General features: G+C 64.9%; 37 protein-coding genes and 2 pseudogenes. 16 read left to right on the top strand and 23 right to left on the bottom strand.

What is annotated here, in order from left to right; translation table 11 throughout:
- The first annotated feature begins 177 nt into the window (after positions 1-177).
- A complete protein-coding gene (locus tag BN1132_RS06245; protein ID WP_042076030.1) occupies positions 178-1071 on the top strand; it encodes a LysR family transcriptional regulator in 894 nt (297 codons plus the stop codon).
- Between the two features lie 136 nt (positions 1072-1207).
- Positions 1208-2311, top strand: a pseudogene (locus BN1132_RS06250) (ElyC/SanA/YdcF family protein).
- Positions 2312-2397: 86 nt separating this feature from the next.
- Here BN1132_RS06250 and BN1132_RS06255 read toward each other — a convergent pair.
- The 8 genes and pseudogenes from BN1132_RS06255 to BN1132_RS06290 form a co-directional block, all read right to left on the bottom strand.
- Positions 2398-2766: a DUF1428 domain-containing protein gene (locus tag BN1132_RS06255; RefSeq protein WP_042076031.1), complete on the bottom strand. Its 369-nt coding sequence runs from the start codon at positions 2764-2766 to the stop codon at positions 2398-2400.
- 57 nt (positions 2767-2823) lie between these two features.
- The gene (locus BN1132_RS06260) at positions 2824-4185 is read right to left on the bottom strand and encodes an MFS transporter (protein WP_042076032.1); all 1362 of its coding nucleotides are present in this window, start codon (positions 4183-4185) and stop codon (positions 2824-2826) included.
- Between the two features lie 166 nt (positions 4186-4351).
- Positions 4352-5245, bottom strand: coding sequence for a heme o synthase (cyoE, locus tag BN1132_RS06265; protein WP_042076033.1), 894 nt, complete (start codon positions 5243-5245; stop codon positions 4352-4354).
- An 8-nt stretch (positions 5246-5253) separates the two neighbouring features.
- The gene (locus BN1132_RS06270; protein WP_042076034.1) at positions 5254-5586 is read right to left on the bottom strand and encodes a cytochrome o ubiquinol oxidase subunit IV; all 333 of its coding nucleotides are present in this window, start codon (positions 5584-5586) and stop codon (positions 5254-5256) included.
- A 74-nt stretch (positions 5587-5660) separates the two neighbouring features.
- Positions 5661-6308 (bottom strand): annotated as a pseudogene (locus tag BN1132_RS06275) (cytochrome o ubiquinol oxidase subunit III); the annotation flags it as partial.
- Positions 6277-8253: a cytochrome o ubiquinol oxidase subunit I gene (cyoB, locus tag BN1132_RS06280; RefSeq protein ID WP_042076036.1), complete on the bottom strand. Its 1977-nt coding sequence runs from the start codon at positions 8251-8253 to the stop codon at positions 6277-6279. The pseudogene BN1132_RS06275 and the gene cyoB, both read right to left, overlap by 32 nt.
- Positions 8254-8256: 3 nt before the next feature.
- Positions 8257-9312: a cytochrome o ubiquinol oxidase subunit II gene (gene cyoA, locus BN1132_RS06285; RefSeq protein WP_084202631.1), complete on the bottom strand. Its 1056-nt coding sequence runs from the start codon at positions 9310-9312 to the stop codon at positions 8257-8259.
- Between the two features lie 504 nt (positions 9313-9816).
- Entirely contained in the window at positions 9817-10260 is a 444-nt protein-coding gene (locus tag BN1132_RS06290; protein ID WP_042076037.1) for a carboxymuconolactone decarboxylase family protein, read from the bottom strand.
- A 119-nt stretch (positions 10261-10379) separates the two neighbouring features.
- Between BN1132_RS06290 and BN1132_RS06295 the strand changes: the two genes are divergently transcribed.
- Positions 10380-11288 carry a LysR family transcriptional regulator gene (locus BN1132_RS06295; protein ID WP_042076039.1) on the top strand — a complete coding sequence of 303 codons (909 nt, stop codon included), beginning with the start codon at positions 10380-10382 and terminating at the stop codon, positions 11286-11288.
- A 90-nt stretch (positions 11289-11378) separates the two neighbouring features.
- Here the strand turns inward: BN1132_RS06295 and BN1132_RS06300 are convergent, their stop codons facing one another.
- Both BN1132_RS06300 and BN1132_RS06305 read right to left on the bottom strand, forming a co-directional pair.
- Complete coding sequence (locus BN1132_RS06300; RefSeq protein ID WP_042076044.1) at positions 11379-11705, bottom strand: DUF3634 family protein; 327 nt, start codon at positions 11703-11705, stop codon at positions 11379-11381.
- Between the two features lie 130 nt (positions 11706-11835).
- Entirely contained in the window at positions 11836-12804 is a 969-nt protein-coding gene (locus tag BN1132_RS06305; RefSeq protein ID WP_042076045.1) for a nucleoside hydrolase, read from the bottom strand.
- Between the two features lie 263 nt (positions 12805-13067).
- Here BN1132_RS06305 and BN1132_RS06310 point away from each other — a divergent pair, with 263 nt between their 5' ends.
- A complete protein-coding gene (locus BN1132_RS06310; RefSeq protein ID WP_042076047.1) occupies positions 13068-13625 on the top strand; it encodes a HutD family protein in 558 nt (185 codons plus the stop codon).
- A gap of 56 nt (positions 13626-13681) precedes the next feature.
- Here the strand turns inward: BN1132_RS06310 and azu are convergent, their stop codons facing one another.
- The gene (azu, locus tag BN1132_RS06315) at positions 13682-14122 is read right to left on the bottom strand and encodes an azurin (protein ID WP_042076049.1); all 441 of its coding nucleotides are present in this window, start codon (positions 14120-14122) and stop codon (positions 13682-13684) included.
- Positions 14123-14423: 301 nt separating this feature from the next.
- On the opposite strand from azu, the gene BN1132_RS06320 reads away from it, so the two are divergent.
- Positions 14424-15467: an FAD:protein FMN transferase gene (locus BN1132_RS06320; protein WP_042076050.1), complete on the top strand. Its 1044-nt coding sequence runs from the start codon at positions 14424-14426 to the stop codon at positions 15465-15467.
- A gap of 45 nt (positions 15468-15512) precedes the next feature.
- Here the strand turns inward: BN1132_RS06320 and BN1132_RS06325 are convergent, their stop codons facing one another.
- Positions 15513-15938 carry an Hsp20/alpha crystallin family protein gene (locus BN1132_RS06325; RefSeq protein ID WP_042076053.1) on the bottom strand — a complete coding sequence of 142 codons (426 nt, stop codon included), beginning with the start codon at positions 15936-15938 and terminating at the stop codon, positions 15513-15515.
- 270 nt (positions 15939-16208) lie between these two features.
- Between BN1132_RS06325 and BN1132_RS06330 the strand changes: the two genes are divergently transcribed.
- The 7 genes from BN1132_RS06330 (at position 16209) to BN1132_RS06360 (ending at position 26010) form a co-directional block, all read left to right on the top strand.
- Positions 16209-17855 (top strand): response regulator, encoded by a 1647-nt coding sequence (locus BN1132_RS06330; protein WP_042076055.1) that lies wholly within the window; start codon positions 16209-16211, stop codon positions 17853-17855.
- A gap of 59 nt (positions 17856-17914) precedes the next feature.
- On the top strand, positions 17915-18877 hold the full coding sequence (locus BN1132_RS06335) for an ion channel (RefSeq protein ID WP_042076058.1): 963 nt from the start codon (positions 17915-17917) through the stop codon (positions 18875-18877).
- Between the two features lie 252 nt (positions 18878-19129).
- On the top strand, positions 19130-19936 hold the full coding sequence (xthA, locus tag BN1132_RS06340) for an exodeoxyribonuclease III (protein WP_042076059.1): 807 nt from the start codon (positions 19130-19132) through the stop codon (positions 19934-19936).
- 185 nt (positions 19937-20121) lie between these two features.
- A complete protein-coding gene (locus BN1132_RS06345; RefSeq protein ID WP_042076060.1) occupies positions 20122-20622 on the top strand; it encodes a hypothetical protein in 501 nt (166 codons plus the stop codon).
- A 247-nt stretch (positions 20623-20869) separates the two neighbouring features.
- Positions 20870-22399 carry an efflux RND transporter periplasmic adaptor subunit gene (locus tag BN1132_RS06350; protein ID WP_042076062.1) on the top strand — a complete coding sequence of 510 codons (1530 nt, stop codon included), beginning with the start codon at positions 20870-20872 and terminating at the stop codon, positions 22397-22399.
- 73 nt (positions 22400-22472) lie between these two features.
- Positions 22473-25601 (top strand): efflux RND transporter permease subunit, encoded by a 3129-nt coding sequence (locus tag BN1132_RS06355; RefSeq protein WP_042076065.1) that lies wholly within the window; start codon positions 22473-22475, stop codon positions 25599-25601.
- Between the two features lie 46 nt (positions 25602-25647).
- Positions 25648-26010, top strand: coding sequence for a copper-binding protein (locus BN1132_RS06360; RefSeq protein ID WP_042076068.1), 363 nt, complete (start codon positions 25648-25650; stop codon positions 26008-26010).
- 72 nt (positions 26011-26082) lie between these two features.
- Here BN1132_RS06360 and BN1132_RS06365 read toward each other — a convergent pair whose 3' ends face one another.
- Both BN1132_RS06365 and BN1132_RS06370 read right to left on the bottom strand, forming a co-directional pair.
- On the bottom strand, positions 26083-27777 hold the full coding sequence (locus BN1132_RS06365; protein ID WP_042076070.1) for a pyridoxal phosphate-dependent decarboxylase family protein: 1695 nt from the start codon (positions 27775-27777) through the stop codon (positions 26083-26085).
- A gap of 180 nt (positions 27778-27957) precedes the next feature.
- Positions 27958-28971 (bottom strand): lipoate--protein ligase, encoded by a 1014-nt coding sequence (locus BN1132_RS06370; protein WP_042076071.1) that lies wholly within the window; start codon positions 28969-28971, stop codon positions 27958-27960.
- Positions 28972-29387: 416 nt separating this feature from the next.
- Here BN1132_RS06370 and BN1132_RS06375 point away from each other — a divergent pair, with 416 nt between their 5' ends.
- On the top strand, positions 29388-31832 hold the full coding sequence (locus BN1132_RS06375) for a diguanylate cyclase domain-containing protein (RefSeq protein ID WP_042076074.1): 2445 nt from the start codon (positions 29388-29390) through the stop codon (positions 31830-31832).
- On the opposite strand, the gene BN1132_RS06380 is transcribed toward BN1132_RS06375, so the two are convergent.
- Genes BN1132_RS06380 through BN1132_RS06420 form a run of 9 tightly spaced genes read right to left on the bottom strand, consistent with a single transcriptional unit; the run spans position 31829 to position 41506 of the window.
- Positions 31829-33028 (bottom strand): ABC transporter permease, encoded by a 1200-nt coding sequence (locus tag BN1132_RS06380; RefSeq protein ID WP_042076075.1) that lies wholly within the window; start codon positions 33026-33028, stop codon positions 31829-31831. The genes BN1132_RS06375 and BN1132_RS06380 overlap by 4 nt on opposite strands.
- On the bottom strand, positions 33028-34242 hold the full coding sequence (locus tag BN1132_RS06385; protein WP_042076078.1) for an ABC transporter permease: 1215 nt from the start codon (positions 34240-34242) through the stop codon (positions 33028-33030). The genes BN1132_RS06380 and BN1132_RS06385 overlap by 1 nt, the downstream gene beginning before the upstream one ends.
- Positions 34243-34932, bottom strand: coding sequence for an ABC transporter ATP-binding protein (locus BN1132_RS06390; RefSeq protein WP_042076080.1), 690 nt, complete (start codon positions 34930-34932; stop codon positions 34243-34245).
- Positions 34925-36064 (bottom strand): efflux RND transporter periplasmic adaptor subunit, encoded by a 1140-nt coding sequence (locus BN1132_RS06395; protein ID WP_042076083.1) that lies wholly within the window; start codon positions 36062-36064, stop codon positions 34925-34927. Before BN1132_RS06395 ends, BN1132_RS06390 begins: the two co-directional genes overlap by 8 nt.
- Before the next feature lie 27 nt (positions 36065-36091).
- Positions 36092-39244, bottom strand: a complete 3153-nt coding sequence (locus BN1132_RS06400) for an efflux RND transporter permease subunit (RefSeq protein WP_042076086.1) — start codon at positions 39242-39244, stop codon at positions 36092-36094.
- Positions 39237-40277 (bottom strand): efflux RND transporter periplasmic adaptor subunit, encoded by a 1041-nt coding sequence (locus tag BN1132_RS06405; RefSeq protein WP_042076088.1) that lies wholly within the window; start codon positions 40275-40277, stop codon positions 39237-39239. Before BN1132_RS06405 ends, BN1132_RS06400 begins: the two co-directional genes overlap by 8 nt.
- 41 nt (positions 40278-40318) lie before the next feature.
- Entirely contained in the window at positions 40319-40765 is a 447-nt protein-coding gene (locus BN1132_RS06410; RefSeq protein ID WP_042076090.1) for a YeeE/YedE family protein, read from the bottom strand.
- Positions 40766-40778: 13 nt separating this feature from the next.
- The gene (locus BN1132_RS06415; protein ID WP_042076092.1) at positions 40779-41192 is read right to left on the bottom strand and encodes a YeeE/YedE family protein; all 414 of its coding nucleotides are present in this window, start codon (positions 41190-41192) and stop codon (positions 40779-40781) included.
- Positions 41192-41506: an ArsR/SmtB family transcription factor gene (locus BN1132_RS06420; RefSeq protein ID WP_042076102.1), complete on the bottom strand. Its 315-nt coding sequence runs from the start codon at positions 41504-41506 to the stop codon at positions 41192-41194. The genes BN1132_RS06415 and BN1132_RS06420 overlap by 1 nt, the downstream gene beginning before the upstream one ends.
- A gap of 92 nt (positions 41507-41598) precedes the next feature.
- On the opposite strand from BN1132_RS06420, the gene BN1132_RS06425 reads away from it, so the two are divergent.
- From BN1132_RS06425 to BN1132_RS06435, 3 genes are all read left to right on the top strand, one after another.
- On the top strand, positions 41599-41784 hold the full coding sequence (locus tag BN1132_RS06425; protein WP_042076094.1) for a YgaP family membrane protein: 186 nt from the start codon (positions 41599-41601) through the stop codon (positions 41782-41784).
- A 360-nt stretch (positions 41785-42144) separates the two neighbouring features.
- Positions 42145-42549, top strand: a complete 405-nt coding sequence (locus tag BN1132_RS06430) for a hypothetical protein (RefSeq protein WP_042076096.1) — start codon at positions 42145-42147, stop codon at positions 42547-42549.
- Between the two features lie 146 nt (positions 42550-42695).
- On the top strand, positions 42696-43424 hold the full coding sequence (locus tag BN1132_RS06435; protein ID WP_042076098.1) for an MgtC/SapB family protein: 729 nt from the start codon (positions 42696-42698) through the stop codon (positions 43422-43424).
- The last annotated feature ends 72 nt before the right edge of the window (positions 43425-43496 follow it).

Genomic DNA, 43496 nt, shown 5'->3' on the forward strand with positions numbered 1-43496 from the left:
GCGAAGGCGGCCAGGGCGCCCAGGGTCTGGCCGAGGGCGGGGCGGTCGGGGCCGCGGTCAACAAGCGGGGGGATCATGGGGTTGCTCCTTGGTTGAACTGGCGAGCAGGGTAAATTGTTTTTCATTTGGGGATAATCTACCCTCATAGAACAACATTGTTTCCATATCGAGAACAGCATGAACCAGGAAGCCTTCGCCCTGCTCCCGGCCTTCGTCGCCGTGGTGGAGGCGGGCACCTTCTCCGGCGCCGCCCGTCAGCTCGGTCTCAGCAAGTCGGTGCTGAGCAAGAAGGTGAGCCAGCTCGAGCAGGCCCTCGGCTGCCAGCTCCTCTATCGCACCACCCGCTCCCTCACCCTCACCGAGGCGGGAGAGCGCTACTTCGAGACGGTGCGCCATGCGGTGCGCCTGGCCTGCGACGGGGAAGATGCCATCGGCGCCCTGCAATCGGCCCCCCGCGGCCTGCTGCGAGTGACGGTGCCCATGGTCTATGGCCGGCGCCACATCGCCCCCCTTGTCCCCGAGTTTCTCGCCCTCCACCCCGAGGTGCAGTTGCAGCTCGAGATGAGCGACGCCCAGCAGGATCTGGTGGCCGAGGGGTTCGACGTGGCGGTGCGCATCGGCGCGCTGGAGGATTCGAGCCTGGTCGCCCGCCGCCTCGCCCCCTGTCTCAGCACATTGTGCGCCTCCCCCGCCTACCTGGCGCGGGCCGGCACGCCCCGCACCCCGGCCGATCTCGAGCGCCACAACTGCCTCTTCTACTCCCTGTTTCGCGGCGGCACCCAGTGGCGGCTGCACGGACCCGAGGGAGAGGTGGCCATCACCCCCAGGGGCAATTTCGAGGTCAACAACAGCGACGCCATCCACACCGCGCTGCTGGCGGGGCTCGGCATCGGCAACATGCCGGACTTCATCGTGGCGCGGGATCTCGCCGCCGGTCGGCTGGTGCCCCTGCTGCCAGACCATGCCCTGCCCGAGCACGGCATCTGGTGCCTCTATCCCAGGCGCCGCCACCTGCCCGCCAAGGTGGTGGCCTGGCTCGCCTTCCTGCAGCAGCGCCTGGGGCTGCGCTGAGGGCCCGATAACCGGAACGGTTCACGTTTTTTTCATCGGGAAGGGAGTAGAGTAGGCAGCAAACCAAGCGTCTGTTTTGATTGGAGAAGCACTCCGGGGTCATGCCACGGCATGGCCCCCCAAGTGGAGTACCACGATGAAGAAAACCGCGATTGCCCTGACCCTGGCCAGCCTGCTGGCGCTGCCGCTCTTTGTCTCACCCGATGCCGGGGCCGCCCCGGTGCGCTCCCTGCAAAAGGAGCAGAATTACGAGCAGTTCATCAGCAAGCGCAAGGTGGTGGATCAACTGCTGGCAGACGCCGCCCGCATCTTCCACTCCCCCGCCCGGGTCTCCGATGCGGGCTTCACCGCCAAGATGCCGAGCAACATGGAGCAGGTGACCACCCTGCTGCTGGAGGCCCACCAGCTCGAGCCCTATCGCACCGATCTGCTCGTCTCGGCGGCCAACGCCCAGATCTACAACGGCAACGTGGAGAGGGCCATCGCCCTGTTCGAGCAGGCCCAGAGCGCCGCGCCGGACGATCTGGACATCAACACCTATCTGGCCACCTGGCAGCGCTTCAAGGGCAACCAGGCCAAGGCCGATGGCTACCTCAAGCGAGTCGGCGAACTCAACGCCGGTCGCGCCGCCGATCTGCAGCGGCTGTTCGAAACCGTGGACCGGGTGGTCGCCACCCCCCTCAAGGAGCGTCAGGGACGGGGCGAGAAGAAGGGGCGCCGCGCCATCGTCACCCTGGGCTATGCCCTCAATCCCGATGGCTCCATGCACGAGATCCTGCTGGGGCGCCTCGAGACCACCCGCGCCCTGGCCCAGGCCGATCCGGCGGCCCTCGTTATCCTCACCGGCGGTGTGCCCCAGAACCGCCAGACCGAGGGCAAGCTGATGGCGGACTGGCTGGCGAAGAAGGGCATCGACCGCTCCCGCATCATCGAGGAAAACTACGCCACCAGCACGGTGGAGAACGCCCTCTACAGCGGCTATGTCCTCGCCCGCCACGAGATTGAGTACGCCACCCTGGTGAGCTCGGCGAGCCACGTACGCCGGGGCCAGACCCTGCTGGAAATCGCCTGCTAGCAGAGCGGCCCGGCCACTATCCGCATCGACAGCGTCGCCTACCCGGACAAGCCCCTCTCGGCCCTGGCCAAGGCAAGCCCGGAGGAGCTTCTCGGCATCTACCGCGACGCCCTGCGCACCTATGGCCTCTGGAGCTACCGCTCGGCCCCGCTGGTGGAGCGCTGATCCCATGGCATGACGCCCAGCAAAAAGCCCGCCGAATGGCGGGCTTTTTCATCATCTGACGGGCTTTTTGTGTCGCTGGCGTGGTTTCAGCCCTTGAGCTCCAGCACTGTGGTGAAGCCGCCGAAGATCATGCGGGCGCCATCGAAGGGCATGGTCTGGTGCATGGGGCTGGCCGGATCCATCCTGGGGTCCTGCATCATCCTGGTCATGGCCTCGTCCCGTACCGCCTTGCTCGGCCACTCCACCCAGGAGAAGACCACGCTTTCGTCCTCCTTGGCCGCCACCGCGCGGTAAAAGTCGGTCTGCTTGCCGTGGGGCACGTCATCCCCCCAGCACTCCAGCACCCGGGTGGCCCCATATTCGAGGAAGATGGGGTCAAACAGCCCCGCATGGTCGATCAGGGCCTGCTTGTTGACCGTCGGCACGGCGATCACGAATCCGTCCACATATGACATGAGCCTTTCCTCCTGTGAGTGAGGATCTCAGCATAGCAGCCGTGCCCCAGGTCACCCTCAAAGAGAGACCAGCCGCTCCAGATCGCTGCGGGTCAGGCGCTTGCTGTCCACCTTCACATAGAGGGAGTGCTCCTCGCGCACCAGCAGCACGTCGCTCACCCCCTCGCAGGCGCGGATCCGCTGCTCCAGGGCCGGGGTGGCCTCGACCCCTTCCGGCAGCACGATGCGCAGGCTGCTGACATAGGGGGGCTCGGCCATGGTGAGGCTCACCCCGAGCCAGACGAGGGCCAGGGCGGCGCAGCCGCCAAACACCAGGGGGCCGCCCCCCAGGCTGTAGAGCAGGCCGCCGAGGCTACCGCCGATGGCAACCCCGAGGAACTGGCTGGTGGAGTAGACCCCCATGGCGGTGCCCTTGTAGCCCGGCGGGGACTCCTTGCTGATGAGGGAGGGCAGCAGCGCCTCCATCACGTTGAAGCCGATGAAGAAGAGCTGCAACCCGGCGAGCAGGCCCCACAGCTGCTGGCCGCTCTGCCAGAGCACCAGCTCGGCGGCCAGCATCACCACCACGCAGCCGAGGAAGACCCGCTTCATCTGGCGGTGCTTCTCCGCATAGATGATGAAGGGCACCACGCTCACGAAGGCCACCAGCATGGTGACCAGATAAGCCTGCCACTGGCTGTCACGGGGCAGGCCGGCGCGCTCCAGCAGGGGCGGCAGGGCCACGAAACTCGACATCAGCAGGGTGTGGACGCAGAGGATGCCGAGGTTGAGCTTGAGCAGGCGAGGATTGGTGAGCACGGTGCGAAAGCTGCCGCGCACCATGGCGGACTCGCGATTTTGCAGGTGGGCCGCCGGGATCGGCACCACCCAGAGCACCATGGCGATGGCGGCCAGGGCCAGCAGGGCGATGAGCCAGAACAGGCCCGACAAGCCCAGGGCATGGGTGATGAGGGGGCCGGTCACCATGGCGATGGCGAAGGTGATGCCAAAGCTCACCCCGATGAAGGCCATGGCCTTGGTGCGATTCTGCTCCCGGGTGAGATCCGACAGGAGCGCCATGACGGCGGCGGAGATGGCGCCGCTCCCTTGCAGGGCGCGCCCGACGATGACCCCCCAGATGGAGTCGCTCAGGGCGGCGATGACGCTGCCAAGGGCAAACATCAGCAGGCCGCCGACGATGAGGGGCTTACGCCCCACCTTGTCGGAGAGCAGGCCGAAGGGGATCTGGAACAGGGCCTGGGTCATGCCGTAGATGCCGATGGCAAGCCCGATGAGCGCCTCGGAGGCGCCCGCCAGGGACATGCCGTAGGTGGTGAGCACCGGCAGCACCATAAACATGCCGAGCATGCGCAGCGAGAAGACGGAGCCGAGCGCCCAGGTCGCGCGTCGCTCGCCCCTCGTCATGGTGAAATCATTCATGAGGGCCTCGATGAGTCAAAAAGAAGAGGGAAAGAAAGGGGTGACAGGATCTCGGCCACCCCCGAAAAAGTCGGCGATGCCCCTCGCAGGGCGGCGCCCATAATAGCAGAGCCGGGAAGGTTCCCGGCTCTGGATTTCATGCATTTCAGGGGTGCAGTTCACACTATCAGGGCAGCATGCTCACCAGCACAGGCGCGGCGTCCGGCTGGAAGTCCACCGACATCATTACGCTCAGGCAGGTAATGGTGACGATGGAGAACATGAACAGCTTGCGCGCCCAGAGGGAGTCGTCCACCGCCGCCTTGTAGCCCGACAGCGCCATCCCCAGCCACCAGACGCTCACCGCGGTGGCCACCACCAGATACTTGTAACCGGCGTAGCCACCGAGGAACAGCATCAGGGTCGGCACCATAAACGCCAGGATGTAGAGGGTGATGTGGTGCTTGGCCACCGAAATGCCCTTCACCACCGGCAGCACGGGTATGTTGGCGGCCTGGTAGTCCTTGAAGCGGAAGATGGCGATCGCATAGGAGTGCGGCATCTGCCACAGACTGAAGATCGCCAGCAGTATCAGGGCCCCCGAGTCGAACTGACCGCTCACCGCGCAGTAGCCGATGACAGGCGGCGCGGCGCCGGAGAGGCTGCCGACCAGGGTGCCATAGACAGAGTGCCGCTTCATATAGAGGCTGTAGACCCCCACATAGACCAGGAAGCCCAGCACCGCCAGCAAGGCGGCCAACGGATTGGCCGCGAAGTAGAGCAGTGCAATGCCCGCAACGCCCAGCGCCGTCGCATACCAGAGCGATACACCGGGGGCGATGAGCCCCCGCACCAGGGCGCGGTTCTTGGTGCGCTCCATGATGCAGTCGATGTCCCGGTCGATGTAGTTGTTGAACACGCAACCGGAGGCCACCACCAGTGACACCCCCACCATGGTCAGGATGAACAGGGGCACATCCAGGCTCCCCTTCGAGGCCAGCAGGAATCCCCCGATCACCGAGATGAGGTTGCCGAAGATGATGCCCGGCTTGGTCACTTGCAGGTATTGCTTCATCATCATCAACCCGCTCAGTGAACCATCATGTTGATGTTGAGGTTGTACATGATCCACAGGGAACCCACGACCACGATGGCGATGATGAGCACGGTAAAGACCAGTGCCACCAGGTTCCAGCGCTCCTCGGACGAGGTGTTCATGTGCAGGAAGTAGACCAGGTGCACGAAGATCTGCACCACCGCCATGGCCACCACGGTGCCGAGCACCACGGCGTGGGAGGCGGAGCCATCCATCACCATCCAGAACGGCACGGCGGTCAGGATGAGCGACAGCACGAAGCCGATCAGGTAGGACTTGACGCTGCCGTGGCTGGCGCCGTGATTGTCAACGGTATGATTGCTCATTTTTACATTGCCCCCATCAGATAGGTTCTAGCGCTGCCGTGGCTGGCCCAGTCAATGTCAACGGAATGACTCATTTACATGACCCCCATCAGATAGACCACGGTGAAGACGCAGATCCACACCACGTCGAGGAAGTGCCAGAACAGGCTCAGGCACATCAGGCGAGTACGGTTGCGATCGGTCAGCCCCTTCTTGGTGATCAGCACCATCATCACGATGATCCAGACAAGGCCGCTGGTCACGTGGATACCGTGGGTCCCCACCAGGGTGAAGAAGGCAGACAGGAAGCCGCTGCGATCCGGGCCCGCATCATTGACGATCAGATGATGGAACTCGTAGATCTCCATGGCGATGAAGCCGGCACCCAGCAGGAAGGTGACGAACAGCCAGGTGTTGACCGCCGCGACCTTGTTCTTGTTCATGGCCAGCATGCCGAACCCGAAGGTGATGGAGCTCAGCAGCAGCAGCATGGTTTCGGCAAACACGAACGGCAGTTCGAAGATGTCCTTGCCGGTGGGGCCGCCGGCAGTGCCGTTGACCAGGACCGCATAGGTCGCGAACAGGGTCGCGAACAGGATGCAGTCACTCATCAGGTAGATCCAGAAACCGAATACCTTGGTGGCACCGGCATCGTGGTGCCCATCCTCATGGGCACCGTGAGAGTGATGTAGTACGTCAGTCGCCATGGAATTAAGCCACCTTGTTGATGTTGTCGAAATGCTGACCTTCGATGCGCTCGATCTCGTCAACCTGTACGTAGTAGTCCACATCGTCGTTGAAGCTGTGGATGATCCAGGTGGCGATCATGCCGATGAAGCCGGCGATGGCCATCCACCAGATGTGCCAGATCATGGCAAAGCCGAACAGGGTGCTGAAGGCGGCGATGATGACGCCGGCGCCGGAGTTCTTGGGCATGTGGATGGGGGCATACTGGGCCGGCTTGCGATAGGCGCTGCCGTCCTGCTTGGCTTCCCAGAAGGCGTCCAGACCCTTCACCTTCGGCTCGATGGCGAAGTTGTAGAAGGGGGGCGGAGAGGAAGTAGCCCACTCCAGGGTACGGCCACCCCAGGGGTCGCCGGTCAGGTCGCGGTTCTTCTCGCGGTCGCGGATGCTGACCACGATCTGGATGACCTGGCACAGTACGCCCAGCGCAATCAGCCCGGCGCCGCAGGCAGCTACCACCAGCCAGCCGTGGAACTCGGGATCGATGTTCTGGCTGACGCGGCGGGTCATGCCCATGAAGCCCAGCACGTAGAGCGGCATGAAGGCCACGAAGAAGCCGGTGATCCAGAACCAGAACGCGCGCTTGCCCCAGACGTCATCCAGCTTGAAGCCGAACGCCTTCGGGAACCAGTAGGTGATACCGGCGAAGCAGCCGAACACCACGCCGCCGATGATGACGTTGTGGAAGTGGGCGATCAGGAACAGGCTGTTGTGCAGCACGAAGTTGGCGGCCGGCACGGAGAGCAGTACCCCGGTCATACCACCTACGGTGAAGGTGATGATGAAGCCGACGGTCCACAGCATGGGGGAGCTGAACTCGATGCGACCGCGGTACATGGTGAACAGCCAGTTGAAGATCTTCACCCCGGTCGGGATGGAGATGATCATGGTGGTGATGCCGAAGAAGGCATTCACGTTGGCACCGGACCCCATGGTGAAGAAGTGGTGCAGCCACACGATGAACGACAGCACGGTGATCGCCACGGTCGCCCACACCAGGGAGGTGTAACCGAACAGCTTCTTCTTGCAGAAGGTGGCCACCACTTCGGAGAAGATACCGAACACCGGCAGCACCAGGATGTACACTTCGGGATGACCCCAGGCCCAGATCAGGTTGATGTACATCATCATGTTGCCACCCATGTCATTGGTAAAGAAATGGGTACCCAGGTAGCGGTCTGCGGTCAGCAGGGCGATGGTGACGGTCAGGATAGGGAAGGAGGCGATGATCAGGATGTTGGCGCACAGGGCGGTCCAGGTGAAGACCGGCAGGCGCATCATGGTCATGCCGGGGGCACGCATGCGGATGATGGTGGCGAAGAAGTTCACGCCGGTCAGCAGGGTTCCGAGACCGGAGATCTGCAGACTCCATATCCAGTAGTCGACCCCGACCCCCGGGCTGAACTCCAGCCCCGACAAGGGCGGATAGGCCAGCCAGCCGGTCTGGGCGAATTCACCGACCCCGAGGGAGACGTTGATCAGCACCACGGCCGCGGCGGTAAACCAGAAGCTCAGGTTGTTCAAGAAGGGGAAGGCGACGTCACGGGCGCCGATCTGCAGCGGCACCACTATGTTCATCAGGCCGATCACCAGCGGCATGGCCACGAAGAAGATCATGATGACGCCGTGGGCGGTGAAGATCTGGTCGTAGTGATGGGCATTCAGGTAGCCTTCGCTGCCCGCGGAGGCCATGACCTGCTGACCACGCATCATGACCGCGTCGGCGAAGCCGCGCAGCAGCATGACCATGCCCAGAATGAGATACATGATACCGAGGCGCTTGTGGTCGACCGAGGTCAGCCACTCTTTCCACAGATATTGCCACTTGCCGTAGTAAGTGATGAGACCGGCGATGGCCAGCCCACCCAAGATGATACCGGCTATCGTGACCATGATGATGGGTTCATGGTACGGAATAGCCTCGAGTGTCAATTTTCCAAACATCGATTATTCCTCGGATCCTGCTTTCACACTCTTGTCGGCCGACATGGCCATGTGTCCGGCATGAGCATCATGGTTCATGGCCTGCTCGTCCATGGCACCCTCGGTCGGGGCCTCATGGTTCATGGCGTCATGATTCATGGCTTCGTGGTTCATGCCCTCGTGGTCCGCGGCGCCCGCTTTCTGGGTGTCGTGACCGCCATGGGACATGCCGCCCATGAACTTGTTGATGATGTTGACGAACAGCTTGGGATCGGCGCTGGCGAAGTATTCCACCGGGTGGTTTTCGCTCTTCTTGGCCAGGGCATCGAACTCATCCATGGTGTTCAGCGCCTTGGAAGAGGCCTTCACCTTGGCTACCCAGGCGTCGAAACCGGCCTGATCCTGGGTCGCGATGGCCTTGAACTTCATGCCGGAGAAGCCGGCACCGCTGTAGCCGCCCGAGATGCCCTTGTACTCGCCCGCCTCGTTGGCAATCAGGTGCAGCTTGGTCTGCATGCCGGCCATGGCGTAGATCTGGCCGCCCAGCTGGGGGATGAAGAAGGAGTTCATCACGGTGTCGGAGGTCACCCGGAAGTTGACCGGGGTGTCGACCGGGAAGGCCAGCTCGTTGACGGAGGCGATCCCCAGCTCCGGATAGACGAACAGCCACTTCCAGTCGAGGGAGATGACATCGACCTGGATCGGTTTGACGTCGGATTCCAGCGGCTTGTAAGGGTCGAGAGAGTGGGAGGTTTTCCAGGTGATCACCGCCAGGATGGCGATGATGATGACGGGCACAGTCCAGACGACTGCCTCAATCTTGTTGGAGTGGGCCCAGTCCGGCGCATAGGTGGCGCTGGTGTTGGACGCTCGGTATTTGTAAGCGAACGCCACCGCCATCACAATCACGGGCACCACCACGATCAGCATCAAGCCGAGTGCGGTCAATATCAGTGACTTCTGCTCCAGACCAACCTGCCCCTTGGGGCTCATCAGAGCCATGTCGCAGCCGCTCAGCAAGCTGGCAGTCGCGAGCAACAGCAAAGCGCCCAAGCCCCTCTTCACATCAAAGAGTCTCATGCAATGTCCTCATCTTTTGAAGGCTTATTGGTATAAAAAAATGCAGCATTTTATTGCATCAGAGCGGCATGTGAACAACATGAAAAATTAATCCCAAAAATGTTCCAAAGGTGATGGAAAGCCGTGTCAGATGTTAATCCCTTGACAATGACCAATTTATTCAAATCACACTCGAACGATTCATCTTCCGTTAATTTATCCCTTCGCCAAAAACGCCCACTAATTAACCGAAACAACCGCATCGCTCTATTTTCAACCGGATCTGCGGTGACAAAAAGAGCCAAACAACCCCTCTTCGATACACAGGCCACCCCGTGCTTCCTTGATCTGGATACGCATATTCGGGAAAGGAATAAAAAAATAATTAATCAAACAATCGTATGATTAACTTCTTGAGGCCGATCAAAGCGGACAGAGCGCCTCTCTTTCCGGAACCCGCCATGAAAAACGGGTCCTCATCGGACCCGTTGCAGAGGATAGGCGAGCCCCGCCAGGGGTCGGCATTCAGGGATGGGCATGTTCCATCCGGGTCGCAACGGCGATCCGGTTCCAGGCATTGATGGTGACAGCCTGCATCAGGCACTGGGCCAGCAGACTCTCCCCCAATTGGGCCAGCGCCTCCCCATAGGTCTGCTCCGTGAGCCCCTGGTCGGCGATCGAAGTGACCTCGTCGGTCAGGGCCAGCACCGCCCGCTCCCGCCCATCGAACAGCGGCGACTCGCGCCAGGCGGCGAGCGCCAGCAGCCGCTGCGCACTCTCCCCATGCTTCATCGCCACCTCGGCGTGCATCTCGATGCAGTAGGCGCAGCCGTTAATCATGGAGGCGCGCAGCTTGATGAGCTCCTTGAGCGACAGGGGAATGTCGGTGCCGCCGAGATAGGCTTCCAGTCCCCGCATGGCCTGGATGGCGGCGGGGATCTGGCTGGCAAGCTGGATACGTTGTGACATGGTGATGCTCCCGTGAAGAGGCCCGACATGGGCGATGGGCCCATTATTTACCCTTTCACTCGCCGGTAGAATACCGACAAAACCTGCAACAGTTTTGCGTATATCGCAAAGGTGATTCCATGCTGGATCGCATCCGCACCCTGGCCCAGGTGGTGGAGTCGGGCAGCTTCTCCCGTGCCGCCCGCGCCCTCAACCTGGCCCCCTCCTCCGTGACCCGCGCCATCGATGCCCTGGAGCAGCAGCTGGGGATCCCGCTCTTCAAGCGCAGCACCCGCCAACTGGTGCTGACCAGCCAGGGGGAGTACTTTCTCGCCCGCTCCCTGCCCCTGCTGGAGGAGGCCGACCAGCTGGTGCAATCCCTGCAGCCCCTGTCGGTGGCACCGCAGGGGCCGCTTCGGGTCTCGGTGTTCGAGAGCTTCGGTGCGGCCTGGCTGGCGCCCCGTCTGCCGGACTTTCTGGCCCGCTATCCCGGGGTGCGGCTCGAGATCGAGCTGGACAACCGCCTGGTGGATCTCGACGCCGAAAACGTGGACGTGGCGGTGCGCATCGGACGGCCCGTGGACAGCGGCCTGCACGCCCGCCACCTGCTCACCAACCGGGCTCTGCTGGTCGCCTCCCCCGCCTATCTGGCGCGCCATGGCGAACCCGCCCATCCCGCCGATCTGGCCCACCACAACTGCCTCATTCGCGGTCATGGCCGCCAGCGTCAGCACTGGCACTTTCGAAGGGGCACCGAGCGGCACAGGGTCGCGGTGCAGGGCAACCTCGCCTCGGTCGGCGGTACGCCCCTGCTCTGCGCCGCCCGGGCGGGGTGCGGCATCCTGCTGCTGTCGAGCTGGATGGTGCAGCAGAGCCTGGACGACGGCACCCTGGTGCCGCTGCTGCCCGAGTGGCAGGCCTCCCCCTACGAGGATCGCCACGACGAGATCCACGCGGTGTTTCGCGGCGGCCGCTTCCTCACCCCCCAGACCCGCGCCTTCATCGACTTTCTGGTCGAGGCGATGGCGCCCCTGCAAGGGCCGCGCTGATCGCGGCAAGCGCCTCGTCGATGGCGGGCAGAAAAAAGCAGACGCCGGGCAGAGGGCCCGGCGTCTGGACATGAGGGGCGTCACGATGACTCAGCGGGGCTTGCGCCCGTCCGGTGTCGGGGTCGTGCGATAATCCCCGTAGGGGAAGACGTTGCGCAGGCGCTGTGCCACGGGCTCCGGGATGGAGCGGGAGAAGACGAGCCTGACGCCGCTGCCGTCGCGCTGCCCCAGGATGCGGCCACGCACCGGATCCTGGCGCAGGATCTGCTTCACCTGATCCAGGAAGCGCGGCGACACCGAGCCCCGTTTCACCACCACCTTGCCCGGCGCGAGCCGGATCTCGAACAGGGCGCCACGCCCCAGCTTCATCAGCCACCAGATCAGGGCGATCGCCACCACCAAAGAGAGCCAGGCCATCCACAATCCTCCATCCATATCCTTGTCTGGGTCAGTATAGGGCGCGGCGGCGGTCCGTTATCTGGCGGGCATCACGCTTTGCCCACCGGACAGCGCCCGCGGCCCGACCACAGGGCCCACTGCGCCGAGCTCAGCGCCCCCTGCCCCAGGCAGTCAGGGTATCCCGATAGAGGGCCAGCAGCGCCTGATCCCGCACCGCCACCCCGACCCGCTGGGCAGGATAGCCGGCCCAGCCGTCGTGGGGATGGGCCTTGCCATCGAACTTCTGCAGGGTATGGCCGATGGCGGGGCCGCTGTCGACGACCCGCACCGGCCCCTCCCTCAGGGTGAACAGGGAAGGATCTATCACATAGGCGATGGCGGACGGATCGTGCACGTGGCAGCCATCGAGCCCGATCCGCTCGGAATAGAAGCGCAGGTAGAAGCGGCTCACGTCCCACAGGAAGCGGCCCGGCTCCCCCGCCTGGTCCCGCAGCGCATCCAGGTAGGCGCTGCTGAAGAAGCTCTGCTGGGTGACGTCGAGCCCGATGATCACCACGGGCCAGTCGGCGGTGAAGACCCGATCCGCCGCCTCCGGATCGTCGTGGATATTGGCCTCGGCATAAGGGCTCACGTTGCCGCGATGACCGTTGACGCCGAAGGCGCCGCCCATCACCACCACCTGCTTCACCAGGGCGGCTACCTCGGGGGCCGCCTCGAGCGCCAGCGCCAGATTGGTCAGCGGCCCTATGGTCACCAGGGTGATCTCGCCGGGGTGGGCCTTCACCGTCTCGACGATGTATTGCCAAGCCGGACGGGGATCCGGGCTGAGGGTCACCGCCCCGGCCTGCACGTCGCCAAAGCCGGTGGGGCCGTGCACCACAGTGGTGGGGCCCACGGGGTCGCGCCGCAGGGGGGTGGCGGCGCCCTGGGCCACGTCCGCCTGCATGCCGTATTTCTGCTTGAGCCAGAGCGCGTTGCGGGTGCCGTTTTCTATGGTGGCGTTGCCAAACACAGTGGTGATGGCGAGCAGCTCGATGGCAGGGTGCGCCTCGGCAAAGAGAATGGCCATGGCGTCGTCGATGCCGGGATCCGTATCCAGAATGATCTTGTGGGTCATGGGGCCTCCATTGGACAGAGCAGCCAGTGTAGCGAGCCGGCGCCGCTTTAACAGCGCCGGGATCACAACCCTGACGTCTCATCTGCCTCCCTGCCTGCATCAACCCGGCTCCCGAACGCGCCCATGCCAACACCGGCCGGACAACGGCCATATTCTGGCCAGTCGGGCTTGCCGAGGTGACCTGCGCCTTGCCGGAGGGCAATCGGGGTGGTATCACTTGGCCTCCTTGTCCACCTCTCTCATCCACCCGCCGAGGCGCCATCGTGATCACCCTGATTAAAGAGTCCGACCAGTTGAAGATGCCCTGGAAAAACAGGCAGGGCACCACGGCCCAGATACTTATCTCCCCCAAGGGGGCGAGCCTGGACAAACTCGACTTCGACTACCGCCTGAGCTCGGCGCCCATCAAGACGGCGGGCCCCTTCTCCAAATTTCCCGGCTATCAGCGTATCCTCTTGCCCGTCAGCGGCGCCGGCTTCGTGCTCAACGGCCACCCCTATGCCACCTTCGAGGCGGCCCACTTCAGCGGCGATGACGAGACCCACTGCGAACTGCTGAAAAAAGAGGTGACGGATCTAGGGCTCATCTACCACCCCGAACGCGTCAGCGCCAACGTGCGGGTGCTCAACGTCCCCTTCCCGCTCACCCTCACCCTGGAGGCGGACAAGACCTACCTCTGCCACCTGCTCAGTGGCGAACTGACGGTGGCAGGCCAGGCCGTGGCGATCAACGAAACCCTGGTGGTCAACGGCGAGCAGAGCATCCGCTTCGAGTGTCAGAAGAAGACCACCCTCGCCTTCTTTACCCTGCAAGCCAGATAACGGGCACAAAAAAGCCGGGCAATCCCGGCTTTTGATTGGCATGAAGTGCGGGCGGATCAGCCTACCTTGAAGCTGCCCTTCATCATGGCGAAGTGGCCGGGGAAGGAGCAGAAGAAGGTGAGATCCTTGCCTGCCAACCCCTCGGTCTTGAAGGTGACGCTGGTGCTTTCGCCCCCTCCCACCAGCTTGGTGTGCGCCAGGATCCTGGCGTCGTCCTTGGGCAGGTAGTCGTGATCGGCACCGGCACTCATGCCCGCGGTGGCGACGGCCTGGTAGTCGGCAGTATTGGCCAGCACCCAGTTGTGACCCATGTTGGCCACCGGCAGCTTGCCGGTGTGATTGAGGGTCACTGTCACCTCCTGGCAGGTGGCCGGCACGCTCATCTCTTTCTGGTTGAACTGCATGGCATCATTGCCTTCGATGACCAATGCGCACTCATCGGCCAGGGCGGGGGCGGCGAGGGAGCTCAGAAGCAGCAGGGCTAACACCTTTTTCATCATCTTCTCCTTTGATTGGCGATGGAAGACAGCAAACTCGCCTCGAAAGTCCGAGCGGCACCAGGCAAAGATGCTGTCAAAATCGATCTTCATTGTACCCAGATGTCACCGGGGGACGACGGTTTTTGCTCAAAGATGCGGGCCGGGTCACTCCTCTCCCCCGCGACACGACAAGGGACCGGATTGGTCAACGGGCCGTCCGGCTTAATTATTTGCAGGGTTGGCGCCCTTGGCCAGCTCGCCAACCCGAACGCCCTTGGCTAAGCTGCTCACCCGTCGACGACTCCCGCGAGAATGACAGATGCACACCTCTTCCCTGCGCCAGGCACCGCGCGCCCTGCTGCTCTCCCTGATGCTGCTGTTGGCCGCCTGTCAGCCAGCCCCGACCCAGACCCGCATTCAGGGCAGCACCATGGGCACCTACTATGCGGTGACCCTGAGCGACCCCTTCCCCGGAGGACAGGGCGCCCTGCAACAGGAGGTGGAGACCCTGCTGGCGCGCCTGAACCAGGAGATCTCCACCTATGATCCCGCCTCCCTCATCTCCCGCTTCAACCAGGGGACGGGGCAGCCTCCCCAGGTCATCCCGGCCACCATGGCGAAGATTGTGCAACAGGGCATGGACGCAGGTCGCCTCACCCTGGGCGCCCTGGATGTCACCGTGGGTCCCCTGGTCAACCTCTGGGGCTTCGGGCCGGACAAGCGCCCGACCCAGCGCCCCGGCGCCGAGCAGATCGCCCAGGCCAGGGCGAGGGTCGGCATCGACAAGCTGAGCCTGACACCCCAAGGAGATCACTTCCTGCTCGGCAAGGCCATACCGGGGCTCTATCTGGACCTCTCCACCCTGGGCGAGGGAGCGGCCTCCGACGAGATAGCCGGCCTGCTGGAGCGAAGAGGGGTGCACAACTACCTCATCGAGGTGGCGGGCGCCGTGCGCAGCAAGGGCCGCAACGCCAAGGGCAACCCCTGGCGGGTGGCCATCGTCGAACCCTCGGACAGGCCGGGCGCCATCGAGGACGTGGTCACCCCGAACGGCATGGCGGTGAGCACCGCCGGCAGCTATCGCAACTATTACGAGCTGGACGGCAAGCGCTACTCCCACATCATCGATCCCGCCACCGGCGAGCCCGTGACCCACAGACTGGTCTCCGCCAGCGTCATCACCCCGACCGCGCTGGAAGCCGACGCCCTCGACACCGCCCTCATGGTGATGGGGCCCGAGCGGGCGATGGCCTTTGCCAAGGAGCACAGGCTCGCGGTCTATCTCATCGAGAAGACGGATCAGGGGTTTGTGGCGCGCCACACCCCCGAGTTTGCCCCCTATCTGGTGCGCAGCGAGCCATGAACGACGAGGCCCCGCACGGCGGGGCCTCTTTACATCATGGTACCGCTATTCGATGGGAATGCGGTGGGGCGCCGGAGTCACCGTCTGTTTGGGCAGGCGCAGGGTGAGGATGCCGTTGTCGAACCTGGCGCTCACCTGCTCCGGTGACACCTCCACCGGCAGCTCGACGGTGCGCGACACGCTGCCAAAGTAGCGCTCGCTGCGCAGGGCACGTTCATCCTTGTTCTGGCTGTCAAACTGGCGGATCTCCGCCTTCAGGGTCACCAGCTTGCCATGCACGTCCACTTGTATGTCCTCCCGGGCAACCCCGGGCAGCTCGGCCTGCAGCAGATAACCGCCGTCGCTCTCCCGCACATCCAGCTTGATCTGGCTGGGCAGCGGATCCCCGTGCAGGGGGCGGATATAGAAGCCGGAGGCCATGTCGTGGAACAGGTCATCAAACAGGCTGGTGCGGCTCGGTAGCAAACTCATTTGATTCCTCCTTCTGGTGCACACGAGGCATGGACGGGCATCCGCCCCTCTGCGGAACGCCGGGATCTGCCTCTCTTCAAGTCTAAAAACCGGGCCGGCCTTCGCCATTGCCATTTCGCCTCTCCTTGATGAAGATCAAGGGTGCGGCGTGCATTTTTGCGATCCGCTCCCGGCGGGAAAAAGCGGGGGCTCGGCCCGCGTCCGATTGCCTGTCTGCGGACTTTGATGGCACACTTCCTTCACCAGCCCGCAGCGCCTGATGCAAGACAGATGCAGACACCGGATCCCGCACCAGAGAAGAAAGCCCAGCCCAAGTCCAGGCATATCCTGCTGGTCAACGAGCAGCGTTCCTTTCAGATGATGATGAAGGCGATGCTGATCAACATCGGCATCAACCGGATCACCTACACCAATTCCGCCGACGAGGCGCGCCGCCGCTGCCAGAAAGAGAGTTTCGACATCTATCTGCTCGACTACGAGCTGGGGTCCGGGGAAAACGGCCGCCAGTTGCTGGAGAGCCTGCGGGATCAGAAGCTCATCCCCCCCCAGAGCGTGGTGATCATGGTCAGCAGCGACGGCTCCCGCGCCATGGTGCTGAGCGCGCTGGAGGCCGAACCCGACGAATACCTGATGAAGCCCTTCTCCCAGGAGCAGTTCTCGTTTCGCCTCAAACGCGCCCTCGCCCGCCGCCAGGCCCTGGAGAGCGTCTTCACCGCCCTCACCCGGGACGATCTGCCTGCCCTGGTCGAGGCCTGTGCCAGACAGGCCGACACGGCGCCGCGCTTCGCCAACTTCTGCCGCTGCCTGCAGGCCGACACCCAGCTCAAGCTGGGCCAGGCGAAGGAGGCCCGCAGCCTGATGCGCCAGCTGCTGGCGGGGCAGGAGAACAGCTGGGCCCGGCTGACCCTGGGCAAGGCCTGCCACACCCTGGGGCTGCATGAGGAGGCGGTGAGCCACCTGCAGGCGACCCTCAAGCACACTCCCCTGATGGTGGAAGCCTACCTCTGGCTGGCGGAGTCCCTGCAGGCCCTGGGCAAGGAGGAGCAGGCCCAGCAGGAGCTCAGGCGGGCGGTGGACATTTCCCCCCAGTCGGTGCAGCTCTCCCGCCGGCTGGCAGAGGTCTGCCTGCTGCGCCACGACTACGCCCAGGCCAAGGACGTGCTGCTGTCCCTCATCGACCTGTCGCGCAACTCCATCCACCGCACGCCGCATTATCTCGGGGCCTACATCCAGACCCTGACCCTCTACGCCCTCAACAGCAACGACGGCTACCACATCGCCAACCTGCAAAAGCAGGTGAACTCGGCCCTGTCGCGCATTCGCGACTCTCTGATGATGGCGGAGTTCAACTACCCGGTGTTCGAGCAGATCTGCCAGGCCAGGGTGCGCATCGCCCTCGGGGAGCTGCTCAAGGGCAAGAAGATGCTCTATCGCGCGAACCAGAACTGGCTGGACAAGCCGGACACCATGCCCCCCGCCCTGCTCGGCGAGACCATACTCGCCCTCTACCAGCTCGGGGAGTTCGAGTACGCCGAGAGCCTGCAGGGACTGCTGGCGGAGGATGAGGACAGGCTGCTCACCACCTGCATCCGGGTGACCCGGGACGACAAGACGGTGCAGGAGCGCCGCCAGCGTTACCAGCAGCTCAACGATCTGGGGATCAAGGCCTATCAGGCCGGGGAGCTGGAGCAGGCCCTCGGCCATTTTCGCGAGGCGCTGCGCCGGGCTCCCGCCAATACCGGGGCGGCCCTCAACAAGATCCAGGTGCTGCTGCAACTGATGCAGAAGAACCGCAAGAGCCCGGAATTTGGCGCCGAGTGCAGGGAGACCCTGGACGTGCTGGAGGGCATTCCCCTGAACCCGGCCCAGCAGGAGCGTTTTCGCAAGCTGCGCCAGGAATACCACCAGAGCAGCTGATCTGCCGCTCGTCCCCTCACCTATGCTGATACTGACTCAGGGAAGGGAGGGGCAACGCCATGGGAATGTGCCGATACCTGGTGGCCGATGGCCGCCACTGCTGCGAAGAGGCGGGAGAACAGGATCTGTGTCGCTGGCACGATCCCAAGGGCGATCACCACTCCCCGGGCACCGCCGAGGCGCTGGAGCACTATGTGCGCCAGGGAGGCCTGTGCCACGGCCTGCAACTGGCCCGCGCCGAGCTGGCCGGCCTCAACCTGGTGAACAAGGGGGCGCCGGAAGGCTTTCTGCTGGAGCAGTGCAACCTCTATCGCGCCAACCTGCGTGGCGCCCACCTCTACGGCATCCGGATCAAGGGCGGCAGCCTGATGAAGGCCGATCTGAGCGAGGCCAACCTGCACTGTGCAACCCTCGACGACGTCAACCTGCTCGGCATTCGCTGGAAGAACACCCGGCTCGACAACCTGGACACCGGCAGGCGGCTGATGCAGGACAGAAAGGGGCGCCGCGAGCGTGACCCGGCACAGGCCCGCGTCTGGTTCAAGGAGGCGGAAGAGACCTACCGGGACCTGCGCAAGGCCTCGGAAGCCCAGGGCATCTTCACCATGTCCGGGCGCTACATCCAGCAGGAGCTCACCATGCGCCGCCTGCAGATGCCGTTCTGGTCCTATCAGCGCTTCGCCTCCTGGATAGTGGATCTCTTCTGCGGCTACGGCGAGGCCCCCATGCGGGTGGTGCTCTTCTCCCTGCTGCTCATCGTCATCTGCAGCATCTTTTACTTCTTCTGCGGCCTCAACTTCGCGGGCAACCACCTCATCTACCGCCCGGACGCCCCCCTGGAGCAGAACGCCATCTTCCTGCTGGAATGCCTCTATTACAGCGTGGTGACCTTCACCACCCTGGGCTATGGGGACTTCACCCCGGTCGGCCTGTCGCGGATCTTCGCCGCCTTCGAGGCCTTCACCGGCAGCTTCACGCTGGCGCTGTTCGTGGTGGTGTTTGTCAAGAAGATGACCCGCTAAAAACCTGTCCACGATCTTGCTGCGAGGCCGCTGCCAAGGCTCATGTGCTCCTCGCTTATGTGTAGCCAGGAGCTCTCATGTATACATATACACTCCGGTTCCTCTGCTGCGCTTCACCTTGCTGACAGCCTCTCGCGACAGATCGTGAACAGGTTACCGAGCCGCTGCGCCAGTCACAGCCCCCGAACTTGCATCCATCGCGGATTCCTAGTCCAATAAGCGACGAACAAAAACGACATGAGCACCCCGAACATGAAGATCATCTCTTTCAATATCAATGGCCTGCGCGCCCGTCTTCATCAGTTGCAAGCACTTATCGACAAACACCAGCCGGATGTGATCGGCCTGCAGGAGATCAAGGTCCACGACGAGGCCTTCCCGGTGGCGGACGTGGAGGCCATGGGCTATCACGTGGAATTCCACGGCCAGAAGGGTCACTACGGGGTGGCCATCATGAGCAAGCAGAAGCCGCTCAAGGTGCAAAAAGGCTTCCCCACCGATGAGGAAGACGCCCAGCGCCGCATGATCATGGCCGACTTCCAGCGGGAAGATGGCTCCATCATCACAGTGATGAACGGCTATTTCCCGCAAGGGGAGAGCCAGGATCACGAGACCAAGTTCCCGGCCAAGCAGAAGTTCTATGAAGATTTGCAGCACTACCTCGAGACCCACCACAGCCCGGACGACCAGATAGCGCTGATCGGGGATATGAACATCTCCCCCACGGATCTCGACATCGGCATCGGCGAGGCGAATCGCAAGCGCTGGCTGCGGGATGGCAAGTGCTCCTTCCTGCCCATCGAGCGGGAGTGGATGGAACGGCTCAAGGGGTTCGGCCTGACCGACACCTTCCGCGCCGCCAACCCCACCGAGTGCGAGCGCTTCTCCTGGTTCGACTACCGCTCCAGGGGCTTTGACGAGAACCGGGGTCTGCGCATCGACCTCATCATGGCCTCCGACGCCCTCAAGGACAAGGTGACCGAGACCGGCATCGACTACGAGCTGCGCGGCATCGACAAGCCCTCCGATCACGCCCCCATCTGGACCTGCTTCGCCTGATCCCGGCCGTCGGGCTGCCCTGTCACTCCTGACCCTGAGCCCCCGCCACGCGGGGGCTTCTTCGTCTGCCAAGCCGGCATTTCTTAATCCATATCAACTCTTTGGCAGATGGTACAGGTCGAACCTTGACCTTCTCCTATAGGTAAGGTTTACATTCATCCCATACGTCACAGGGAACCTGCACCATGTTGTCATCGAGATTGCCCACAGCGCTCATCGCCCGGCTATTGCTGGCGCTGGTGCTCGTCTGCAATCTCACCCTGTGCATCGGCTGGCATGGGGTGGCCACCCCCCTCCCGGGCGACGCATCCGGTCCCATCCTGACCCCGCCACAGCTCTCCCTGTCTCATGGGCTGCACCAGAGCGGGCCGGTACGGCACGCCGCCATGACCCCTGACCAGATCGACACCGCCTCCCTCTCCTGCCATTCGGGCACACTGAATGCGGGGACCCTGCCGGGGAATGAGTGTCAAATGCAGCCCGGCTTCTCCGGCGCCGCCAGTGCGCCCCCCCTGCTCGGCATGCTGCTGTCACTGCTGTTGCTGCCCCTGCTGTTGCTCCCCTCTTCGTGGAATATCGGCCCCCTGCTGGACAACTGGTTGCGGGATCCCTTCCTGCGCCTGCGTGGTACCCATCCCCCCTCCTGGCCCAGACGGCATCTGATGCTGTCCGTGCTGCGCCATTAGAAACCGCTTCTCCCGTTAGCCCGGGCGATGGCACTGCCATCGCCATGCCGTGCAGCGGCCGATCCATCGGCCCTGCCCCTATGGTCGGCCAACCCCGTCCGCCGAGCGCCAGCACCGCATCCGCTCAAGGCCGGACGATGGCCCGATACGAGAGAAGAAGTACCATGTCATCATCCAAGACATTTGCGCCCCGTGGCGCCCTGCCCTCCCGCACGCTCTGCCTGCAGACTCGCGCCGGAGGCCAGTCATGAACAAGACGCTGATCCTGTCTGCCCTGCTGCTCGCCCTCGGGGCCGGCGGCGGCTACTGGGCCGCCAAACAGACCACGGATGGCGCCAGCGCCGAGAAGCAGCCCCTCTACTGGGTCAACCCCATGGATCCCCGCGACAAGCGCGACGGCCCCGCCAAGGACAACATGGGGATGGACTTCATTCCCGTCTATGAGGAAAAACAGGAAGGGTCGCCCGGCACCGTCACCATCAGCCCCGAGATCCAGCAGAACCTGGGGGTGCGGCTTGCCAAGGTGGAGAAATTGCCTATCCACCAGCAGGTCGAGACGGTGGGCTACGTCGGTTATGACGAGGACAGGCTGGAGGCGGTCAACGCCCGCATGGCGGGCTGGATCCGCACCCTCGCCATCAAGAGCGAGGGGCAGCAAGTGAGCAAAGGCAGCCTGATTTACGAGCTCTACGCTCCGGATCTGGTCAACGCCCAGCACGAATACCTGCTGGCCCTCAACACCACCAACCCGCTGCTGCTGCGCGCCGCCGAGGGCAAGCTGAAATCCCTGCAGGTGCCGGCGGATCAGATAGCGGCCCTCAAGCGCAGCCGTCAGGTGCAGGATACGGTGCGCATCTATGCCCCGAGCAGCGGCTATGTCTCCGAGCTGAAGGTGCGCGAGGGCCAGTATGTGGAGCCCGCCGCGGCCCTGTTCAACATCAGCACCCTCAAGCAGGTGTGGGTGAGTGCCGAGGTGTTCGAGCGTCAGGCCGCCCAGCTGAAGGTGGGCGATCCGGTCACCATGACCCTGGACTACGCCCCGGGCCGCCAGTGGCAGGGTCGGGTCGATTACCTCTACCCGACCCTGGATGCCGCTACCCGCACCCTCAAGGTACGGCTGCGCTTCGCCAACCCGGACGAGTTTCTGAAACCCAATATGTTCGCCAAGGTGACGATTCAGACAGGCAAGGGCGAGCCCCGACTGGTAGTGCCGAGCGAAGCGGTGATCCGCACCGGCAGCCAAGACAGGCTGGTGCTGGCGCTGGGGGATGGCAGCTTCAAGTCGGTGGCCGTCACCCTGGGCCCCCAGTTTGGCGACAAGGTGGCCATCAAGGCGGGGGTCGAAGCGGGGGACAGCATCGTCAGCTCGGCCCAGTTCCTGCTCGACTCGGAGTCGGCCATCGACTCGGACTTCCAGCGCATGACGGCGGTGCGCCCCGCCCAGATCTGGACCCAGGGGGAGGTGCAAGGCATCGACCTGGCCGGGCGTACCCTGATGGTCGCCCACCAGCCCATCCCCGAGTGGCAGTGGCCCGCCATGGAGATGGAGTTCACCGTGGCCGAGGGGGTCGACATGAGCAAGCTGACCGAGGGACAGACCCTGCACCTGCAGGTGATGCAGGAGGGGGATGAATATCGCATCACCACCATCCATCAGGAACAAGCGCCAGTAACCGGCGACGCCACCAAGCCAGCAACGGATGAGATGGAGCAAATGGAAGGCATGGACCATGGCCAGCATCAGATGGCGATGCCCGAGATGGAGAAGAAGTCATGATCCCTGCCATCATTCGCTGCCTGACAGGCAACCGCTCTCCGCTCTCTGCACCCAATGAGCAAGGAGCCCAACCATGATCCCCTCGATTATTCGCTGGTCCGTGGGCAACCGCTTCCTGGTGCTGCTATTGACCCTCATGCTCACCGCCTGGGGGCTCTGGTCGGTCAAACAGACCCCGGTGGACGCCCTGCCGGATCTCTCCGACGTCCAGGTGATCATCAAGACCTCCTACCCCGGCCAGGCGCCGCAGGTGGTGGAGGATCAGGTGACCTACCCGCTCACCACCGCCATGCTGGCGGTGCCGGGCGCCACCACGGTGCGCGGCTACTCCTTCTTCGGCGACTCCTTCGTCTACGTGCTGTTTGACGACGACACCGACCTCTACTGGGCCCGAGCCCGGGTGCTGGAGTACCTGAGCCAGGTTGCGCCCAACCTGCCCGCCTCCGCCCGCCCCCAGCTCGGCCCCGATGCCACCGGGGTGGGCTGGGTCTACCAGTACGCCCTGGTGGACAGAACCGGCAAGCATGACCTCAGCGAGCTCACCTCCCTGCAGAACTGGCTGCTCAAGTTCGAGCTGCAGACGGTGGACGGCGTCTCCGAGGTCGCCACCGTGGGCGGCATGGTGCGCCAGTATCAGGTGCGGGTCGACCCGGACAAGCTGCGCGCCTACGGCATCCCGCTCTCCCTTATCGAGACCGCCATCAAGCAGGGCAACCAGGAGACCGGCGCCTCCGTCATCGAGATGGCGGAAGCGGAATACATGGTGCGCTCGAATGGCTATCTGAAAAGCGTGGAGGATCTGAAGCAGATCCCGCTCGGCACCAATGTGCGCGGCGCCCCCCTGCTGCTGGGGGATGTGGCGGATGTGGTCACCGGCCCCCAGAGCCGACGCGGCCTGGCCGAGCTCAACGGCGAAGGGGAAGTGGTGGGCGGCATCATCGTCATGCGCTATGGCGAGAATGCCCAGCACACCATAGACGGGGTCAAGGCGCGGCTGGCGGAGCTCAAATCCAGCCTGCCGGAGGGGGTGGAGATCGTCACCGTCTACGATCGATCCGATCTTATCCAGCGCGCCATCGACAACCTCTCCGGCAAGCTGGTGGAAGAGTTCGCCGTGGTGGTGCTGGTCTGCCTCGCCTTCCTGTTCCACCTGCGCTCGTCCCTGGTGGTGGTCATCTCCTTGCCCATCGCCATCCTGACCGCCTTCATCGTCATGCACCTGCAGGGGATCAACGCCAACATCATGTCGCTGGGGGGCATCGCCATCGCCATCGGCGCCATGGTGGACGGCGCCATCGTGATGATCGAGAACGTCCACAAGCATATGGAGCGCACCGAGCTGACGGAGAAGAACCGCTGGCGCATCATCACAGAGGCGAGCATAGAAGTGGGGCCCGCCATCTTCTTCTCCCTGCTCATCATCACCATCAGCTTCCTGCCGGTGTTCGCCCTGGAGGCGCAGGAGGGGCGGATGTTCCACCCCCTCGCCTACACCAAGACCTACGCCATGGCCGCCGCCGCCGCGCTCGCCATCACGCTGGTGCCGGTGATCATGGGCTACTTCATCCGTGGCAAGGTGCTGGCCGAACAGGCCAACCCCCTCAACCGCTGGCTGAGCCAGGGCTATGTGCCCCTGCTCAACGCCGTGCTGGCACACCCCAAGACCACCCTGGCCGCCGCCGCCGTGGTCACGGTGGCGGGCTTCTGGCCGCTCCAGCATCTGGGCTCCGAGTTCATACCGCCGCTCGACGAAGGGGACATCATGTACATGCCCACCACGGCGACCAACATCTCGGTGGGCAAGGCGCGGGAGATTTTGCAACAGACCGACAAGCTCATTCGCACCGTGCCCGAGGTGCAGAATGTGTTTGGCAAGGCGGGGCGCGCCGACTCGGCCACCGACCCTGCGGATCTCGTGATGATGGAGACCAGCATCCAGCTCAAGCCCAAGGATCAGTGGCGCCCCGGCATGACCCCGGAGAAGCTCAAGGAGGAGCTCGACTCCCTCATCCGCTTCCCCGGTCTCACCAACGCCTGGGTCCCCCCCATCAAGACCCGCATCGACATGCTGGCCACCGGCATCAAGACCCCGGTCGGCATCAAGATCGCGGGGCCGGATCTCAAGGTGATCCAGCAGCTCGGCCAGCAGCTTGAGCAGATCGTCGGCAAGGTGGAGGGCGCTTCATCTGTCTACGCCGAGCGGGTGGCGGGTGGCCGCTACGTCAAGGTGGACATCGACCGGCTGAAGGCGGCCCGCTACGGCCTCAATATCGCCGACGTGCAGGCGGTGCTCGCCACCGCGGTGGGCGGCATGGAGGTAGGCCAGACCATAGAGGGGCGCGAGCGCTATCCCATCAACCTGCGCTACCCCCAGAGTTACCGCGATTCGGTGGCCAGCCTCGAGCTGCTGCCCCTGGTGACCCCCAAGGGGGAACGCATCGCCCTGGCGGACGTGGCGCGGGTCTACATCAGCGACGAGGCGCCCATGCTGCGCAGTGAAAACGCGCGCCTCAACGGCTGGGTCTACGTGGACATTCGCGGCCGCGACATCGGCTCCTTTGTGGCAGAGGCCAAGTCCGAGGTGGGTAGGCAGCTGGTGCTGCCGGCGGGCTACGCCCTCACCTGGTCCGGTCAATACGAATACATGGAGCGGGCCAAGGCACGCCTCGCCTACGTGGTGCCGCTCACCATCGCCATTATCGTGCTGCTGCTCTATCTGGCGTTTCGCCGCTTCCAGGAGGTGCTGCTCATTCTCACCACCTTGCCGCTGGCGGTGGTGGGCGGGATCTGGACCCTCTGGCTGCTGGACTTCAACCTGTCAGTCGCCGTAGGGGTAGGTTTTATCGCCCTGGCGGGGGTGGCGGTGGAGACCGGCGTCCTGATGCTGGTCTACCTCAACCACGCCTGGGATGACCTGGTGGCGAGCGGCAAGCCGGACAAGGCGGGCCTGCACCGGGCGGTGATCCACGGCGCCGCCCTGCGCCTGCGCCCCAAGATGATGACGGTGGTGACCATCATCGCCGGCCTCTTGCCCATCATGTGGAGCCAGGGCACCGGCTCCGAGGTGATGCAGCGCATCGCCGCCCCGATGATCGGCGGCATGGTGAGCGCCCTGGTGCTGACCCTGCTGGTGCTGCCCGCCGCCTACTACCTGTGGCGCAGCCGGCACCTTGGAAAGCCCGTGCCCGAACAGGCCGAATAATCCGCTTCAAACAACTCTTTTTTGCATAGATGACGAGGAAAACATGATGAACTACAAGACGCTGACGCTGACCCTGCTGCTCGGCCTCGCCACCCACACCGGCCTGCAGGCCGAGGAGATGATGCACCACGAAGGGCACGACATGAGCCAGATGGGACAAATGGACGGCATGAACGAGATGGGCGAAATGACGATGACCAAGGGGGTCATCAGCCGCATCGACGCCCCCAACGGCAAGGTCGGCATCAAGCACGAAGCCATCGAGAACCTCAAGATGCCTCCCATGAACATGGTGTTCCTGCTGGCGGATCCGGCCCTGCTCAAGGATCTGAAGGTGGGGGATGCGGTGCGCTTCCACGCCGAGAACCCGGGTGGCAAGCTGACGGTGACGGCCATCCAGAAACAGTGATGGCGAGACCACACACAATGAAAACGGCGGGCACTGGGCCCGCCGTCGTTTTATCTGCGCTCCCGGTCGGCTTCAGCCGCGAATATGGTCGATAAAGGCGTCGATCTGCTCGCGGCCGCAGGCGGGGTTCATGAATACCGCCTTCTCCCCGGCGATGTAGGAGTACTTGCCGCGCTCGTCGTAGTCCGAGTGCGCCACCGCCTCCACCCAGTTGGTGTAGAGCCCCACCTTGCCGCGCCCGGTGAACAGGCTGCGGTGATACTCGGTGTTGCGCGCCAGCCGCGCCTTGTAGGCCGCGTCCGGGCTGCGGGCCAGCTCGAAGGCGAACTCGGCCTCCGGATCGCTCACCCACTCGGGGTTGTAGATCTTGAAGCCCACGCTCGGCCCCTGGTTCTCCTGGGCCACCAGCTTGACGTTGCCGAGCTGGCTCAGGCGGAAGCGGAAGTAGTTCGCGTTTTGCAGGCAGTGGGCCAGCACGGTGCGATAGCCCTCCACCCCCAGGTAGTTGAGGGCCGCATAGGCGCCGAACAGGCCGCTCGCCCCCCGGGAGCACTCGATGGTGGACTGCAGGTGGGTCTGGCCCTGGATGTCCCGCTCGAAGTAGGAGAAGTTCTCCGGATCGTTCTCCATCGCCTTGAGATCCTCCTGCTCCTTGATCATCACCAGGCTGGAGGTGTAGGGCACATAGCCCCACTTCTGGAAGTCCACGGTGAAGGAGTCGGCGTATTTCAGCTCGGCGAAGCGCGTCACGTTGCGCTCTATACCGGCCAGGGTCGCGGCGTTGATGGCCAGCGGGTTGGCGACGAAGTCGTAATCCAGGAAGAAGATCATCGACCAGCCGATGGCGGCGTCCACGTGGATGTGGGGCTTGACCGCCACCTCGAACCGCTCGCACAGGCGATCCCGCAGCTCGACCACGGGCTTGACCCTGTCCACCCCGAAGGTATCGGTGGTGCCCATGGTCAGCATAATGGTGGGCACCACGTGCTTCAAGGCGAAGCAGGCGGCCAGGGTGCGCTCGAGATCCGCCAGATCGATGTCGTTGTTCTCGCCGACCTGGATGCGGATGGTCTTGTTCTCGATATCCACCCCGAGCAGGGAGAGGTTGGTGATGTTGGAGTAGTGACCGCCCTGGGAGTTGATGATGCGGTAGTCCTGATAGTGACCGAGCCCCTTGTGCTTGGCCTGCGGCAAACTCTTGCGAATGCCGAGCAGGTAGCCATAGAGGTTACAGAAGGTCCCCCCCTGGGTGAAGATGCCGGTGGCGCGGGCCGGATCGTATCCCGCCAGCAGGGCAATCTGGCGCACCACCTTCTTTTCGAGCTCCTCGGCCACCCCGGCATACTCGGAGTAGACCAGGTTGGGGTTGGCGAGGATCCCCATCTGGGCGCCGTAGATGGCGGGATCCGCCGACATGGTGATGACGTTCTCGACGCTGGAGGGGTTCTCCCAGTCTTTGGACAGGGCGCCGGCAAACAGCAGCTCCGTCATGGGCTCCCCCGGAGTGCGCATCTGCGCGGGCACCGGCATGGTTTCACACAAATCCGCGAGGCGGGCACGACCATCGGGCCAGGCATTGAGGCGCGCATCCGGCGCAAGTCCCCTGGCGCGAAACTCGTTGAGGGTGGCGAAACCGGGCTCGCGAAACACCGGCCAGAGATCGGGGTTGCGGGAGAAGAAGTGGGCCTTGACGGTGGCGAAACGGGCGGCGAATGCGGGAGAGACGGCGTTGACGCCGTCGTCTTTCAGGTAAACCAGATCACTCATTTTTATACCCTGGGTACGGCAAAGGTGCGGTTCTTATACCCTCATGACGAAAGCATCAACAGAGACAATATCTAATGCGCCGCCCTACTTTTTGTCATGACTGAGCCCTGACGGGGGCTGGAAATGCCTCCCCCGAGGCGTCCCCCTCGCCGTCTTGTGACCCCGATCACGCCGGTTCGGTCAGCGCAGGGCGGCCAGCAACCAGTGGCAGAAAGGTTCCAGCTCGGCATGTTCCGGGAAATCGGCCCGCCACCCTTGCAACAGGTCGTCGATGGCCTCGGGGCGATAGGCAACCCCGGGCAGGCGCTCGGCCAGCGCATCGAGCGGCGCCGGCTCCAGGCTGTCGCTGAAGATCTGCGCCCGGCCTATCACCCCCTTCTCCACGTCGAAGTGCAGCTCCACCCCGCCCCAGGGGAAGCGCTCCTCCAGCAGGTGGCTGAAGGCGGGCGCCTGGCCGAAGTTCCACTCCCAGCTGCGCTGGCGGGCGAAGGTCTCGGCGAAGCCCGGCAGGTCGGGCATCCGCTCGGGGGAGATATGCTCGGGGGCAACCCGGGTGCCATGGTGGGCGAAGAAGGCCTCGCACAGGGCCTGCACCACCCGCTCATGGCTGATCCCCGGCAACAGCTCGCAGAGGTTGGCGACCCGGCTGCGCACCGAGCTGATCCCCTTGGCCGCCAGCTTCTTGGGGTCGGGATTGAGGTAGTGGGCGAGCCGGCCCAGATCCGCGTCCAGCAGCAGGGTGCCGTGGTGGAAGCCGCGATCCCGGGTCTCCCGGTAGGCCGAGCCAGACACCTTGCGATCCCCGTCCGGGGTCGCCACCAGCAGATCGTTGCGCCCGGAGGCGAACGCCTCCACCCCGAGCCGCTTGAGCGCCTCCAGCACCATGGCGGTGGAGACGCTCTTGTCATACTCCGGCTTGCCCGCCATGAAGGTGAAGCAGCTGTTGCCAAGGTCGTGGAACACGGCGCCACCCCCGCTGCTGCGCCGGGCGAGCGTCACCCCGTCCTCTTCCATGCGCCGGGTGTTGCACTCCTTCCAGGGGTTCTGGGCCCGGCCGATCACCACCGTATTGGCGTTACGCCACAGAAACAGCACCCGCTGGGCGGGGTCCATCTGGCGGAAGATGCACTCCTCCACCGCCAGGTTGAACAGGGGGTCGTGGGAATCGGAAAGCAGCAGGCGCAAGGAGGACATGGCGGGACCTTGTTAGGAAACAGAGAACAGGAAACGGGTGACTACCATACCACCTGGGGGAGGATCGGCGCACCCCCGTGGCCGGGGCGGGCCGCCTGCGCGGGAAAAAGCCTCCACCGTTGGTGCTGCGAGGCGGGTTGACACGCAACCACCAAAAACATGCGTTATATCAATAGCAGACTGCAAGAGTAGCGGCCCAGACGCGCCCCGCATGGCCACCTTTTCTTCCCATCAGGGCGTTTCTTTCGCCCAGACGAGGCGCCAAAATGAGCCGTGCCGCCATCAGGCGTGATGAACGACACAAAAATGACTTTTATTCCCCCCTATATCCTTTCTCGACGGGCCTTGATCCCCTTGCGAACGGACAGAAATTGTTTGACTCTAGCCAGGAGAGCACCTCCCGAGAGAACCGCGGTATGACGGAGTCCGATGCATCCTGCCAGCGTGCGCGCTGGCTTCTGCCCCTCTGGGTGGTGATTTCCACCCTGACCACGCTTCCCCTCAGGGCAGACGAGCACCTCATAGTGCAACTGCCGTGGCAGCACCAGTTCCAGTTCGCCGGTTACTATGCCGCCCTTGCCAAGGGGTTCTATCGGGATGCGGGCTTGCGGGTCACCCTGCGCGAGGCCGGCCCCCGCACCGACGTCATCAACGAGGTGACCACGGGCAGGGCCCAATTCGGCATCCGGGGCAGCGATCTGCTGCTGGCCCGGGCCGCAGGGCGCCCCGTGGTGGTACTCGCCGCCATGCTGCAGCACTCCCCCCTGGTGCTCATCACCCTGGACAGGCCGGACATCCGCACCCCGGCGGATCTGGCCGGCAAGCGCCTGATGCTGGAGCCCGGCGCCAACGAGCTGCTCACCTATCTGCATCACCACACCCGGGACAAGACGTGGGAGACCCTGCCCTATGCGCAGGGGGTGCAGGCGCTGATCACGGGACAGGCGGATGTCATCAGCGCCTACAGCTCCACCGAGCCCTTCGCGCTGGCGCGAGGGGGCATTCCCCACCGGGTGTTCACCCCCAGGGAGATCGGCTTCGACTTCTACGGCGAAAACCTCTTTACCTCGGAGCACGAGATCGTCACCAATCAGGAGAGGGTCGACGCCTTCCTGCAGGCGAGTCTCAGGGGGTGGCGCTATGCCATGGACCACCCCGAGGAGATGATCGACCTCATCCTGACGCAGTACCCCGGCAGGGCCGATCGCGCGCAGCTGGCCTTCGAGGCCCGCGAGACCCGGGCGCTGATGCAGCCCGATATCATAGAGCCCGGCTACATGCAGCCGGAACGCTGGGAGCAGATCGCCAGGACCTACCGGGATGCCGGCATGCTCAAGGCCGTCCCCAACCTGGCCCCCTTCATCTACAACACGGCCCAGGCCCGCCTGCTCCAGCAGCGCCAGCTGTTCGACCGAAGCGTCACTGTGGCCATCCTGGTCACCCTCAGCCTGCTGGTGCTGCTCGGCATCTTCCTGTACCTCTATCTGCGCCTGCGCCAGGAGGCGCTCGACCGACAGCGGCTCACCCAGGAACTGGTCCAGCGCGAACAGCACTACCGCTTCGTGGCGGAAAACAGCGGCGACGTCATCTGGACCATGGACACCGCCAGCCTGCGTCTTCGCTACATCAGCCCCGCCATCTCGTCCCTGAGCGGCTATGAACCCGCCGAACTGCTCAATCTCTCCCTTCGCCGGTTGCTGCCCGATGACTCCTGGGGCCGGTTGCGCGACGAGATCGCCGCCTCCCTGGCCGCCTGGCAGCGGGGGGAGCATGATCGGACCCGGTGCGTCATCCACTCCCAGCTGCGCCACAAGGACGGGCATCTGGTCGCCATCGAGACGGTCACCACCCTGCACGGCAACACCCGGGCCTGGCCGGACGCCATCCTGGGGGTGACCCGGGATGTCACCGAGCGCTCGGCACGGGAGGAGATGATGCGCCGCCTCGCCTTCTACGACCCCCTCACCCAGCTGCCCAACCGCCGCCTGCTGCAGCAGCGGCTCAAGGAGACCATGGTGCAGGCTCCCGAGCGGCCGCTGGCCCTCATCTTCATCGATCTCGACCACTTCAAGCCCATCAACGACACCTTCGGCCACGAGACCGGGGATCAGCTGCTCAAACAGGTGGCGGAGCGCATGCGCCACTGCGTGCGGGAGGAGGACCTGGTGGCGCGCCTGGGCGGCGACGAGTTCGTGATCCTGCTGCCCGATACGGACGCCGCGGCCCTCGCGGTAGCCGACAAGCTGCACCAGAGCCTGCACCACCCCTTCTCGATCGAGCAGCAGGCGCTGTGCATCTCCGGCAGCATAGGGGTGGCCCTCTATCCGGAGCACGGCACCGACCCCAAGACCCTGATGCACCACGCCGATCAGGCCATGTACCAGGCCAAGCACCACGGCCGGGGCCGGGTCTGCCTGTTCGCCGCCGGGCTGGCACCGGACACCCTGCAATGGCAACCCGCCCACGAGTGCGGTCACCCCCGCATCGACGCCGAGCATCGCCAGCTCTTCAGGCTGACCAACCGGCTGCTGGAACGTCTGAACGAGCCAGACGGGCGACCGGATCGACTGCTGGAGGAGATGGAGCGGGTCTTCGAGATGGCCCGCCAGCACTTCGCCGCCGAGGAGCAGGTGCTGGCGGAGCATGACTTTGCCGAGCTGGAGGCCCACCGCCAGGATCACCGGCGACTGCTGAGCATGACCGACCAGCTGATGGCCGCCGCCAGGGCGGGCACCCTGGGCCACGACGAACTGCTCAACTTCATCATCCATGAGCTGGTGGTCGGCCACATGAGCCAGGCCGACCGGCGCTACTTCGCGCTCTTCGAGGCGGGCGACGTCCGGCAGCAGGCGCTCGGCTAGTCGCCGCGCAGGGCGACCACGGGGTCCAGGCGCACCGCCCGCAGCGCCGGGGCGACCCCGGCCAGCAGACCGACCAGGGCGCTGCACCCCAGCGCGAGCAACAGATAGAGGGGATGGAGGCTGAGCGGCAGCCCCGCCGCCAGCAGGGCGAGCAGCAGCTTGAGCCCCCCGAGCAGGACCAGCCCCATGGTCCCCCCCAGCAGCGCCAGCACCACGGCCTCCAGCAGAAACAGCAGCAGGATGCGCCGCCGTGGGCAACCCAGCGCCATCAGCAGGCCCACCTCGGGGATCCGCTCCTGCTGGGCGATGCTCATGATGCTGAAGATGCCGACCGCCCCGATCAGCAGCGAGATGATGCCGAGCCCGCCCACCGCCAGCTTGACGATGGAGAGTATCTTGTCGAGGCTCGCCAGCATGTCCTGCTGGGAGGTGAGGGTAAAGTCCTCGGCGCCGTGGCGGGCCGTCAGCACCCGCCGGATATGGGCCGAGATCTCGGCCTCCGCCCGCCCGGCACCATAGATGACGTCGATCTCCTGCAGCCCCTCCCTGTTGAACAGCGCCTGGGCGTGGGCGGCGGGCAGATAGATCATGTCGTCCAGATCGAAGCCGAGAAACTGCCCCTTGGGAGCCAGCACCCCGGCCACCCGGAAGCGGCGATCCCCGGCCCGCAGCAGACTGCCCGGCGCATCCCCGCCGGGGAAGAGCTCCGCCGCCACCTTGGCGCCCAGCACCGCATAGGCGCGGGGCATGGCGCTGTCGTCCGCGGGCAGAAAACGCCCCTGCACCAGGGTGAGCCGCCAGCCAGAGAGCGCCGCCGGGCCTGTGCCCAGGATGGCGGTGCTGCGGGTCAGCCCCCGGCTGCGCACCTCTCCCTGACCCTGCACCACAGGGAGCGCGGCCTCAACCCCCGGCAATCTGGCGAGGGCGTCGGCATCCTCCAGCAGCAGGGGGCGGCTGCTGGAAAGGATGCCGGGCGGGCCGCCGGCGGTCTCTGTCTTGCCCGGGGTCACCGCGATCAAGCGGGTACCGAACTGGGAGAAGCTGTCGAGCAGATAGAGCCTGAGCCCCTCGCCGATGCCGGTGAGCAGGGTCACCGAGGCGATCCCGATGGCGATGCCGAGCGCCGACAGCAGGCTGCGGCTGCGCCCGGCCAGCAGGGCGCGCCAGAGCCAGAACAGCAGATCGGCGAGGCGCATCAGTCACCGCTCCATTGCCCGCTGCGCAGGCTGCTGACCGGATCTTGTCTTGCCGCACGGGACGCCGGCAGCCAGCTGAAGAAGAGCCCGGTCAAGAGGGCCGCCGGCAGGGTGCAGAGCGTCGCCTGCCAGGGCACCGCCGCCGGGAAGGTCGGCCAGATCAGGCCGGCGAGGGCGACCAGGGCATAGCCCAGCAGGGTGCCGATGAGGGCGCCTCCACCGCTCAGCAGCAGCGCCTCCCACAAGAACAGCCGGCGGATCTGGCGGCTGTCGGCCCCCAGCGCCTTGAGCAGGCCTATCTCCCCGGTCCGCTGGCGGGTGCTGATCAGCGCCAGATTCATCATCATGATGCCCGAGACCAGCAGGCTGATGGCGCCGATGCCGGCGACCGCCAGGGTGAGGGTGGCCAGAATGGTGGAGAAGGTGGCAAGCATGGCGTCGCGCCTGACCACAGTCACATCGAGCACTCCGTGACGCCCCTGCATCAGCTGCTCCAGCCGCGTTACCAGCGGGGGCACCGCCTGCCCGTCCAGCGGCTGGATCAGCAGGCGAAACAGCCCCTCGGTATTGAACAGCCTCATGGCGCTACCGACCGGGATCAGCGCCGCCTCGGCCATGTCCATCCCCAGATTGCTGCTCTGGCTGGTGAAGATCCCCACCACCCGGAAGCGACGATTGTCAAAACGCAGCCACTGGCCGAGGGGATCGATCCGGCCGAACAGCTCCCTGGCCGCCACGGCCCCGAGCAGGACCACAGGCCTGTCCTCTGTGGCCTCCCCCGGCAGCCAGCGGCCGGCGAGCAGCACCAGCCCGTGGGTATGCCGCAGGCCGTTGCTGCTGCCGAGCAGCATGGTCTGGCGCACCCTGGCCCCCTGCTTGGCCTCGGCAAAGCCCATCACCAGCGGCACCAGCCTGAGCCGGGGCTGATGCTGGCCAAGGTAGCGCATGTCATCTAGGGTGATCTCCCGCAGGCTGTTGCCGGTCACCGGCGGCAGCCCGCCCGTGGTCTCCTTGCGACCCGGGAACATCACCAGCAGATCCTTGCCAAGGGTGCTGAACTGGTCGGCCACATAGCGCCTCGCCCCCTCCCCCAGCGCCGTGAGCAGCAGCACCGAGGTGACGCTCAGGCTCACCGCCAGGATCAGCACCAGCGCCCGCGTGCGCTGACGCAATAACGCCACGGCGGCGAAGCGGATGGCATCGGGGCGCCGCATTCAGTTACCACCGCTGTCGCTGCCGATGCGACCATCGTTCATCAGGATCCGCCTGCCCGCCCGCTCGCCGAGGCGCGGGTCGTGGGTCACCACCACCAGGGTGATGCCCTGCTCCCGGTTGAGCCCCTCGAGCAGGGTGATCACCTCTTCCCCGGAGCGGGAGTCCAGGTTGCCGGTGGGCTCGTCCGCCAGGATGAGGCGCGGCGCCATGGCCATGGCCCGGGCGATGGCCACCCGCTGGCGCTGGCCGCCGGAGAGCTCGGCGGGCCTGTGGTCGGCCCGGTTGTCCAGCCCCAGGCTCGCCAGCAGTTGCTGGCTGCGGCGATGACGTTCGGTGGGGGCGACGCCGCACAGCATCAGCGGCAGCTCGACGTTCTCGCGGGCGGTGAGGCGGGAGACCAGGTGAAACGACTGGAACACGAATCCGATACGATGGCCGCGCAACCGGGCCAGCGCCGGCTCTGGCAGGGTGGCGGTGTCCTCCCCCCCCAGCCAGTAGCGCCCCTCGTCTGGCCTGTCCAGCAGCCCCAGCACATTGAGCAGGGTCGACTTGCCGGACCCCGAGGGGCCCATCACCGCCAGATACTCCCCCTCGGCGACCCGCAGGGAAACGCGATCGAGGGCGGCCACCTCGCTCCCCCCCAGGGTGAAGCGACGGCTGACCGCCTCGAGGCGAATGAGATCACTCATCCACCGGCTCCGTGGCGGCGGTGAAGGGCCCCTCCCCGGCTATCTGGCCGGGCTGAGCCGCCAGCCGGTCACCGGCGGCGAGCCCCTCTGTGACCTCAACCCAGCTCCAGTTCTCCACGCCCCAGCGAGGCCGGACCCGCACCAGCCTATCCCCCTCCAGCCGCAACACGCTGCCATCGTCGGCCCGGCTGCTGGCCGCCACCCGCAGCACATCGGTGGCGCGAGTCACCTCCACCTCGAGATCGGCGCTGTAGCCGATGAGCAGAGGCACGTCGCCGGGCGGGGCGGTGATCGCCGCCTCCACCTCCACGGTGCGGGCCTGCTTCTCCAGCTCCTTCACATAGGGGGCGATGCGGGTGACGGTGGCGGCGAGATCGCGCCCTGGCATGGCGTCGAGCAGCACCCGGGCGCGCTGGCCCACCCTGAGGCGGGCGGCATCCACCTCGTCGATGGGGGCTGAGACATACAGACAGTTATCGTCGATAAGATCGATGACCGGGGGCATGGCTACCCCGGGGGGTGAGGGCGTCATGTATTCGCCTAGCTTGCTGTTGACCTCGGCCACCACGCCGGCAAAGGGCGCCAGCAGGCGCCGCTCGGTCAGGCGGGCCTCCACCTGGGCGACCAGCGCCTCGTCGACCCGCTCCTGCTGGCGGGACGCCCGGCAGATGTAGCGGCGGGTATCGGCCAGGTTCTGGGCCTGCTCGGCCAGGGTGCGGGAGGTGAGGTTCTTGGCGAGCAGGGTGGCGAGGCGGCTGGCCTCCCGCTCGTAGTAGGTGGCCTCGCTGCAACGCTCCTCGCGCTGGGTCTTGCCGAGGGCCTGCTGGGCCCGGGCACGGTCGAGATCGGCGCGAATGTCCTCACTCCAGAGGGTCAACAGCAGATCTCCCTGCGCCACCCTGTCCCCAGCCTTGACGGCGATCCGCTCCACCACGCCGCCAGCTGGCAGGCTGAGCCCGGCCCGCTGGCACGACTTGATGGTGCCGGCCCGGGTGTTGACCACGGTGACGCGCACCTCGCCGCGATCCACGCTCACCAGCGGGACGGGCGTCGCCACCGGGCGCAGCCACCATGCCAGGACGGCCACCGCCACCCCGGCGCCCGCCGTCCACCACAGCCAGCCTCTCTTCATCGCGCCTCCTTTCGCCATCGGCTCCCGTCACGTGCGTCGGGAGAGCAGGGCATAATAGAGCAAGGGTATCACCACCAGGGTGAGCAAGGTGGAGACCAGGATCCCGAAAATCAGGCTGATGGCCAGTCCGTTGAAGATGGGATCATCGAGGATAAACAAAGCCCCGATCATCGCCGCCAACGCCGTCAGCATGATGGGTTTGGCCCGCACCTGCGCCGCTTCGATCACCGCCTGCTCGAACGGCATGCCAGCACCTCGCTGCTGCTCGATAAAGTCCACCAGCAGGATGCTGTTGCGTACGATGATCCCGGCGAGGGCTATCATCCCTATCATCGAGGTGGCGGTAAACTGGGCCCCCAGCAGGGCGTGCCCCGGCATCACCCCGATGAGGGTGAGCGGAATGGGGGCCATGATGATGAGCGGCACCAGATAGGAGCGGAACTGGGCCACCACCAGCAGGTAGATGAGGATCATCCCCACCCCGTAGGCTAGCCCCATGTCGCGGAAGGTCTCGTAGGTTACCTTCCACTCCCCGTCCCACAACAGCGCCACCTCCCCCAACTTGTCGGGCTGCTGCACGTAATATTGGGGCAGGTCGATGTCGGCACCGGCGGCAAACATGCCGTAGAGCGGGCTGTCGGTGTGGCCGCCCATGTCGGCCACCACCATCACCATGGGCTGCATGTTCTTGTGCATGATATAGCTGGGGGCCACCTCATCACGGCGACTCACCAGCTCTGATACCCGGACGAGCTGCCCGCTCTGGCTGCGCACCTTGAGGGCCAGCACGCCCGCCAGCTCCCGTTTGTCACCGGGAGCCAGTTCGATGCGGATCGGCACCGGATACTTGGCGCCGTGCCCCTGTAGCCAGCTGGCATCCTGATAACCCACCCCGCCATGGAGGGTGCTCACCAGATCCCCGAGATCGACCCCGAGCAAAGCCGCCTTGCTGCGATCCACCACCAGCCGCCACTTGGGCTGGGGGTCGGTCAGATAGATATCCACGTCCACCAGATCCGCCGTGGCCACGAAGCGGGCCTGTACGGCGCGAGCGGCCGCTTCACGGGCGGCCTGAGTCGGGCCATAGATTTCGGCAACGATGGGGGACCAGACCGGCGGGCCGGGCGGCACCTCCACTACCTTGAGGTTGCCCCCTGCCGCACTGGCGATAGCCTGCAAGGGGGCCCGCACCGACTGGGCAATCTGGTGGCTGCTGCGATCCCGTTCATGCTTGTCCACCAGATTGACCTGAATATCCCCCAGGTTGGCGCCGCTGCGGATAAAGTAGTGGCGCACCAGGCCATTGAAGTTGATGGGGGCCGCGGTGCCGGCATAGATCTGGTAATCCTTCACCTCCGGCACTTTTGCCAGCTCCCGCCCGACCGCCAGCAGGGTGCGCTCGGTCTGCTCCAGGGTCGCCCCCTCCGGCATATCGAGCACCAGCTGGAATTCCGACTTGTTGTCAAAGGGGAGCATCTTGAGCACCACCCACTGCACCATGGGCATGGCGGCGGCACCCGCTACCAGCAGCAGGATGGCCAGCCAGAGCTTGCGTCTGGCGCGCTTGGCGCCGTCACCGATCAGGAAAGGGGTCATCAGCCGCTGGAAGAGTCCGGCCTTGGCCTCACCGTGGACGACATGTGCCTCGCTCTTGAGCAGGTGGTTGGCCAGCCAGGGGGAGAAGATAAAGGCCACCAGCAGGGAGATAAGCATCCCCATACTGGCATTGATGGGGATGGGGCTCATGTAGGGGCCCATCAGGCCACTGACAAAGGCCATCGGCAGCAGGGCCGCGATCACGGTCAGGGTCGCCAGTATGGTCGGCCCGCCCACCTCGTCTACCGCCCCCGGAATGAGATCCTTGAGCGCCCCCTTGCCCAAGCCGCGATGGCGGTGGATGTTCTCCACCACGACTATGGCGTCATCCACCAGAATGCCGATGGAGAAGATCAACGCAAACAGCGACACCCGATTGAGGGTAAAACCCCAGGCCCAGCTCGCAAACAGAGTCAGTGCCAGAGTGATGACGATAGCCACCCCCACCACCAGCGCCTCGCGCCAGCCCATGCTCACCAGCACCAGCAGCACTACCGCCGTGGTGGCAAAAATCAACTTGCCGATCAGCGTGTTGGATTTGGTCTCGGCGGTGACGCCGTAGTCCCGGGTCACCGTCACCTCGACCCCAGCCGGGATAAGCCGGTTCTGCAAACTCTCGACCCGCGCCTCTACCCGTTTGGCCACATCGACCGCGTTCTGGCCCGGCTGCTTGCCGATGGCCAGCGTCACCGCCGGATAGCTGTGATCCCCCTGCCCCATCCAGCTGCGCTTGGTCGGGGTCTCCTGACCCAGAGAAACACTGGCCACATCCCCCAGATAGACAGGTTTACCGTCCTGCAGCCCCACCACCAGCTCGCGGGCCTGCTGCTCGCTTTGCAGGAACTGCCCCACCTGCACCTTGATCTCACTGTTGTTCTGCCAGGTGGCCTGTGTCGGGCCCACCCGATTGGCGGCAGCCAGTCGCTGACTCAGCTCGCCCCAGCTGATGCCGTGGGCGCTGAGTGCCGCCGGATCCGGCATCACCCGCAGTACCGCGCTCTGGCTGCCCAGACTGTAAATATCGCGAGTACCGGGAATGCGCTTGAGCTCGGTCTCCAGCTCATGGGCGACCCGGGTCAGCTCGGGGGCGCCCAGTTGCTTGCTCCAGAGTGTCAGGCTGACGATGGGCACGTCGTCGATGCCCCGGGGTTTGACCAGGGGCGGCCCGACGCCGAGCCCCTGGGGCAACCAGTCGCGGTGGGAATCGAGCTGGTTGTTGAGATCGACGATGGCCTGTTCGCGACTCACCCCTACCTTGAACACCACCACCAGCAGGGCGCCATCGGGTTGGGAGAAGGAGTAGAGGGTATCAATTCCCTTTATCTGGGAGACCACCTGCTCGGCCGGGGTGGTAACGAGGGACTCTACCTCCATCGGGCTGGCACCCGGGAAGGGGATATAGACATCGGCGAAGGTGACATCGATCTGCGGCTCCTCCTCCTTGGGAGTCACCAGCACCGCAAACAGACCGAGCAGCAGCCCCACCAGCGCCAGCAGCGGCGTGATGGCCGAGCCCTGAAACAGCGCAGCCAGTCGGCCCGCTGGCCCCAGCCTCCCCTTGTTGCCGTTCAGCTCGCTACTCATGAGCCACCGCCTGCTGCTGCGCCCAGGCATCGGGGGCCAGCTTGTCACCGGCTTGCAGCCCGGCCAGGATCTCGCACTGCCCAGCCAAGCAGTGGCCGACCCGCACCGGCGTCAGGGCCCAACCAACGGGCTGCTGCAGATAGACGCCGTTGAACTCCCCTTGCCGCAGTAGGGCGCGCTCCGGCACCTGCAGCAGCTGACGTTCGCCCTGCTTGAGCTGCACCTTGAGCCACATGCCGGGCAGCACCCCCGCCGTGCTCGGCGGCAGGTCGAGGCGCAGCCTGAAGGCGTGGCTCTGGCTGTCGGCATAGTTGAAGCGGGTCAGTTTGAGGGGGGTAACGGTGTTGCCATCCGGCAGCAGCACCTGCACATCCGCAGGCTCACGAGCCAGCTTCAGAGTTGATTGGGGCAGCTCCACCTCCACCCGCAATTCGTCAAGGGAGAAGCCGGAGAGCAGCGGGGTACCGGGGGCAACCGTCTCCCCCAGCTCCACCAGCCGCTTGGTCACCACTCCAGCGTAGGGGGCGAGGATGCGGGTATAGCCGTAGGCCTCGCGGGCCTGGGTGAGGGCTGCCTCGGCCGCATTCACCTCCGCGCGGGCGGCCCGGTCAGTCGCCTGGGCACTGTCGAGCTGGGCGCGGGTGATCACCCCCTTGGCGATCAGCGCCTGAAAACGGGCAAGCTGGCGCTCGGCTTCCACCTGCTGGGCCTGGGCCCGGGCCAGCCGCGCCTCGGCCCCCGTGACGGCGGCAAACTGCTCCTTGCCGCTGATCTCCAGCAGCGGTTGCCCCGCCTGCACCTCGTCGTTCACATCCACCAGCATACGGGAGACCCGACCGCTGGTCTGGGCCGCCACCGTCCCCTGATGGATGGCAGTGACTGTGCCATCCAGTGTCAGCCAGTCGGTCACCGGCTGTGGCGCCACAGTCAGCGGGGCCACCGGATCCCCTTCTGCGGCCAGGGCTTGGGTGGATGTCATGGCCTGCGATGTCATCACCAGCAAGGTGATCCCCAGCAACCGGATGTTTTCCATCATCACTCTCCTTCCCTGGCGTCATCAGTCACTTCACGGGATCAGGCGGTATGGGGCTGGCGAGCCTTGCTCCGTGCGGGAACCAGCACCCGGTCGACCAGCAAGATCCCGGCCACCATGGCTGCTATAAACAACATTATCATGGGCTGCCCGCTAGAAATGAGACTCAAGGCTGGCCCCGGGCAGATGCCCACCAGCCCCCAGCCGATGCCAAACAGCACAGCCCCGCCGATCAGGCGGCGATCCAGCCTGGGGGCCGGTACGGCGGCGATGGGCTCCCCCAGCAGGCTCTGACTGCGCGGTTTCACCAGCAGGAAGTATCCCGGCATAAAGACCAGCAGGGCGCCCCCCATGACGAAGGCGAGGCTGGGATCCCAGGCCCCCGCCAGATCGAGAAAACCGGTGACCCGTGCGGGATCCACCATGCCGGAGATGGCCATCCCCAGGCCAAACAGCAGACCCGCGAGCAAACTTGTCAGCAATGCCATGACGATCAACCCCTTACAGCAGATGATGAGTGACGAAGACGGTGATAAAGCCGGCCGCCATAAAGGTGAGGGTGGCCGCGATGGAGCGCACCGAGAGCCGCCCCATGCCGCAGATGCCGTGACCGCTGGTGCAGCCGTTGCCAAGGCGGGTGCCGACGCCCACCAGCAGACCGGCCAGCAGCACCAGCGGCCAACCGGGCAGGGTGGTAAATGCGGGCATGCTGGCCCAACCCAGGGTCAGCGCCAGCCAGGCGCCCGCCCCGAGCCCCAGCAGAAACAGCACCCGCCACGGCGCCCGGTGTTGCAAGGCACCGGCCAGAATGCCGCTGATCCCGGCCACCCGGCCGTTGAACAACATCAGGAGCAGGGCCGACAGCCCCGCCAGCATGCCGCCGCCCAAAGAGAGCAGCCATTGGCTTTCCATCATCAAGATTCCTTATTTTCAGAGTGACAAAAATGGGTTTGCAGCGCCGCCAGCACATCGGCGGCGGCCTCGCTCACCAGCGAGTAGTAGATCTGCTGGGAGACCTTGCGCGAACGGATAAGGCCATGGCGCTTCAATACCGACAATTGCTGGGAAAAGGCCGACTGCCCGAGCTGGCTGTGGGCCAACAGCTCCCCGACCCCCTTCTCCCCCTCCACCAGCTGGCAGAGCACCATCAGGCGTTCGGGATGAGCCAACGCCTTGAGCAGGGAGGCGGCCGCCGTCGCGTGTCTGTACATCTCGTCGAATGGGCTCATAAGCATAAATTAGCAATTGCTGATATTTAGTCTATTGTATAAATAAACACTAAATTAGCAACAACTAAACAACCAAAAAAAAGGAGAGACACATGACAGTCGATAACGGAGTCAGAGTGGTCGCAGGCTGCATCTTGCTGCTGTCGCTGCTGCTCACTGCCTGGGTCCACCCGGGCTTCGTCTGGCTGAGCGTTTTTGTCGGGGTCAACCTGATACAGAGTGCGTTCACCGGCTTCTGCCCCGCCGCCATGATCCTGAGGCGCATGGGCATGAAATAGCCCAGACCGGACGATGAAAACGAGGGAGCTATGGCTCCCTCGTGGTAAAACCCCATTTTGTTTCAATATGTTGCTGTCAGAGTCCCAGGGTTTACCCCGGCCGCCGCATCGGCTACCATGTGGCCTCTTTACCCATAGCGGAGACCATCAGTGGGCAACTCATCAAGTGACAGATGCACGCCGACCCCGTTCGTCGGCACCCCGGTCGCGAGCTAGCCGCAGGTCACTCCCTGCCGCGACTCGCCACCCCAGCGAGAAGCGGATCTTCCCCCCCCCCTTCTTTTTACACTTGACGTCAGGTGACCGGCCCAAGGCCGACACCTTGCCTGCATAGTTTCTGCTTCCCGAAAGGAGGCTACTATGCGCTTGACTTCACATAACCGGCTGGCCGGTGACACCCGCTCCCTGCTGCGCAGGCTGGGTCTTGGCCTCTGGCCGCGCCTGTGGTGCCGCCAGAGGCGCCGGCATCACTATCGACTGCATATCCGCTGCGAGGACAGGGCCGACATGGAGCGGGTGCTGGTCGGGGTGAGCCGCACCCTGCAGCCGGCCGGCCTGCACCCCAGGCAGGCCATGACACCCGGTCGCGGCGAAGGTCGCGTGCTGGTGCTGAGCCTCTGCTGCACGCCGCCCCAACGCCGCTACCTGGTGCAGTTCGTCCACCTGGTCGGGGCCGATCACCCGGTGCGCTGGGAGCTGCACCCGGACCCGGCGCCGGCCCCCCGCGCCCCCTTGCCGGCGCAAGGCCCGGGCCGGCGGCCCTAACGGGCCCGGCACTCCCCTCCCGCGCCTTCCCGGCCAGACGCGGGAGGGCGCGTTTTCATTCACCCCGCGCCGACCGCGTTCCTTCGATGTCCCCATGGACATCTCGCCCCGGGACACCGGGTCGGCCCCGTCAGAAGGAGTCACCCATGAGAATGTGGCAACAACTCGATTTCATCGCCCTGCTCGACACCCTCGCCAGCCTGCTGCTCGCCTTCGTGCTGGGCAGCCTGGTCGGCCTGGAGCGTCAGTACCGCCAGCGCACCGCCGGCCTTCGCACCAACGTGCTGGTGGCCGTGGGGGCGGCCCTGTTCGTCAACCTGGCCCAGCGCATCTACGACCTGCACGGCGGCAGCTACGGCGTGGTCCACGTGGTGGCCTACATCGTCTCCGGCATCGGCTTTCTCGGGGCCGGCGTCATCATGCGCGAATCGGGCAACATCCGCGGCATCAACACCGCCGCCACCCTGTGGGGGGTGGCGGCGGTGGGGGCCGCCAGCGGCGCCGGGTTCGCCCTGGAGGCCGTGCTCGGCGCCCTCTTCGTGCTGGCGGCCAACACCCTGCTACGCCCCCTGGTCAACCAGATCAACCGCCACCCGGTGGACAATACCGACACCGAGGTGACCTACCGCGTCACGGCCCTCATCCGCCGCACCCACCAGAAGGAGGTGCTGCCCTGGCTGGAGCAGATGCTGGAGCAGGCCAACTACCCCCTGAGCGAGCTCGACATCGAGCCGTTTGGGGAGCAGGATCTGGAGATCTCGGCGGTGCTGCTCGCCACCTCCATCGACGGTGACGAGCTCGACGCCCTGATGAAGCGGCTGGGGGAGCATCCCCGCATCAAGCAGATCTTCTGGCGCGCCAGCACCACGGATTGAGACTCCGGGCCCGCTCGGGCCATGGCGCCCAGCAAAAAGCCCCGCTGGATCGGCGGGGCTTTTTGCTGGGCG

The organism is Aeromonas sanarellii (assembly GCF_000820085.1).
In the GTDB taxonomy this organism is placed as follows: Bacteria; Pseudomonadota; Gammaproteobacteria; order Enterobacterales; family Aeromonadaceae; genus Aeromonas; species Aeromonas sanarellii.

What these genes read in the sequence shown, in the direction of transcription:
- BN1132_RS06245 (WP_042076030.1), top strand. Translation starts at nt 178, where the DNA reads ATGAACCAGGAAGCCTTCGCCCTGCTCCCGGCCTTCGTCGCCGTGGTG.
- BN1132_RS06255 (WP_042076031.1), bottom strand. Translation starts at nt 2,766, where the DNA reads ATGTCATATGTGGACGGATTCGTGATCGCCGTGCCGACGGTCAACAAG.
- BN1132_RS06260 (WP_042076032.1), bottom strand. Translation starts at nt 4,185, where the DNA reads ATGAATGATTTCACCATGACGAGGGGCGAGCGACGCGCGACCTGGGCG.
- cyoE (WP_042076033.1), bottom strand. Translation starts at nt 5,245, where the DNA reads ATGATGATGAAGCAATACCTGCAAGTGACCAAGCCGGGCATCATCTTC.
- BN1132_RS06270 (WP_042076034.1), bottom strand. Translation starts at nt 5,586, where the DNA reads ATGAGCAATCATACCGTTGACAATCACGGCGCCAGCCACGGCAGCGTC.
- cyoB (WP_042076036.1), bottom strand. Translation starts at nt 8,253, where the DNA reads ATGTTTGGAAAATTGACACTCGAGGCTATTCCGTACCATGAACCCATC.
- cyoA (WP_084202631.1), bottom strand. Translation starts at nt 9,312, where the DNA reads ATGAGACTCTTTGATGTGAAGAGGGGCTTGGGCGCTTTGCTGTTGCTC.
- BN1132_RS06290 (WP_042076037.1), bottom strand. Translation starts at nt 10,260, where the DNA reads ATGTCACAACGTATCCAGCTTGCCAGCCAGATCCCCGCCGCCATCCAG.
- BN1132_RS06295 (WP_042076039.1), top strand. Translation starts at nt 10,380, where the DNA reads ATGCTGGATCGCATCCGCACCCTGGCCCAGGTGGTGGAGTCGGGCAGC.
- BN1132_RS06300 (WP_042076044.1), bottom strand. Translation starts at nt 11,705, where the DNA reads ATGGCCTGGCTCTCTTTGGTGGTGGCGATCGCCCTGATCTGGTGGCTG.
- BN1132_RS06305 (WP_042076045.1), bottom strand. Translation starts at nt 12,804, where the DNA reads ATGACCCACAAGATCATTCTGGATACGGATCCCGGCATCGACGACGCC.
- azu (WP_042076049.1), bottom strand. Translation starts at nt 14,122, where the DNA reads ATGAAAAAGGTGTTAGCCCTGCTGCTTCTGAGCTCCCTCGCCGCCCCC.
- BN1132_RS06320 (WP_042076050.1), top strand. Translation starts at nt 14,424, where the DNA reads ATGCACACCTCTTCCCTGCGCCAGGCACCGCGCGCCCTGCTGCTCTCC.
- BN1132_RS06325 (WP_042076053.1), bottom strand. Translation starts at nt 15,938, where the DNA reads ATGAGTTTGCTACCGAGCCGCACCAGCCTGTTTGATGACCTGTTCCAC.
- BN1132_RS06330 (WP_042076055.1), top strand. Translation starts at nt 16,209, where the DNA reads ATGCAGACACCGGATCCCGCACCAGAGAAGAAAGCCCAGCCCAAGTCC.
- BN1132_RS06335 (WP_042076058.1), top strand. Translation starts at nt 17,915, where the DNA reads ATGGGAATGTGCCGATACCTGGTGGCCGATGGCCGCCACTGCTGCGAA.
- xthA (WP_042076059.1), top strand. Translation starts at nt 19,130, where the DNA reads ATGAAGATCATCTCTTTCAATATCAATGGCCTGCGCGCCCGTCTTCAT.
- BN1132_RS06345 (WP_042076060.1), top strand. Translation starts at nt 20,122, where the DNA reads ATGTTGTCATCGAGATTGCCCACAGCGCTCATCGCCCGGCTATTGCTG.
- BN1132_RS06350 (WP_042076062.1), top strand. Translation starts at nt 20,870, where the DNA reads ATGAACAAGACGCTGATCCTGTCTGCCCTGCTGCTCGCCCTCGGGGCC.
- BN1132_RS06355 (WP_042076065.1), top strand. Translation starts at nt 22,473, where the DNA reads ATGATCCCCTCGATTATTCGCTGGTCCGTGGGCAACCGCTTCCTGGTG.
- BN1132_RS06360 (WP_042076068.1), top strand. Translation starts at nt 25,648, where the DNA reads ATGAACTACAAGACGCTGACGCTGACCCTGCTGCTCGGCCTCGCCACC.
- BN1132_RS06365 (WP_042076070.1), bottom strand. Translation starts at nt 27,777, where the DNA reads ATGAGTGATCTGGTTTACCTGAAAGACGACGGCGTCAACGCCGTCTCT.
- BN1132_RS06370 (WP_042076071.1), bottom strand. Translation starts at nt 28,971, where the DNA reads ATGTCCTCCTTGCGCCTGCTGCTTTCCGATTCCCACGACCCCCTGTTC.
- BN1132_RS06375 (WP_042076074.1), top strand. Translation starts at nt 29,388, where the DNA reads ATGACGGAGTCCGATGCATCCTGCCAGCGTGCGCGCTGGCTTCTGCCC.
- BN1132_RS06380 (WP_042076075.1), bottom strand. Translation starts at nt 33,028, where the DNA reads ATGCGCCTCGCCGATCTGCTGTTCTGGCTCTGGCGCGCCCTGCTGGCC.
- BN1132_RS06385 (WP_042076078.1), bottom strand. Translation starts at nt 34,242, where the DNA reads ATGCGGCGCCCCGATGCCATCCGCTTCGCCGCCGTGGCGTTATTGCGT.
- BN1132_RS06390 (WP_042076080.1), bottom strand. Translation starts at nt 34,932, where the DNA reads ATGAGTGATCTCATTCGCCTCGAGGCGGTCAGCCGTCGCTTCACCCTG.
- BN1132_RS06395 (WP_042076083.1), bottom strand. Translation starts at nt 36,064, where the DNA reads ATGAAGAGAGGCTGGCTGTGGTGGACGGCGGGCGCCGGGGTGGCGGTG.
- BN1132_RS06400 (WP_042076086.1), bottom strand. Translation starts at nt 39,244, where the DNA reads ATGAGTAGCGAGCTGAACGGCAACAAGGGGAGGCTGGGGCCAGCGGGC.
- BN1132_RS06405 (WP_042076088.1), bottom strand. Translation starts at nt 40,277, where the DNA reads ATGGAAAACATCCGGTTGCTGGGGATCACCTTGCTGGTGATGACATCG.
- BN1132_RS06410 (WP_042076090.1), bottom strand. Translation starts at nt 40,765, where the DNA reads ATGGCATTGCTGACAAGTTTGCTCGCGGGTCTGCTGTTTGGCCTGGGG.
- BN1132_RS06415 (WP_042076092.1), bottom strand. Translation starts at nt 41,192, where the DNA reads ATGATGGAAAGCCAATGGCTGCTCTCTTTGGGCGGCGGCATGCTGGCG.
- BN1132_RS06420 (WP_042076102.1), bottom strand. Translation starts at nt 41,506, where the DNA reads ATGAGCCCATTCGACGAGATGTACAGACACGCGACGGCGGCCGCCTCC.
- BN1132_RS06425 (WP_042076094.1), top strand. Translation starts at nt 41,599, where the DNA reads ATGACAGTCGATAACGGAGTCAGAGTGGTCGCAGGCTGCATCTTGCTG.
- BN1132_RS06430 (WP_042076096.1), top strand. Translation starts at nt 42,145, where the DNA reads ATGCGCTTGACTTCACATAACCGGCTGGCCGGTGACACCCGCTCCCTG.
- BN1132_RS06435 (WP_042076098.1), top strand. Translation starts at nt 42,696, where the DNA reads ATGAGAATGTGGCAACAACTCGATTTCATCGCCCTGCTCGACACCCTC.